This is a genomic window from Lysinibacillus sp. FSL M8-0216, assembly GCF_038595555.1.
GTDB lineage: Bacteria > Bacillota > Bacilli > Bacillales_A > Planococcaceae > Lysinibacillus > Lysinibacillus fusiformis.
Window position 1 is genome coordinate 865,072 of record NZ_CP152007.1, and the last position, 57,671, is coordinate 922,742.

Sequence of the window (57,671 nt, forward strand, 5' to 3'; positions counted from 1 at the left end):
GGAGCAAATGTTGTCATCACAGGGCGCAATGAAGAACGTTTAGCAGAGGCAAAAAAGTTTATTGCAGAGGCTGGCTCAACGATTGAAACTTTCCAAATGGATGTACGAGTACCAGAACATGCCGAGGCGATGCTAGCATTTGCTGTTGAAAAATTTGGACAGGTTGATGGTCTTGTTAATAATGCCGCTGGTAATTTCATTGTACATGCTGAGGATTTAACACCTAATGGCTGGAAGGCAGTAGTAGATATCGTGTTAAATGGTACGTTCTTCTGTTCTTCAGCAGTAGGTAAATATTGGATTAAAAATAATATTAAGGGCTCTATTTTGAATATGGTTGCTACTTATGCTTGGAATGCAGGAGCTGGTGTGGTCCATTCAGCTGCAGCAAAAGCGGGAGTATTATCATTGACGAGAACATTAGCAGTAGAATGGGGGAAGCAATATGGTATTCGCGTCAATGCCATAGCACCAGGGCCAATAGAACGAACAGGTGGTGCTGATAAGCTTTGGGAATCTGAAGCAGCTGCTGCGCGTACATTAGATTCTGTTCCACTAGGACGTACGGGTACACCTGAGGAAATAGCTGATTTAGCTACTTTTATGATGTCTAATAAGGCAAGCTATATGAACGGAGAATGTGTGACACTGGATGGTGGTCAGTGGCTCAATCAATATCCATTCTAAAAATGTTTGCATAATGAAGAGCTGGATTGACGCATACTAAGGGTAAAGAAAGGAGTTTTGACAATGGGTATGTGGTTAATACCAGCTCTAATTGCCATGATAATTATTTGTGTTATTTCGTTTGTATCCACGTTGAAAATTGCAAAGATGACTTCTGAACGGAAGTCTGAAAAGGATACTCCGATTTCAGAAACGGTTGAAGAGTATGCAACGATGCTCAATCCAATCGTATGGGTATATCTGATATTTTTACTCTTTTTAGGGATCATGATTTTTTATTACTGGAGTAAGGCTGGCTATTAGAAATAACTCATCCTCAATCAGAGATGAAACACTTTAACTGATTGAGGGTGTACTTAGTTTTTGTTGAATAGCTCAAAAAAATTCGTTATTCCTGAAAAACTCTTCCCGTCCTGATCATGGTCAGACATAGAAAAGTTGTGATATGATGAAAGGGAAGGACTGTTCTGCACAGCCAGGACAGAAAAGGAGAAGAAGTTCATGATTTCAACTAACAGCAAAGACTTATTAGCAATGCCAATTAGTGATTTTATCATTTCCTCTGAAAAAGTTGCGCATGTACAAAGTGGCAATAGTGCTGAGCACGCACTACTTGTACTAACGCGTACAGGATATTCGTCCATACCTGTATTAGATTTGAAATATCGACTTCAAGGTTTACTGAGCATGAAAATGATAACGGAATCGATTCTAGGACTCGAGCATATTGAGTATGAAAAGCTTCCTGATATTAAAGTTGACTCTATTATGGAAAAAGAGATCGCTGTATTAAAGTTGTCAGATACATTTCAGCGAGCTTTGGATTTAGTCATTAACCACGCATTTTTATGTGTAGTGGACGAAGATGGTACTTTTGCAGGGATATTAACAAGACGTGTTATTTTAAAGCAATTGAAAAAATATATTTATCAAAAAGAGTAGTAGTTTAAGAGGGAGCTCATATGAAAATCATGAGGCCCTCTTTGCTTGTAATTGGAGGTTTACAGATTGATGGCAACAGAGGCAGAGATTTTAAAAATTTTAGCTGAGGAACGCAATATGCGGAAAGCGGCTGAACGTCTATTTCTATCCCAGCCAGCCCTTTCCCAACGTTTACAAACGATTGAAAAGGACTGGGGTGCACAATTATTTATTCGTTCACAAAAAGGTTTAACAGCAACACCTGCTGGTGAACAGGTTATTGCTTATGCAAAGGAAATGCTAGCCAAAAAGGAAGAAATATTTGAAACAATTCAATCCTTAACGACAAAGGTAAATGGAACCTTGAAAATTGCCTGTGCGTCTATTGTTGGTCAAAACTGGTTGCCTAAAATCCTGAAGGAATTTGTATCTAAATATCCCGATGCAAAAATATCACTTATGACGGGCTGGAGTTCTGAAATTGTGAAAGCCCTTTATGAGGGCGAGGCACATATTGGAATTGTACGAGGTCAGGTAGATTGGAAAGGGGAAAAGATTCACCTTTTCAGAGACACCCTTTATTTGGTGGATAAAGAGGTGAAGACAATTGAAGATGTGCTGACAACAGATCGTCCTTTTATTCAATATAAAAGTGACTCGAACTATTATCAGGAAATTCAACAATGGTGGCAGCAGCACTTTGCCTCCAATCCAAGAAAACAAATTTTAGTCGATCAAATAGAAATTTGTAAACAGATGGCTTTAAATGGAATAGGGTATGCTATACTACCATCCATTACATTAAATGACCATGATGAAATTCATAAAATACCTTTAACAAACGATGAAAAGGAATTTGGAATTACACGCGATACATGGCTCATTGGCTATGAATCATCTTTTGAATTGCGACAGGTAGAAGCATTTGTAGAAGTAGTGCAAGACCATGCTCGTTGTTTGTTTGACTATACAAAATAAAAATAAGACAATTCCAGTCTATTAGGGGATTGTCTTTTTCGTTTGGCTCGGTGATTTCTTAAGAGTTTATGAATATTGATGAAGATATCATAAGAAATGGAACAAAATGCAATTTAAATCGTATAATTATGTAACCATCTACTTACATAAAAAGGGGTTGAGCTTTTGAAAAAGACAAAAATTACGGCACTGACCTTATTAGTTATGCTGATGATGAGCTTTCTGCTGCCTTCCACACAGGCGCAAGCAGCTGCACCATTAGAGGTCAAAGCAACAGCAGGTATATCAGGGAAAGCTAAATATCAATCAGTTGTGCCATTACAAGTGACAGTGAAAAATAACGGTGCAGATTTTTCTGGGGATATGGCAATAAATTCTTCGAATTCTTATGAAGCAGCATCCGCACTTGTCGTTCCAATTGATATTGCAGCAGGAGAAGAGAAGACATTTACCTTCTATCTAGATGGTTTAGCTGACAATGGATATTCGGACGCAGATTTATTTGCCTTTTATGAAGGGAATATTGAAAAGGGAAAAAAGATTGCCTATAAGGGGACCAAGCGCCTACAATCCAATTTTTTAGATCCTACATCAACATTTGTCTATACATTAACAGATAAAAGTGATCGACTATCTGCACTTTTACGTTTATCATCATTTGTTCCTCAAAACAATGTGGAAATATTTAATATTAATCAATTAAAGGATTATACATTCCCAGAAGATGAACAAGGACTTGCCATGGCAAACGTCATCGTCATAGATGAAGTAGCAATAGCCGACTTAGCACAAAAACAACAAGCGGCATTGCTGAAATGGGTACAAGATGGGGGTACATTACTTTTAGGGGCTACTGATCAAGTAGATGCCACAGCAGGGGTTTTTAAAGATTATTTACCAATGTCATTATCACAAGAAATGACATCTATTTCTGCAGAAACATTAACAAAATTATCGGGCGGTGGTATTTTTACGCAGCCAATTTCGATTCATACAGCTACTAATCATGAAGAAAGTTTACCTGTATTAACGGAGAATAATGTAGTCCTAGCCTCGAAGAAAAAAATTGGCAGTGGCGAAATTATTCAAACAGCCTTTTCTTTAGGAGATCAGCCGCTCGCTTCAATGGATGGCTATGCAGCCCTCCTAGCAAAGATAATTGATATTCAAAGTATTTCACAGCAAGGAATGATGAGTCAGGGACAATCCCCACTCGATCAAATTTCTTATGAGCTTCGTAACATAAATGAACTATTCCCGTCCTTTGAAGTTTCAGTAAGCTATATGCTTATCGTCATTATTCTTTATATTATCATCATTGGTCCAGTTCTTTATTTTGTCCTGAAAAAGGTAGATAAGCGAGAGCATGCATGGTGGATTATTCCGGTGTTCTCAATCGTTCTTTCGATTGGTCTTTTCATTGTTGGAGCAAAAGACAGAATTGTTCAGCCACAAGTACAACAATCCGCATTTTATAAGGTCAATGAGGATAGTAGTTTAAATGGGTATTATGTTGAATCAATCTTAACGAATCGTAGCGGGGATTTTATTGTGAATACGGATAAAAACACAACGGCTGTTGCAATGAGAAATTATAATAATTTCACGGGTTCAGTGGGTGATTTACATGAATCTTCTTATATTAAGGAAAATGCCAACGGTTCAACGTTAACATTACGTGATTTAAATTATTGGTCTGTTCAATCATTTGGAGGGAAAACATCTGCTCAAAATATTGGCAAAATGGATGTTGATATAACGTTGAAAAATGAGAAGCTAACTGGAACAATAAAAAATAATTTCCCATTTGAATTAAAAGACGTCACTTTAATCTCTGGCGTGAAAGAAGTTAAACTGGGTGATATTAAAGCAAACGGAACCTTACAAGTAGACAAGGAAATGAAGACAACAGTACTTCAAAAGCCATCTGTTTTTAATAGTTATAATTATAGTTACCCATCTCAGAAGGATGAGGTAGATCCTATGCGTGTTGAACGAATGAAAACATTAGCATTGCCACTTGTAGAGAATGATAGACAGCCAGTACTGACAGCATGGACAGATCAAGCGATTGTAGGAGCTGAACTTGAAACAAGTGCAAATATGTCTCCAATTACAATGCTTGTTCAACCGTTTAAAGGGAAAGTGGAACTATCAGGACCCTTTACAATGAAACGTAATAATTTCACGTACTCATTAAACTCACTATCGGCGAGTGGATACTTCGATAAAATTGATGAGGAATTAAATAACTGGTATCTATCTGATGGTTTATACGAATTAACAATGGCAATGCCCGATCAATTTATGGACGCTGTGGAATCACTTAATGAACTAACTATTTCTAATAAGGATGTTAAGCGTATGCAACTGTCGATATGGAATAATGCGACGAATATGTATGAGCCATTAGTGGATACAAAGCAAGTGTTTACAAATAACATTAAAAATTATATTAATCAAGATAGTGAAGTTCGACTTGAAATAAAATATGGCCAAGATCCAACTGGCGAACAAACGAAATTACCTGAAATAGAGCTGAAGGGAGTGGCAAAATAATGATTGAAATTCGTGACTTAACGAAAAGATATGGCTCCTTTACGGCCCTGGATCATTTAAATTTGTCCTTAGAAGAAGGCATCGTGTTTGGCTTTGTTGGTGCAAATGGAGCAGGGAAATCAACAACATTTTCTATTTTAGCGACATTATTGTCACCGACATCAGGCGATGCGTTGATAAACGGTAAAAGTGTCGTCAAGGAACCGAAAGAAGTACGCAAGCAGATTGGTTATATGCCTGATTTCTTTGGTGTCTATGATCAGCTAAAAGTAGATGAATACTTAGATTTTTATGGAGCTAGCTATGGTATACAACTGGCAGAACGCCAAGTGCTGATTCCACAGCTTTTAGAACTTGTAAATTTAACGAGTAAACGTTATGAATACGTAGATTTATTATCGCGTGGGATGAAGCAACGTTTATGTCTTGCCCGTGCACTTATTCATGATCCTAAAGTATTGATTTTAGATGAACCAGCATCTGGATTAGACCCTCGCGCCCGTGTGGAAATGCGAGATATTTTACGAAATTTAAAGTCTATGGGTAAAACCATTTTAATTTCTTCTCATATTTTGCCGGAGCTAGCTGAAATGTGTGATGAAATTGGCGTCATTGATAATGGCAAATTAATTGCACATGGAAATGTTGCTGCCATTCAGGCACAGCTACAGGGAGAAAAGCGTATTGTAATGAAAGTGACAGATCGTATAAATGAAGTACGCTCATATTTAGAAGAAGATCCCCATATTTCGTCTATTGATGTTCTTGAGCATCGTCTTGAAATAGCCTTTAATTATCGTGGAACAGATGCAGAGCAGGTGGCATTACTGAAAAAGGCCATACTTGCCGATTTACCAATTTATGCGTTAAGTGAGGAAGAAAAAGATTTAGAGGATGTCTTTATGGCGATTACGAAGGGAGCGGACAGTCAATGATGGAAAGATTTTATAATCCAGTATTTGTGAAAGAGTTAAAGTTACGATTCCGTTCTTTTAAAAGCTTCTCAGGATTAATGTTTTACTTAGCAGTACTTTGTATTTTCATTGCAGGCTTTTTATTGCTGACAACTGAATTTACTGGCAAAGGATTTTTTAGACCAGAAACAAGTTTTATGATGTTTGCTGTATTAACGATTTTACAAATGGCATTAGTTCTATTCATTACACCAAGCTTAACAGCAGGAGCTATCAGTAGTGAGCGTGAAAAACAAACCTTAAATATTTTGCTAACAACGACACAAAGCTCTACACAAATTGTCATTGGAAAATTATTATCGTCCGTGTCGTTTCTAGTTTTAATGCTCGTAGCAGGATTACCATTATATAGTTTAGTGTTCCTATTTGGTGGAGTTTCACCTTCTCAGCTTATTTCTATATTTTTATTTTACTTAGTTACTGTTGTAGCAATAGGTAGTATTGGCGTCATGTTTTCAACGATTACTAAAAAAACAATAGTTGCCATGATAGCCACATATGGATCTATTATCTTTTTAGGAGGGATTACTGCATTCTTCTTCTTTTTAACAATGGCTTTCCATCAAATGGGTAATGCCGTTGGTGCAAGTACCTCCTTTATGACTTATTTTTGGGCTTCAATTAATCCAGGTGCCTTAATGCTGACGCTGATTTCACCGGAGATGGGCAATGCGTTAGCTGAGCTTTCAGGAGTGGAACTACCTGTGTGGATTACTTATTTAATTGCGTATGTATTGATTATTGTACTTTGTTTAACGATTGCGATAAAAAAATTACGTGCCAACATGAAAAGTAACCGATGAGGAGGAATTATTATGGAGCGTCGTAAGCAATTACGAAAATACATTCAGCGTGCAAAGTCGAGTTTAACATTTGAAAAAAGCATCCCTATTGCACAATACGGTCTGTTTTTGGCATTGCTTTCGTGTGCTTCTCTTGTTCTTATTTCAAGATTATTTGTCTGGCCCTATTATCGCCAAATTGCGTTGGCTGTCTTTGTTACGCTTCTGATTGCAACGATAGTTTACATCTGGTGGAGACGTGTTAAAGAGAAAGAAGCTTTGCATACATTGGATCATTATTTTTCACATAATGAGTTGGTGACTGCTTTATCATTGAAAGACGATCAGGACCCACTTGTTCAAGCATTATTATTAAAGGCAATACAGAATGTTGAACAGGCTTTCATACGCTTTAAGGCTCGGAAGAAAAATTTGTTTCGACCAAAGGCGTTTATTGGATTATTTGGCACAGCAGTCGTCCTAGCAATCCTTTATATGTTCCCAGCAGCGACTCAAATTGAAGCGATAGAAGTTGAAAAAGAGCAAGCTGTAATCGACGATATGAAGAAGGAAGTTGCGGAGCTGGAGAATAAAGCACAGACAAAAGAAGTAAAAGAGCAATTGCAAGAGCTTCAAAACACGCTTAAGGAAGCAGAAACAGCTGAAGAGGCACTGCGCGAAGTGGTGAAGAAGCAAAAGGAGCTTGCTCTTAAGGAGCAGCAATTAAAGGATAAGCAAACGGCAAGTCAAGACGGTGCTACCGACGAACAAGGCTTATCGAAAGCAGAAGTTGAACAATTGAAAGAACTTGCTCAAATGCAGCAAAACCTCACACAAAATGCAAATGCCACACAAACAGCTATGAGTAAACTTGGTAAACCAGCAAGTAATTCCTTACAAAATGCGATTGCTAGTGCTAATAATGCTGGCACTAACAATCAAAATAATAACCAACAACAAGGTAGTCAGCAGTCATCCGGGAATTCCCAGCCAAGCAATCAGCAAGGGCAGGCAAGCCAGTCTGGTCAAAATAATGCTCAAAGTGGTTCCCAACAACAGAATGGTAATAATCAAGGACAAGGACAGGGCCAAGGACAGGGCCAAGGACAGGGCCAAGGACAGGGCCAAGGACAGGGCCAAGGACAGGGCCAAGGACAGGGCCAAGGTCAGGGCCAAGGACAAGGACAAGGACAGGGTCAAGGTCAGGGACAAGGCGCAGGCAGAGGTCAAGGTGGTCGTGATTTATTGACGACACCGAATCGTCTAGGTGGGTCAAACGAGACATCCGTAGATGGGGGAGCATTGGGAGATGGTTCCCATGTTTCTGAGCAACAGGGGAATGGTCCGATAACAAAGGGTACCATTCGACCGTATGAAGAAGTAATTGGCTCCTATAAAGACAGCTATTTAGAAAGCTCAGAGCGTTTACAATTACCGAAGGATTTACAAAATGTCGTGCAATCTTATTTCACGTCAATTGAGTCGCAGTAGGAGGAAATGAAATGGCATTTACAGAGCAACAGTATGTAGAAATGAGTACAAAATTACAACAAGTAAAAGATGAAATCCATCGCTTTATTGTAGGACAAGAAGATGCAATTGATTATACTTTGTACGCTGTACTAGCAGATGGTCATGCATTATTAGAAGGTTTACCAGGCTTAGGGAAGACAATGTTAATCCGTACAATTTCTGAAGTACTTGACTTGTCGTTTTCACGAATACAATTTACACCAGATCTTATGCCGGCTGATATAACTGGAACAAGTATGATTGAACGTACCCCAGATGGGAAGCAACAATTTACGTTTCAGCCAGGTCCGATTTTTAGTCAGATGGTGTTAGCGGATGAGATAAATCGTGCTACACCGAAGACTCAAAGTGCTTTGTTAGAAGCAATGGGAGAAAAAACGGTAACGATTTTGGGAGATACAAAAAAAATGGCGAGACCCTTTTTCGTGTTAGCGACGCAAAATCCTATTGAAATGGAAGGGACATATCCGTTACCAGAAGCACAGATGGACCGATTCCTTTGTAAAATTCTTGTTCCCTATCCAGAAAAAAATGAACTAATGGAAATTATGAAACGTACGACAGGTGCTCAGGAAATTGGCTTACAAAAATTGATGAACACTGAGGCTCTAATAGAAGCACAGCAAATGGTGAAAGAAGTGCTGGTTGCTGATGAAATGCTGGAATTTGCCACTGATTTAGTGGTGGCAACGCACCCAGAAAGAGCTGATGCTCTGGACGAGGTCAAGCAATATGCCATGTATGGAAGTGGACCTCGTGGTTTGCAAAGTTTAATAAAATTAGCTAAAGCTAGAGCGCTGATGAATGGGCGGTTCCATGTTTCGGTAGCGGATATTAAATCTGTAGCTAAGCCTGTATTACGTCATCGAATGCTGTTGAACTATGAAGGGGAGGCTTCAGGAAAGACAGCAGATGATGTCATTGATGTTATTTTAGAAAAAATTCAGCAAGGTGTTAGCAAGTGACAGCCAACTACTTATTGCCCGAAGACTGGTTAGCAAAAATTAGTCGTTTTCAAATAGCGACTGCCTCCAAACTACGCGGGCAGCATAAAGGCTCGCATCGTTCACAGCGCTTTGGGGCTTCCCTCGATTTTTCGGATTTTCGAGAATATCATTTAGGTGATGATGTACGACAAGTGGATTGGAACGTCTTTGCCCGAACGGATAAATACTTTATTAAAAGATTTTTAGATGAACAAGAAATGCGCGTACACATTTTACTCGATACCACAAAATCAATGGGGACAGAAGCCAAGTGGATTTTTGCTCGTCAAATAGTGGCATCCCTTGGTTTTATGGTACTTGGTCGAGACGATCGTTTGTCTTTTTCATTTTTACAGGATGATGCGAAGCCACCGTTTCGTCGGAAGGGTGCTATGTATCGCCGAACATTTTTACAAATAGTGACAGATATAGAGGAAGCGAGTTATTCGAATCCTTTTGCACAGGGTGCCTTAAAGGCTTTACCAAAAGACAGTACAGTGTTATTTATTGTGACAGATGGATTAGAGTCCATCGAGGAATGGGAGCAACTTTTAAAAAGGCTACCACGCTATACTGGTGATGTAAGGATTTTACAAATTGTGACGCAAGAAGAATTATCACCAAACTATTCGGGTGATGTTCGCCTTCTGGATCGTGAAACAGGTAATGAAGTCAATGTGACAATGTCCACAAAAGTTTTAGAAACCTATCACGCAAGACGTTTATTACATGAAGAAGAATTTGAAGCCATTTGTCGGCGTTTCGGCATTCGGAAATTACAATTGAAGGTGGAAGATGGTTTGCAACAGGCAATCTTTCAGCAATTATTAAAAGCACATTGGATTAGGTGAGGTGAGCCGTATTGGGCTTTAGTCAAATCATATTTAGCTGGACGGCCATCATCCCGGTCATTGTCCTACTCTATTATTTCTTTCGAAAAAAATATACAGATCAGACGGTTTCTTCAACACTTTTCTGGTCCGAGATTATGCAGGAAACACGGGTATCTCCGTATTTAAAGCATTTGCAAAAGAATGCCCTACTTTATTTACAGTTACTAGCATTGCTACTCCTTGTGTTGGCACTCATGAATCCCTATGTGAAAAAATCAACGATTGTTGGTGAGCAAACTATATTTATTGTTGATACTTCTGCAACAATGTTAGCTGGTAAGGGGCAATCTACCTTTGACACACATAAACAGGAAATGCTGACGCTTATAGATGAATTAAATGGGAGACCAGTCACGTTAATTACGACTGGTTCAGCACCAAAAGCGATTTTGCAGCAAGAGACAAATGTTAAAGATATCGAAAAAGGTATTAAAGACTTACAAGTAACCTATGAAACGGCAGAAATGGATAAGGCGCTAGATGTGGCACAAGCATTTGTTGGAGATACACCGACTTCAATTTATGTATTTACAGATGCACTCGATAAAAAACAACTACCTATGAACAAGGACTCTGTTAAATGGCTAGTAAGAGGTGCTGCGAAGGACTTAACAAATATTGCTATTACTCGATTTGCTGCAACAACAGATGGACAGGCTACAATGGCGCTTGTGCAGCTTCATAATGATACAGACATCGAGCAAAAGGTCACACTAGCATTACTAAATGAAGAGGGTAAAGAGTTAGTAGCTGAGAATATCGCTGTTCCTCCAATGGAAGCGATAACAAAAACCTTTAAGGAGTTACCTTTAGAAAAATCAATGACAGCAATCATTGATGTGCAAGATGATTATGCAGTAGATAATCAACAAACCGTTTTACTACAAACAGCTACTTCAAAAATTGTGGTTGATCAGGGCATGCATCAATTGATTCAAAAAGGGTTTCAATCCGTAAGTACGGGTGTGAAAATCGTTCCGCCTTTACAAGTAGTAGACAATCAGGATGCCACGGTGATCACTAATCAAGCTGAATTGCTGGAAAAGATGGACAAACCTCTTGTGTTATTTGGCCGTGATGATGCCGAAAAGGTAGAGGTAAGTGGCATAGTAAGTACTAAAAGTGATGCTTTATTTGCTTTTAGCGAGCTCAAGGATGTTTATGTTAGCGCCTTGTATCCTGGATTTGTAAATTATGAAACTATCGCTACTGTTGGAGAACAGCCGTTTATACAGCGCTCTCCTAAAGGGGATATCGTCGTCTTAGCAGATATTGCAGATACGGATTGGCCACTACACCCATCATTCCCGTTATTCTTATGGAGTACTGAACAGCAGTTATCAGAATCCATTGGTTCACTCGGTATTTTCACACCAAATGAACAAAGAGTAGTAGCTTTAGCGCATGAAGACTGGAGTGTATATTCACAAGAAGATGAATTTCTATCATTGGTTACGGATGGTATGCTAACTGCGCCAACAAAACCTGGCATCTATTTTGTGCGTTCTAATAATGAAGAAAAACATTTTATTGTACAATTGCAGGCGCAAGAACGTGTTATTGAACAAGGAACAAGCTATACATTAGGGGATATTTCTGATAACGGAAAGGCTGAGATTTCGAAGGCTTCTTTTGTCCCTTGGCTAATTCTTATTATTTTAGTTTTACTTGTTTCAGAGTGGGAGGTGCAACGACGTCGTGGATTTACGAATTGATATGCCATTAATATTGTTGCTATTACTTCCATTACTCATCTATTTTGGTTGGACCTATTGGCGAGAACGACAGCGACTAAAAAAGAGTCATGCTATCGTACTTATGATTCGCATGCTAGCGGTAGGCTGTTTAGTTTTCGCATTGGCAGGGCCGTATCTTTTATTACCTATAAAAGAAGAACAAATCGTGTATCTAATTGACCGCTCAGCTTCCATGAATGGGACTGAAGATGAGATGGTACAGTTTATACAGGATAGTTTACAATCGAAAAAAGACGAACAGCTTGCAGGGCTGTATTCATTCTCATCAACATTACAAACAGAAGCCATTATGACTAAAACATTAAAGGAAGTACCAAAGTTTACGGAAATAAAGGCTACTGATCAAACGAATATAGAACAAAGCCTGCAACTTGCCACAGGTATTATAGATCCGAAAAAAGCAACACGCTTTGTGCTCTTAACGGACGGCAATGAGACAAAGGGCAATGCTTTAGATTTCGCCACGAAGTTTAAAGGCTCCAATATTAGTGTGGATGTTGTGCCCTTTAGTCAGCCTGTTGTGAATGATGTTTCATTAATAAGCTTTGTGTCCCCACAAGTTGCCTATGTGGGTGAGCAACAACAACTGGTAACAGAAGTGCATGCAACAACAGCTGGACAAGGCGAGCTATTATTATATGAAAATGATGAACTGATTCATCGTGAGGCAGTCGAGCTAGCCGAAGGAACGAATATGTTTACCTATAAACATGCAGCGACTGGTGAAGGGCTGGTGAAATATGAAGCCGTTGTTCAAGTAGGACAAGACGCAATATTTGAAAACAATAAATTAACAAGTGTCACAATGGTACAAAGCGAACCACATTTACTCATTGTGAATGGCTATGAAACAGCTTCACCAATAGCGGCGGCACTTGGTCAGCAATCAATAGCCTATGATATAAAATCACCTGAAAGCTTACCAAATGAACTCTCTAGTTATTTGCAATATAATGCCATTATTTTCGATAATGTACCAGGACATTTAGTCGGTGAGGCGAAAATGAGTGTGATAGAGCAAGCAGTCAAAAACTTTGGTGTTGGTTTTGCAATGGTTGGTGGAGAAAATAGCTTTGGTTTAGGTGGTTATTTTAAAACGCCAATTGAAACATTATTACCTGTTGAAATGGAAATTAAGGGGAAAGAACAATTACCTTCATTAGGACTTGTCATTGTACTAGATCGCTCTGGTAGTATGTCAGGATCCAAGCTAGAGCTTGCAAAGGAAGCAGCAGCACGTTCAGTTGAAATGCTACGTGATGAAGATACATTAGGATTTATAGCATTTGATGATCGACCATGGGAAATTATAGAGACTGGTCCTCTGAACAATAAAGAAGAGGCAGTGGATACCATTTTATCTGTTACACCAGGAGGCGGGACAGAAATCTATGGTTCACTTGCAAAAGCATATGAAAACCTAGCAGATATAAAACTGCAACGTAAGCATATTATTCTTTTAACGGATGGACAATCACAGCCAGGAAATTATGAAGATTTAATTGAACAAGGAAAAGATACTGGAATAACTTTATCAACAGTGGCTATTGGTCAAGATGCGGATGCTAACTTATTGGAAGCTCTGAGTGAGATGGGAAGCGGACGTTTCTACAATGTTATCGATGAGCAAACTATTCCTTCCATTTTATCTCGTGAAACAGCTATGATTTCCCGTACGTACATTGAGGATAACCCATTTTATCCAATACTCTATCATGCAGGGGGATGGAATACGCTATTTGCCAATGGCGTTCCACAAATGAATGCTTATATCGGAACAACCGCAAAGCAGGGTGCTACCGTCGTGGCTGAAAGCGAAAAAGAAGATCCGGTGTTAGCACAATGGCAATACGGTCTTGGCAAAACATTCGCATTCACTTCTGATTCAACAGGAAAGTGGTCGGGCGACTGGGCAAGATGGCAAAACTGGGGCACATTTTGGCAAACGCTTATTTCACAAATGCTCCCAAGTTATAATGATGTTGCCTATGATGTAAGAATAGAATCAGATGGGTCCTTTATGATTACAGATCCTACAAATGAAGCAGCCTTTTTAGATATTGTTGCGGTTAATGAAGCTGGTGAAGAGTTAGACACACAGCTTGAAACTATATCAGCCTCTCAGGTGCGTGCTGTAGTACAAGCTGACCCGGGATTAATCTTCTTCCGTATCGCTGATGAAAAGGAAACGATTTATCAGGCTGGATTAAGTGTTCCCTATAGTGCTGAGTATGAACTTCTTCCTGCTAATGATAAATTAATAGAAGAATTAACCGAACAAACTGGTGGTGCTATTTTAAAAGAACCACAAGAAGTGTTCCGTGACTTTACAAAGCAAGGGGCGGATCGTCAAAACATTGCGACATGGCTTCTCCTTGCAGGTATGCTCTTATTCTTTATTGATATTACAATAAGACGCTTTGGCTGGAATTTCCTAACGAAGCCGAAGAAAAAGGAGCAAATTGTAGAGAATCACCCCGTACAGGCAGAAAACACGAACGTGGCACAATTATTAAAGGGTATGAAAAAACGCCAATAATTTAGTTAGATGAAAGCAGTGCGAATTATTTCGCACTGCTTTTTGTATATGCATGGAGACAAATCCTCTAAGTTATATCAACAACGTTATTTAATAAAAAGAGCGGGAATTAAAATATTTTACTAGCACGGTTTTACGCAAACTGCTAGCTACTACAATACCTAAGATTGCTCCAATTGAACTTGATATTAAAAAGGCAGGCATGAAAAATAAGGCCGCTACGGATGTCCCCATAAGTAACTTTGCATAGGGCACTGCTACAAGCGATGCGAGAAGACCAGTGCCGATCACTTCACCCATACCAGCTAGCCACATTTTACTGCTATATTTATAGGCAAGACCTGCGCATAATGCTCCAATAATACTACCAGGAATGGCTAACAGTGAGCCTGTTCCTGTAAGGATACGAATGATAGCCGTAACAAAGGCAACTACAACTGTAGGTACGGGTCCAAGTATAATGGCTCCTATTACGTTAATAGCGTGCTGCACAGGGTAGGCACGAGCAATCCCAGTTGGAATGGAGATGAACGTAGAGCCTGCAACGGCAATCGCTACTAATAAAGCCATAATTGTTAATTTTCGAATAGACATGATAGGTGCGCTCCTTTTCGTTTTAGCCACTAGGAAAATGAAAAAAGCCGCTTCCTTCAAACGACAGGAAGCGGCCTTGCTTATACACTGAAAATAGCAAGAAGCGCCACTTCCCTCCGCTAGCATGAACTAGATCAGGTTCGAAGGGTCCGTATATAACCATATACGTCTCAGCCTTTAAAAGACTCCCCTAGTGGTAAGTATTTTTTAGAAGTGTAACATACTTCAATCAATAGTCAATAAGCTTTGATGATTAGTGTGAATCTGGATGCATAAGCTGTGGTGCCTTTTTCAATGTCCAAATCAGGGCAAGGAAGAAGCAGGCTAATAAGATAATGGCACCAAAAATATAAGGACTATTCATATTCCAGTCAAATAAGAAACCAGCTAAAGCGGGTCCAATCATATTTCCAAGACTCATATAGGCATTGTTCAAGCCGGCTGCAAACCCTTGCTCTGTTTCAGCAAGTTTTGAGATGAGTGTATTAACAGCTGGACGAATTAATGTTGTTGCCGTAGAGAAGATGGTTGCTACAACTAATATTAGTGCAAAACCTGAAACAAATAATATTAAGAAAATAGCAATGGAGGCAATAAATAAATTGACCAAAACTACTTTCATTTCACCAAAGCGTTTAAAGAGTGGCGTTATGATAAACATCTGTACAATTACCCCAAATGCTCCACCAACCACTAGAATGGTAGCAATATCGCCAGGTGAGTAATTAAATTTTTCTGTCACAAATAGTGATAAGGTTGTTTGGAAGTTAGCAATCCCAAATGAGAATACCATCATAATAATTAACATAACAAAATAAGGCATATGTACAGAGCGAGCCATCTGTTTCACCAGATTATCTTGCTTTTGTCTATTTTGCGCAGTATTTGGCTTTGTAGATGGTAATAAAAAGTACGATAAAATAGACGCTAAAATGGCGGCAGCTCCCGCCATGAAAAATGGAAAATGTAAGCTAACCTTTGCGAGGAAACCACCAATTCCAGGGCCAATCATAAAGCCGAACGACATTGCAGCTCCTAACATACTCATTCCTTTTCCGCGTTCTTCATAAGTTGTCACGTCTGCTACAAAAGCCATAATAGGAGGTGCAACAAATGCAGAGCCAAGGCCACCTAAAAAGCGTGCCAAAAAGAGCATCCAAACATCTGTAGAAAGGCCAAAACCGATTTGTGCAAGTCCTGTTAGTATAAGACCGAAAATAATTAAATTTTTCCGCCCATACAGGTCAGAAAGATTCCCAGCAATTGGAGAAAATACAAATTGTGCCAAGGCGAACGTTGCAATAAGCATGCCTAGAACTTGTCCTGCTGCTCCAAATATTCTTAAATATTCCGGCATTACAGGAATAATAATTCCAATACTCCCCATTGCGATAAACATATTAAACATTAATATATACAAAGCCGCCTTATTGGACTTCTGCTGGGTCATCGAAAAACCCCCTTTATGTAATCAAATATAGTACAGTCTATCATAAAGAATTATGGCTGGCTAATAGTTGAGATTGCTGTAACTGATCCAATCGTTAGAATGGTTTTCCAGAAAAGTTTTTTTCTCAGAAAACTTCACAATGTAATAGTATCTAATTGATTAATAAACATGAATAGTTAGGAGAGCGTATGAACTTTTTGCTAGAAGTAATTTTGTTGAAATGAAATAGCGTGATAAAAGTGAATAATATTGTTTAAGATGAAGCTATGATGGGCATATGTATTGGCACGTAGTATCTATGGTCTTTTCTTTGATCTAGAGGTGAAAATGATTGTTAGCTTAAACATAGACCAAAGGGATTATAGGAGAGGGGGCTGCGAAGATGAACTACTACAGGCTACTAGTAGAATTGCTTTCTAAATATAGTAATACAACTGAATGCTTACATAAAAAGGGCGAATTGGTTTCTAGACCAATTCGCTCTTATAAATTATCGAATACTCATTTTAAATTCTAAAAACAGCTCATTATATTTACCTAAGTAATCTGGGCCTAAGTTTTTATAGACCTCTAATGTATCACGTTGCTCTTCAGAAGGGTAATAGCGTTCATCAGCAACTACTTCAGGGTCCATTAAGTCCATCGCAGCGATATTAGGCGTCGAATAGCCAACATAATCGGCATTTTGAGCACCAGATTCAGCACTTAGCATAAAATTGATAAAGGCATGTGCACCATCAATATTTTTTGAGGTTTTTGGTATAACCATATTATCGAACCATAAATTGGAGCCCTCTTCAGGAACAGCAAAGTCCAACTCTTCATTTTCAGACATCATGTCCGCTGCCTGACCAGACCAAGTGAGGGCCACTGATGCTTCATTATTGATCATTAATGGTGTAATTTCATCCCCAATGATCGCTTTTACGTTTGGCGCAAGTGTAATCAGCTTGTCAGTTGCTTCACGCAATTCATCGTTATCCAATGAATTCAAGGAGTGTCCAAGACTATTTAAACCCATCCCAATCACTTCGCGGGCACCGTCTACTAAAAATACTTTTCTTTTTAATGAAGGATCCCATAAATCGTCCCAGGAGGAGAAATCTAAGTTCCCAACTAGCTTTGGATTATATACAATTCCTACTGTTCCCCAGAAGTAAGGAACTGAAAATTGATTGTTATCATCGAATGGTAAATCTAAAAAGTACGGATCGATATTTTTAAAATTCGGGATTTTTGCTTTGTCTAAAGGAATCAATAAATTATCTTCCTTCATTTTTTCAATCATATACTCAGAAGGGACAGCAATATCATACGCTGTACCACCTTGCTGTATTTTAGTCATCATAGCTTCATTGGAATCAAATGTTTCATAAATGACATGAATACCTGTTTCTTTTTCAAACTCTTTCAATAGATCAGGATCAATATACTCTCCCCAGTTAAAGATGGTTAAAGTGTCTTTTCCACTTTTTCCTCCACCCGCACTTAAGGCGTCAGCAGCATAAAATAAAAGGGCAGAAACAACAAGTATAGCGATGGTCGCTTGAATTAATGACTTCATTGTTGTCCCTCCGTTCTTTTGCTTGTGCGACTTGTAATGAAGTAATAGCCAACCACAACGATAACTGTTACAAAGAATACTAAACCGGAAATAGCGTTAACTGTTAGAGATATTCCCGCGCGAGCCATCGAGTAGATTTCTACCGATAATGTACTGAAGCCATTGCCGGTTACGAAAAATGTCACTGCAAAATCATCTAATGAATACGTTAGAGCTAGGAAGAAACCTGCAAAAATACCTGGCTGAATATAAGGTAAAATGACACGCATCATAATATCCTTTTTGGTTGCTCCTAAATCTAATGCTGCATCAATTAGTGATTTATTCATTTCTAACAATTTAGGTAAAACCATTAACACTACAATGGGTACACTAAACGCTACGTGTGCTAATAATACTGAAGCAAAGCCTAATTTAATGCCCACCATTGTAAATAAGATTAAAAAGCTTGCACCAATGATGACATCTGGACTGACAATTAAAACATTGTTTAAGGACAATAATGTATTACGCATTTTTGAATCCTTGACTGTTACAATACCGATTGCTCCTAACGTTCCAATAATAGTAGAAATTAGAGCTGAAAGTAATGCTACGATAACGGTATTAATTAAAATAACAAGTAGCCTTGAATCTTCAAAAACAGCCTGATAATGCTCTAAAGTAAAGGACTCAAAGTTATTCATGGAGCCACCACTATTGAACGAGTAAAAGATTAAATAGAGAATGGGTGCATACAGAACGATAAAAACAATCGTTAAATAGACTTTGGCTGATGCAGAAAGTTTGTTCATCGTACGCGACCTCCTTTATCTTTTTGTCCCGTAATAAGCATAATGATTACCATAAATAAAATTAAGAACACGGCAATAGTTGAACCCATTCCCCAATTTTGTGTCACAAGGAATTGCTGCTCAATCGCTGTACCAAGGGTGATAACACGATTTCCTGCAATTAAGCGAGTAATCATGAAAAGTGATAGAGCAGGGATAAAGACAACCTGAATACCTGATTTAACGCCATCCATTGTCAATGGCAAAACAACGCGACGGAATGTTGTAAAAGCAGATGCGCCTAAATCACGAGACGCATAAATAAGTGTTGGATTTAAACGATCTAAAGAGTTAAAGATCGGTAAAATCATAAACGGAATAAAAATATACACGGATACAAAAACAAAGCTAATATCTGTAAAGAGCATTTGCTTTGGATCAAAGCCAAACACTTCGATAAATGCATTGATCGGCCCGTATAAACCAAAGATACCGATAAAGGCATATGTTTTTAACAATAAATTAATCCATGAAGGAATAATAATAAGCAATAACCAAAGCTGCTTGTGTTTCGTTTTTGTTAAAAAGTAAGCAGTTGGATATGAAATTAATAATGTAAAGAATGTAATTAAAAATGCATACCAGAACGAGCTTAATGTCATTTTTAAGTAAACAGAAGTGAAGAACGCTTTATAATTATCGAGCGTGAAATTGCCATGTAAATCGAGTAGGGAATAATAAACAACGAGTGCAATCGGCGCGATAACAAAAAGGGCAATCCATAAAACATATGGAAATAACGCTGATTTTGCTGTCTTAGCTTGCATCTTCGTCGTCTCCGTACGATTCTAATCGTTTATCGAACTCTTCCTCTGTTTCATTTAAGCGCATTACATGAATCGCCTCTGGATCAAAGTCTAAGCCAATTTCTGTCCCTACTTCAGCTTTTTTCAACGAATGGACTAGCCATTCATTGCCATCTTTATCATACGTAGATAGCTCATAATGGACGCCACGGAATAATTGTGTATCTACTTTAACAACAAGTTTCCCCTTATCAATAGTCGTCATTTCTAAATCCTCAGGGCGTATAACGATATCAATTTTCTCATTTGGTTTCATACCTTGGTCAACACATTCGAAAATCTTACCCGCAAATTCAACCTTGAAATCTTCTATCATGACACCAGGCACTATATTGGATTCACCGATGAAATCTGCTACGAAGCGATTAATAGGTTCATCATAAATATCTACTGGTGTACCAGATTGTTGAATTTGTCCTTCACTTAAAACAAAAATTTCATCACTCATAGCGAGTGCTTCTTCCTGATCATGCGTAACGAAAACAAAGGTTTTGCCAAGACGTTGCTGTAATTCACGTAATTCGTATTGCATTTCTGTACGTAATTTCAAGTCTAATGCTGAAAGTGGTTCATCCAGTAAAATTACTTCAGGGTCGTTAACGATAGCACGTGCAATCGCTACACGCTGACGCTGACCACCAGACATTTCGGAGATTTCACGATTGCCATAGCCTGCTAAATTGACAAATTTTAAAGCCTCCGCAACACGTTCTTTAATTTCCTTTTCAGGTAACTTCTTAATACGTAGTCCGAATGCGACGTTTTCAAATACATTTAAATGAGGGAACAGCGCATAATCTTGAAAAACAGTATTCACCTGACGTTCATTGGCAGGAACAGAATTTATTTTTTTATCATGGAAAAACACATCCCCTGTTGTAGGCTCTGTGAAACCAGCAATAATTCGTAAAATGGTTGTTTTCCCACAACCAGATGGGCCAAGGAGAGTATAAAATTTGCCCTTTTCAAGCTCCAAGTTAATATTCTTTAAGACAACTGTTCCGTCACTATAAGACTTGGATACATTTTCAAAACGGATAATGGAATTCATTGTCATTGATGCGCCTCCTTAAGCTATAAATATGAATCCGTTGCAACGAGTAAAATTTTCGTTTCAGCAGCATGTGCATTAAAAATTTGATGATGGTCTGTCGCGTCAAAATAAAGAGCATTGCCTTCACTAGCGATATATTGTTCATTCCCTAAAACGAGACGAATACGCCCTTTCACTACATAAATAAATGTTTCCGAGAGTGATGGCTCAAATTGCTTGAATTTGCCATTGGCTTCAAATGTTAAGAAAATAGGCTCCATTTCTTTTTCGTTGGATGTAGGGATGAGCCATTGAATTTCGTATTTTTTTTCTTCATCCGTAAAGATGGACTGATCTTCTTCTGTATAAACAACCTTTTGTTCAGGTGTTCCATCATCAAAAAATTCCTTAGGTGTCGACCCTAACACTTCTAATATAGAAAAAAGTGTTTCAATAGAAGGTGAATTCAAATCACGTTCTAATTGGGAAATATAGCCCTTACTTAAATCTGTACGTTCTCCAAGTTCCTCTTGGGTAAGACCTTTTTTTAAACGAAGCGCTTTAATTTTTGCTCCTATTTGCATCTTTTCCCTCCTAGAAGAAGTTTAGCAATGATAAACTTTTGAAATATGAAGTTTACTTTAACGAAACTTTTAGTTTACTAAAACCATTACAATTATACATAATAAATAAAAATTTGCAATCGTTTTTTATGAAAAAAATCGCTGTAAAATGTTAAAAAAGGAGTCATAAATGTAGTGGAGAAAAAAATTGTATAAAGGAGAATATAGTTGTCAAAAATAGCTAATAAATAGGATGTAGCAGAAATCCCAATTTTGGATTTGACGATTTTTTGTCGACTCACTACAATCGGGTAATGGGGCGGAGCTTACTTGTTTGAAAAACTACGTTTACTCTGCTATCGTAGAAGACGAGTTCGCTTGTGCGAATGGAATAGAATATATAAACTACATATTTATTCGGAGGGATTTATTATGGCAGAACGCATGGTAGGTAAACAAGCACCTGACTTTACAATGGAAGCAGTACTTTCAGACAAATCATTTGGTAAAGTATCATTAGAAGATATTAAAGCACAAGATAAATGGACAGTACTTTTCTTCTATCCAATGGACTTCACATTTGTATGTCCAACAGAAATCACTGCAATGAGCGATCGTTATGACGAGTTCGAAGACTTAGATGCTGAAGTAATCGGTGTTTCTACTGATACAATCCACACTCACTTAGCGTGGATTAATACAGACCGCACTCAAAATGGTCTTGGTGAATTAAAATATCCATTAGCTGCGGATACAAACCACCAAGTTTCTAAAGATTACGGTGTGTTAATTGAAGAAGAAGGTATCGCGCTACGTGGCTTATTCATCATTAATCCAGAAGGTGAATTAAAATACCAAACAGTATTCGATAATAACATCGGCCGTGATGTTGATGAAACGTTACGTGTACTTCAAGCATTACAAACTGGCGGTCTTTGCCCAGCAAACTGGCGTCCAGGTCAAGCAACTCTATAATAAAATAGAGTTGCGTCATGATGTAACAAATAAAGAGTCCCCACGACATGCTTGTGGGGACTTTTAAGTGAAGTGGCGAGTGCTAATTTACTTTATCTTAGATGGCAATATTTTTTGGGAGGAGTTTTACCCAACATTTAATGTATCTAAAGAACAACGATTTAATAGAGGAGGATTTTTCATGAAACTTCGTGAACAAATGCCAGAGCTAGTTGGCGCAACAACTTGGTTAAATGGTGAAGTAACAAAAGCAGAACTAGTAGGCAAAAAACCAACATTAATCCATTTCTGGTCAGTGAGCTGTCATTTATGTAAAGAAGCTATGCCAGATGTTAATAATTTCCGTGATCAATATAAAGATGAGCTAAATGTTGTAGCAGTACATATGCCACGTTCTGAAGCAGATACTGATTTAGAGACGATTAAGGCAGTAGCGGCTGAGCATGACATTGCGCAACCAATCTTTGTGGATAGCGAAATGAAGTTAACAGATGCTTTTGAAAATCAATATGTACCTGCTTATTTTGTGTTCGATAAAGATGGTCAGCTGCGCCATATGCAAGCTGGTGGTAGCGGTATGAAAATGTTAGAAAAACGTGTAAATCGCGTACTAGACGAAATGCGTAACGCTGAATAATCATAGTTAGTGATGACGGGGATTTAGGTCCTCGTCTTTTTTTATGTTTGAAGCGTTGTCCAACAATGACGAACCGCGTCTTGTTTTGACAATACATATCGCAAAGAATACGCTACAATGATGGTATAGTAGTTTTCGGAGGGATTTTTTATGATGAAAAAAGAGTTTGCGGTCATTGGGCTTGGACGTTTTGGGGGGAGTATAGTTCGTGAATTAATGAGTCAGGGTGCTCAAGTGATGGCAATCGACCATTCTTCAGAGCGTGTAGACGAATTTGCTTCTATTGCTACACAAGCCGTCATTGCAGATTCAACAGATGAATCGGTTCTAAATTCATTAGGTATTCGTAATTTTGAACATGTGATTGTAGCAATTGGTGAAGATATTCAAGCAAGTATTTTAACAACCATTATTTTAAAAGAAATTGGTGTTGAGCAAATTACAGTAAAGGCTCAAAATGATTACCATGAGAAGGTATTGCGGAAAATTGGTGCCGACTTTGTAGTCCATCCTGAAAGAGATATGGGTATTCGTATTGCCAATAATATGCTATCGAATACAGTACTAGATTATTTAGAGCTTTCAGATGAACACTCTATTATGGAATTAAAGGCGAATGATGCTATTGCCGGATATTCGATTATGGATTTAGATATTCGAGCTAAATATGGGATTAACATCGTAGGGATTAAGCGTGGTGCTGATATTATCGTATCACCTCAAGCAAGTGATAAGATTTTATTGGGAGATATTATGCTTGTAATTGGTGCTGATGTTGATATAAATCGTTTTGTAAAAAAGGCATTGAATGGGTAATTGGCAATGACAAAACGAAGATGGAGACTAATTATATTTGCGGCTATTTTACTGATCGGAATTTTTGTTATGCAATCTCGTGAAAAAAATGAGCAGGAAGCGATTTCTCTTATTTTAAATGAAGCTACAAAAATTGATTCAATCGAATTATTCCAAGGGGAACAAACGGTATTTCGAGGGTCTGACGGCGAGGCGAAGAACTTTATTGAAAAATACCCTTTAAGTCATGTAAAGAAGCTTTCTAAAAAAGAACGAGCAATTTTTGAAGAAGAGCCCGCCTATCATATTGTTTATAAAATAAAGGACAAACCGCTTTATGAAGTGGACATTTTAAAGGTAGCGATTAGCTCTGAGCTAAGCGAAGAATTGCAACAAATGGTTTTTCCAATCGGTGACGATCAATATATGATTTATTGGGCTCAAGAGAAAAAAGTTTTAGAACAATCAACCAATACTCAACGTTTACTTGAGCAATATCAACATTAATGAAGGTAGTGACACAGCACGTATGGCTGGTCACTATTTTTTAGTTTATAGAAAAGTAATATTTGGAAAAAATGTTTGATTTCAGTATGGCAGTTCGATTAAACTGTGACATAAAGAAGGGGGTAAAATACATGAGGTTTATGTCTAATCGATGTGTGATCGAACGTATACAATCAAAACATTTCATGGATATTCAAGGGCTCTACACAAATGAAAGCGTCAGAGAGTATCTTGGAGGAATTCCACAAAAAAACTATATCGAAGCTTCCTTTAGAGGCATGCTAGAGGCACCATTTCCTAATACATATTTTTATATCTCATTAAAGAAAACAGGGGAATTTATAGGCCTTGTATCCATCGATGAGTATCATGAGCATGAGATGTATGAACTTTCCTATCAATTTTTACCCGAGTATTGGGGGCGGGGGTTAGCATTTGAAGTTCTAACGCAAGTGATTGAGGAAGGTTTGACGTATTTAAATATCTCCTCTATCGTGGCAGAGACACAAACTGCTAATCGTGCATCTTGTCGACTACTCGAAAAGCTAGGGATGAAAAAAGTACAGGTACTTGAAAGATTTGGTCGAGAGCAAGCGGTCTATAAATTAAAAAAAACGAGTGCTGTCACTAGACAAATTGTTGCCATATCAGGCGGAGGATTCTCTCAGCAAATCCCTTCATTTGTTGACCATTATATTTTGAGTCTAATTAAGACAGCTGAACGCATCAAAATTTGTTTTATTCCAACAGCAAGTAATGATGCACAGGGGTATATCGATAAATTTTATTCAGCTTTTACACATTGTGATGCTACTCATATTTTGCAAGAGGACATGAATGACATACAAATTCGAGAAAAAATATTGGCACAGGATATTATTTATGTAGGCGGAGGAAATACCAAGCATCTTTTAGATAAATGGCATGCCTATCAATTCGGGGAGCTATTGAAGGAAGCTTATAAAAGCGGCGTTATTTTAGCTGGCATGAGTGCTGGGGCAATGTGTTGGTTTGACAAATGCTTTAGTGAAAATCAACACAATCATTATGAGGAATACAACGGACTAGGGATATTATCAGGAACTTTTTGTCCACATTATGATGATCCTGAACGAAGCAGGCTATTTAATAGCTGGCAAAAAAATAATGCAACATTGCAGGCATATACGCTGAATGATGCAGAGACGCTTCATTTTAACAATGAAAAACTAGTTGCTAAAATCCAATGCTATTAAAAGGGAAGAAGATTATGGTCAGGTCAAACATGCTAAAGCTTTAAAAGCAGAGATTGGGGGTTTTAGATAATCTTTTCTAATGGATAAAGACAACAAATAGGAAGTGAGGTACTTTACATGCGAATACGAGAAGCAACAAGAAATGATAGTATTCAAATTATAGCAGTTATGACAAATGCGGAGGCATCCAATCTGATGTTATTTGGTCCTGGCGAGCGAAAAATGGAGCCCGAGACATTTGCAAATTATTTAGAAAAGCTTTATCATAGCCGTCATTCAGCATTATTCGTAGCAGAAATAGATGACAAGGTGGTGGCTTATTTAATTGCACAAGGGAATGAAGCAACAAGAATTGCTCATCGTGCTTATCTTGTCATTGGCATCCATAGTCATTATAGGGGCAGAAAAATTGGATCAGCCTTATTTAATCATGTAGAACAATGGGCTAAAGAGAATGGTATCCATCGTCTCGAGTTAACGGTTATGGAAAATAATGAGGCTGGAGTTGCTTTATATAAGAAAATGGGCTTTGAGATAGAGGGAACGAAACGGGATTCCTTGTATGTGGATGGACAATATATCAATGAATATTACATGTCAAAACTTATCTAAGAAATGGAGTAAAAGATGACGACTATCGGTATTTTTTCACCTTCCTCTCCAGCGACGGTTTCTGCGTCGAAACGTTTTGAGCGTGCAAAAGCATTTCTAGAAGAGAAAAATTTTCATATTGTAGAAGGTTCTCTTACTGGCAAATCTGATTATTATCGCTCAGGCTCACCAAAAAAACGAGCAGAGGAATTAAATGAATTACTCCGCAATCCTAGTGTGGATATTATTATGTCTACGATTGGAGGTACCAATTCCAATAGTATGCTTCCTTATATTGATTATGAGGCTTTCCAACGAAACCCAAAAATGATTATAGGTTACTCTGATGCAACAGCCATTCTACTGGCACTTTATGCGAAGACTGGTATTTCAACATTTTATGGTCCAGCGCTCGTGCCATCCTTTGGTGAGTTTGAACCATTAGTCAACGATACATACAAATTTTTTGAGGAGTATTTCTTGCAGCCTCAAACACTCCCTTATGAAATACAGAAGCCTCCTTATTGGTCAGATGAGCCAGTCAATTGGCTAGAGAAAACAGTAGAGAAAAAGGTAATCAAGAATGAATGGAAAACCGTTCGAGAGGGAGTTGTAGAGGGAAGACTAATGGGGGGGAATGTAAATGCCATGTATGGTTTTATTGGGACACCTTATTTCCCTGTCATTGCTGAAGGTGACATTTTATTAATGGAAGATTGTATGAAAAATGTAGCGATCGTGGAAAAGAATTTTGCGATGCTCAAATTGCACGGAATTTTTGACAAAATAAGTGGAATTATTTTGGGTAAGCATGAATGTTACGATGATCTAGGAACCGGACGCCAACCATCTGATATTTTACTAGAACAATTGGACGGTATAAACATACCTATTTTGGCGGAAGTGGATATTTGTCACACACAGCCTATGCATCCGATAGCAATCGGTAAACGAGTGAGGCTAGATGCTACAGCTAAAAAGATATACTGTATCGAACAATGGTTATAAGTACAAAGCCTTGCTAATTTGGCAAGGCTTTATTTATGATGGATTCCTTACATCATCATCAGTTATAGCGTACATTTTGACATTTTTATATTGTCCTTTAATGAACATACTTTTGCGTAGCAGCCCTTCAAACTGCATTCCGGATTTCTCCATCACTTTTTGAGAACCAATGTTTTCTTCCAAGCATCTCGCTTGAATACGTACGATTTTCAATTCTTTAAATCCAAAGTCAATCAGCTTTTTTGTGGCCTCCGTTGTTAATCCTTTATTCCAATAATCTTCCGAAAGAACATAACCGATTTCCCCCAATTTATGTGTGTGATTAATCGTTACAAAGTCGATGGTTCCGATTAGAGTCCCAGAATATTCAATACCCCAAAGTAAATGATTTTCTTGTTCGTACCCACTTAATATGAGCATCATAAAAGCTTTAGTGTCCTCTATACTTGTATGGGCATGCCATGTAACATAACGGGCTACGTTTTCTCGAGAAGTATAAACGAACATAGCCTCTACATCCTGCTGGGTAATAGGTCTTAAAAGTAGCCTTTCCGTTTTCAAAATGGGTATAGTATATTGCATATGTTTTCCTCCCTTAACATTAGAGTATACAAAAAAGCTGACCTCAGAATGAATGGGGTCAACTTTTTCTAACAGGCAGATGAGGGGATATTTATCATCTGTGGACACATCTTCTAGGCAAAATTTCTCTTTACGGATAGCGCTTATCGGTTGCAGAGGAGTCCTTTGTTTTCGTTTTATGCTGTTCATCTTTGACTTTTTCATTTAGTTCTTCGACAGGTATAGGATCAACAGTTTTCATATCCTCATGTTTATCAAAAATACTTTCCTTCCCTGTATCCAACACATCGGGATTGTTTGTATAGCGAGTTTTTGATTGTTTTTTATTAGTCATTTATGATCACCTCTTACTATACACTTTCACCATTTTACTAGAGTTTAAACATAAGTGTTATTCATAGTCTACCCTTGGATAAAAAACATAAGAAGGGCAGTGAAACAGCCATGACTGTTTCACTGCCCTTTTTCTTAGGATACTATAGTGGCCTTCCCTTGAAGGGCACGTTCTTCCATTGTTACATCAAATTCTTTTTCGGATTTTGATACTACAACACATGCTACGCCATTACCAATTAAATTTGTAACAGCACGAGCCTCAGACATAAAACGATCGACACCAATTAAAAGTGCTATTCCCTCCACTGGTATCATTGGGAAGGCAGCTAAAGTTGCTGCTAATGTAATAAATCCTGACCCAGTTACACCCGCTGCACCTTTAGAAGTAATCATTAAAATTCCAAGTAGTGTAATGATTTGAATCCAAGTTAGGTCCATCCCATATGCTTGTGCAATAAATAAGGCAGCCATTGATAGATAAATGGAAGTCCCATCTAGATTGAAGGAGTACCCAGTAGGAACGACTAAACCTACAACCTGCTTCGAGCAGCCATAATTCTCAAGCTTTCGCATCATAGATGGTAGAGCAGATTCAGAAGAGGAAGTCCCAATTACTAAGAAAATCTCATCTTTAATGTAAGCAATAAATTTAAAGATATTAAATCCAAAGAACTTTGCAATGCCGCCTAAAATAAAGACAACAAATAAAAACATTGTAATATATACGGCAGCCATTAATAGACCTAGATTACCTAAAGATTTTAATCCAAAATTCCCAATTGTATAGGCCATTGCACCAAAAGCTCCGATTGGTGATATTTTCATAACCATACTGACAATCTTGAAGAAAATTTCTGCTACTTGCTCAAAGAATGTGATGACTGGTTTTGCAGGTGCACCGATTGAGGCAGCTGCTAAGCCAAATAAAATAGCAGAAAATAGAACAGGCAATAGTTGACCAGTTGCTAATGCGCCAACTACATTTTCGGGAATAATACTAGAGATAAATGCACCTAAGCCCTGCTCAGATTCAGCTGCAGCAGTTGTATATTTCGAAATATCAGCATCAGATGCACCTGATGTATCTAAACCTGTACCAGGACTTACAATTAAAGCAACAGCAATGCCGATTGCTAAGGCAATTGTAGAAACGATTTCGAAGTAAAGTAATGCTTTACCTCCGATTTTCCCGACCTTTTTCATATCTCCCATACTGCCAATTCCAATAACGACTGTTAGGAAGATAATTGGAGCAATTAACATTTTAATTAATTTAATGAATAGATCTGCTAAGATTTTTAAACTAGCACCAAACTCGGGGAAAATGGCTCCGACAATAATCCCAAGGATGATAGCTACTATAACCTGAACAGTCAAATTTTTCAGTAACTTCATTTTTTGCTACCTCTTTTCTAAATTTTCTCTTTGATATCGCTTTCACTAGAATCATCATAGCGAATACTTCATAAAAAAAGAGATTTAGAAAATAAGAAACATAACGTTCATTAAGTACATTTCCTTATATCCACATATAAATATAGTAAAATCAATAACTATCTCTGTTATGGTACGCTATAGTTAATATATTATTGTTATAATACAAAAGCATAAAGTAATAATAAAGTTCATTATAAATAATCAAATAATAATATTGTTCATTAAATTCAATATTTTCTGCTACTTATATAGACTAAAGTGTTGTCAAAAGAATTTTTTGCAGATAATCTTAAAACCATATCATAAAAAGTGTGTCACTACTAATGAGAATGCGAATTTGAAAGGAAGGAACTATTGAATGATGAAAATGCCTGTGAACGGCAAAATACTGTTAGTGACATTTTTAATCATTGCACTCTCTTTTTTACTAGGTGGTATTTTTGTACTCGGTAACCTATTATCTGAACAGGAAAAAGATTATGGTCAGCGAGCAATGCTTGTAGCACGAACCGTATCGAATGTACCAGAGTTAAGTGTTCATTTGAACAATGACAATATAAAAGAATCCGCGAAAAATATTAATAAAATAGTAGATGGCATTAGGGTGATTAATAAAGCAGAGTATATTGTTGTGATGAATATGGAACGTATTAAATTATCACATCCAGTAAGTAAGGAATTAGGAGAGCGTAGTGAGTCGCAGGATTTAAATGCAGCATTTAGTGAGCATTATTATGTATCAAAGGCACGTGGAGAATCGGGTGTTATGATACGCGCTTTTGTGCCCATTATAAATGACAAAAGGGAACAAGTGGGGATTGTAGTAGTAGGCTATTCATTACCAACTTTGCTAGAAATGCTACAAAGCTATGAGCGAGAAATTATGATTACCATTGTTATCTCGCTGATTTTCAGTATTTTTGGTGCATATACACTTGGAAGGCATATAAAAAAACAAATGTTTGGACTTGAACCTCATGAAATTGCAAAAATGTATGTGGAAAGAACAGAAACGTTTAATGCTATGCATGAAGGAATAATAGCCGTTGATAAGGAAATGAATATAACGATTTTTAATGAGAAAGCGGCTGTTATTTTAGGCGTTACTAGGAAAATAGAGGACTGTATTGGACAAAAAATTTATGATGTTTTGCCCGATACCCGTTTGCCTGAAATTGTTGAAACAGCAACACCTGTTTATAATCAAGAGCTGTACATTAATCATCATAGTATCTTAAGTAATCGTGTACCCATTATTGTGAATGGCGAGTTAGTCGGTGCAGTTGCTATGTTTAAGGATTTAACAACTGTGAAAAAGCTTGCGGAGGAAGTAACAGGTGTAAAGGCCTTTGTTCAAGCATTACGTGTGCAAACCCATGAGCATAAAAATAAGATTCATACAATTGCTGGGCTATTACAATTGGGACATACAAAGCAAGCGCTTGAATATGTTACAGTCACTACTGAAATTGAAGCATCCTTGACGAAATTTTTAAACGAACGCTTTCATAATGAAAATATTTCAGGTTTGCTATTAAGTAAAGTAAGCTATGGAAAAGAGCTTGGTATCGAGGTTGAGATTGATCGAAAAAGCCATTTTAAACGCTTTCCTCCTCTATTAGATCACCATGATTTTGTTGTGTTACTGGGCAATTTAATCGAAAATGCTTTTGAGGCTTTAAATGTCCTTTCGAAGGAAGATAAGTATGTAGCCATCTCTGTAGATGAGCATGATGGCGTCTTAGCGATAGCAGTTTCCGATAATGGAATTGGCATGTCCAAAGAGGTACAGGATCGTATGTTTGAAAATGGATTTTCGTCAAAGGCTAATGAAAATCGGGGCATTGGCTTGCATTTAGTCTATGAAATTGTAAGAAAAGGCAATGGAGATATTGAAGTAGTGAGTGAATTTATGAAAGGAACAAGTTTCTTAATTTTATTTGAGTTAGGAGAAGTATAGATGGATGTAATAAATGTCTTATTAATTGAAGATGATCCAATGGTACGTGAAGTGAACAGGCAATTTATTGAGCAAATCCAAGGTTTTTCATTAGTTGGCTATGCTAGTAATGGTATTGAGGGAATTCAAAAAATTAAACAATTAACCCCTGAGCTTGTCTTTATGGACATTTTTATGCCAGAGCAAGATGGCATTATTACGTTAGGGAAAATCAGAGAGGAGCATCTTCCTGTCGATGTGATCGCGGTAACTGCCGCGAATGATATGCCCACTGTGCAACGTATTTTACACTTAGGTGTATATGATTATATTATGAAGCCTTTTACATTTGAGCGGATTGAGCAAACTTTAAAAAATTATCAAAGCTACAGGAAAAAAATAAGCGGTATGCAGGATTTAACCCAACATGATGTAGACCATCTTATGCAGCAACGTCTTCCGGAGCAAGTTGTCGTTACAACGACAGGAGCGGAAGCAATGATTATAGCGGAGCTACCAAAAGGGTTTAATCGAGCTACTTTAGATAAGGTACTTGCCTATATTCAAACAAGTGGAGGGGCAGTATCTGCCGAGGAGGTATCTACTTATATAGGTACAGCACGTGTTACAGCTAGACGCTATCTTGATTTTTTAGAAAAGCAAAATCTATTAAAAGTAGATATCCAATATGGAAGTGTAGGACGTCCTATTCATCGTTATTATATTTAATCATTAGTTTTCTAGATTTATAGGTGGAAAAGTAATCCCCTTTACATGTATGTGACTCTAAAAAATAGAGCCCATATAGTCATTTTTATTTCTCTAATATATAGAGGGATGAAAATGGCCTTTTTTGTTGTTGGCAATTTAGGAGCGTAACATTGAGCAATAGTTTATTTACTAGTATGAATAGTAGTACCTTACTTTGACAATACATATAGCAAAGAATACGTTACAATATGGAAATGGTCCGTTACCTTAAAAAGTAAAATGGTTTAGGTAAAAGAAAATTTTTAAGTTAGCTTATGGGAAGTAGGTTAGGCATATGTTTAACGTTCGAAAAGAGGCACTGTTGAAATTTTTGAAAATATTATTCCCAGTAATACTTTTGGCGATTGCTATTTATGAAATTCAACAAACAGTGAGTGGGATAGATGTTCATTTACTACAAAAAGAAGTGAATGAGCTGCAGCTATGGGAGCTTTTATTAATTTTTCTGATCACCTTTGTCGCGATTACGCCAATGATATTTTACGATGTTATTTTAGTAAATATATTAGGTATTAAAATCAATAAACGTAATTTGCTTAATCATTCATTTATTGTCAATACTTTTTCAAATCTTATTGGCTTTGGCGGGTTAGTAGGTATATTCTTACGTGATTACTTTTATTCAAAATATAAAGAAGATAAAGAAGGCATGATAAAAAGTATTGCTTCGGTAACACTGTTTTATTTAACTGGAATTTCTTTGTTAACGTGGGTTATGTATATATTCTTTTGGGATTTTCCGTTGCTCAAAGAAGAGCGATGGTTATCGATTGCTGTTATACTGGTCAGCCTATATGTACTAGCTTTTTGGGCGACGTATCTGATTCGCTATAAAAAGGAAAGTTCTTTAAAACCAAAACTATCTCTTCAATTAATGATCACTTCAGTAGCAGAGTGGCTAGCTGTATTTTTCGTGATCTGGGCTTTAACACTTATCGTGAAGATTCCAATTGGTTTATCAGCATTAATTCCCATATTTTTAATTGCTTCTAGTGCAGGAATAGTCAGTATGATACCTGGCGGAGTTGGCTCCTTTGATCTCGTTTTTTTATGGGGAACACAAAGTATAGGAATTGCTGATGAAAAGGTGCTGTTTCTATTAATTTTGTACCGTGTCGGCTATTTTGTTCTACCATTTTTAGTTTCCGTACTCTTATTTATTAAAGAATATTGGATGCGTTGGAATGAATCTTGGGATGACTTACCTACTATTATTTTTCAGAAACTCAGCCATACGCTATTAACCATATTGGTGTTTATAGCTGGCATTATTTTATTGCTATCTGCAGCTTTGCCTGGGGTACTAAGTCGTCTAAAAATTGCTCAGGAGTTTTTATCCTCGCCCATTATGAATGTATCCCATCAATTGACCGTGGCAGCTGGCTTTATACTGTTAGGATTATGTAGGGGAATCAAATACAAAGTAAAAAGGGCATACCAGCTCGCGATTGTGGTGCTAAGTAGTTCGGCGCTATTTTCAATTTTTAAGGGTTTTGATTATGAGGAAGCGATTTTTTTAGTCATTGTCGCAGTGTTATTAATGGTGTCCAAAAAGCAGTTTTATCGAGAAAGTTATGTTTTGACGTGGGGGATTGTCATAATTGACCTTGCTGTAGTAACTGTTATCACAGCGATGTATGTGGTAATTGGCTATGTCAATTTACCCTCGGCTAAAATTCATTTTCCTAGTGCCCTACAAGACTATATGATAACCGATTATCAGGACCTCTTTAATAGTGCGATCATCGGCATTCTGATCGCCATTGTTATTTTTTATATAGGTTATTTTATACGGACACCTAAAAAAATGGTAAAGCTTTTATCTAAAGAGCAGGAGGAAGCTATTAAAGATCATTTGAAGTCCTATGGAGGAACGGAGTATTCACATTTGATTTTTTTGCATGATAAATTTGTACATTGGAATGAAAAAGGAACTGTTTTATTCTCTTATCAAATTTATGCAGATAAGATTATCGTTCTTGGAGATCCGGTTGGTAATGAATCTGATTTTTTATCTGCTATCCAGGAATTTTTGGAATTGGCTGATCGTCATGGCTATACACCTGTCTTTTATGAAATTAACAATAAAATTTTCTCTGCATTACACGAGTATGGATATAGTTTCTTTAAGCTTGGCGAGGAAGCCTTTGTAGATTTAGAGAAATTTACGTTCACGGGTAAAGAAATGAAGGGCAGTCGAGCGATAAGAAATAAGTTTGAACGGGAAAATTATATAGTAGAAATAATGAGTCCTCCTTATTCTCAGGAAGTCATGAAGGAATTGAAAGAGGTTTCAACAAAATGGTTGCAGGGAAGGGCAGAGAAAGGTTTTTCACTTGGTTTTTTTGATGAACACTATTTAAGCACTTCCAAGATTGCTGTTTTACGTGGCGCGCAAGGAACGTTCGGCTTTGCTAGTATTATGCCTATGTATGATCAAGGCGAAAGGGTGTCAGTAGATCTGATGCGTTTTAAGCCAGGATCACCATCTGGAACAATGGATTTCATTTTCCTATCATTATTTGAATGGGCAAAATCGGAGGGCTATCGTGACTTTAATATGGGGATGTCGCCTTTATCCAATGTCGGACAGTCTAGATATTCCTTTTTAAGTGAAAAAATAGCTGCGCAAATCTTTCTACACGGACAGCATTTTTATCATTTTAAAGGATTAAAAAACTTCAAGTTAAAATATGCAGATTTTTGGGTACCCAAATATGTAGCCTATCGGAAAAAATCTTCATTACCATTCACGATGGCACAAATCACATTGTTAATCGGGCAAAAGAGGAAAAAGTAAGTCATGTAGACTTAATAATTTTTTTGCGTGAATAGATATCATTCAGGTATTGAAGCAAGAAAGCAGGGCTTTCAACTGTAGGAAAACTCAATGATTTTTGAGTTTTCCTACAGTCTTTTTTCTTTTACAATAAAATAAAGTAACGCATTTGATTTCCACTACGGGCGGACGCTTTCCGCTTTTCCCGCAGGAGTCGCCGCCCTCCGTTCCAATCAACTTCTACATAAAAACTCCGTATTCAGGAAAAGCATGGTATGCGATGGACAACCTTAAGAGGTCCTGAAAAATTGTCCATGCAGGCGATGCTTACATTTGCTGCCATGAAATAGCAACTATGCTCGAAGAATATATTGAAAATGGCAGTTATTTACCAAATATTGAAAAATAAAAAAGAAGGAAAAATGACAAAAGCCGTCTAGACTGAACTTCTCGATGACTTTTGTCAACAGTCTGAGCCCTGCATAAAGCAGGCTTTTTAGCGTCTAAAATATAAAAGCTAAGTTTTAATTATTTTTTTATCAACAGCAATGATCTCTTATACGAAGTCTTCACTTTTTTTCTAGTGTTTCAACATCCATATGCTCAGCAGTAGGTCTGCCAGCTTTTAATAAGACTTTACTGCCCAAAAGGAAAAATCCTTGGATAAATAAGAGGATTCCTGTACCGATAAGTAGCCACTCGATAGCAATAATATCTGCAATTGGACCGAAGATTAGCATACCTAAAGGCATCATAGAGGTAGATATCATACTGAGAATGCCAAATACTCTTCCCATATAATCACTATCCACTTTTTCTTGTAATAACACCGTTGCGGGTGTGTTAAAGATTGGCATAGCTATTCCAGTAACGGTCATGATCATAAGATACAGCCAAAAAAACGGTATGACTCCTAGAGCCAATGTACAAAGACCAAATAATAAGGCAGATAATGTCATCGTATGCACTTTATTTTTAAAGCCACCCCATGTTGCGATTGCAATACCACCCATTAACATCCCAATGGCAAAGGCCATCTCGATGGCAGTCAAACGCCAGACATCATTACCAAAGCTACGGGTAACTTGTAAAGGTGTTAAAAAGGCAGCAGGTGCAGCAAGCAGCATGAAAAAGGCAAAGAACAAGAATAAATGTTTTAAGAAAGCATGCTCTTTAATGTAGATGAAGCCTTGTTTCATATCACTAAAATAACTTGTTGTTTGTGGCTGATTAGCTTTTGCATGGGCAGGAATGTGCAGAAATATTAAGAAGATAGCGATGGCAATAGCAGCCGTCGTAACATCAATAAAGAAAATAGACTCGATTGAAGCCATCGTTAATAATGCTCCACTTGCCATAGGTGCAAGAATCATAATAAAAGCTTGAATACTACTATTTGCACCATTAACTTTCATTAAATGCTCTTCAGGTACAAATTGCGGTAAAATAGCGCCAACAGCTGGTGTTTGAATACCTGCACCAACTGCACGTACCGCTGATATAACAAATAGTAGCCAGAGCTCATCATAGCCGATTAAAAATAAAATAGCTAAAATGAGCGTGGATAAGGCGATCAGGCCATCTGCCAAGATAATAAGCCATTTTCGGTTATAGCGATCTGCCCAGACACCAGCAATAGGTGCTAAGAAGAAGGTTGGTAAAAAGCCACAAATAATCGAAATGGTCATCATGCTACCTGATTGCGTTGTAAGCGTGATATACCATGTAATGGCATATTGTACAAGAGCAGAGCCAAAAAGTGAAATCGTTTGACTACTTAAAAAAAGTATTGTGTTACGTTTCCAATGTTCCAAATTCGTCATCCCTTTCTAACAGTAGTGCCTGTGTGGAAAGTAAAAAGACAACAAAAAAGAGGGGAGTAGAAGCCCCTCTTTTCCAGTATTCCTAAAACAGACTAGACCTAATTCCATTTTCCTTGCACAGCAGGCAAAGTGTACGCATATTTAATTAGTAATGTGAAATCGTAGTCTAATTGAAGCTGTCATTTGGAATACCCTCCGTTCTATATAAGCTGTGTTGATTGTAGCATACAGTTCATGACTGGGTAAAGAAAGAATCAAACAAAAATTAGCTTGAATTTTAAAATAAGGAAATTGTAACAATGATTATATAAACTTGGAATAATCATGTATATATAGGTCATCTATTTTTTGAGGGGATTATAATTATACATATTTTGGGGGTATCTAGTCGAGATTTTGGAAAAGAATTAATTTGTTTCATGCTTCTTATAAATTAATGGGAGTAATTAAGATTACATGACTTGAACCACCAAGTGAAGAAGTTGCTTCGGGGACGTGCATATAGCGAGAACTTATCATATACTAAAATAGAAAAATAGCAAATGGAGGAAATATGAGAAAGAAAAATAGTAAATGGAAACTTATTGCTTTAGTCGCTATGATTTTGGTGTTTTGCCTATCCGCAATCCCAGCTAATACAGTGAAGGCAAGCACGACACAGCCGAAAAGAGAAATGCGGGCTGTCTGGATTTCAACGGTTCTTAATCTTGATATGAAAGCAGGTATGACGAAGGAGCAGTACACGGCTTGGGCACGCCAAACATTGGATCAATTAAAAGCCAATAAATTCAATACTGTTATTTATCAAGTAAGGCCAACAAATGATGCAATGTATGCGTCTGAGCTAGCCCCATGGTCGTCCTACATAACAGGGAAAAAGCAAGGTACAAATCCCGGTTACGATCCTCTTGAGATAATAGTAGAGGAGTCACATAAACGAGGGATGGAATTGCATGCTTGGATGAATCCTTATCGTGTAACAATGTCTGGACAAAAGCTAACTGACCTTGCTGCCGACAACGTAGCTAGAACACATCCAAACTGGGTTGTTAAATATGGCAAACAATATTACTTAAATCCTGGCTTACCTGAGGTGCAAGACTATTTAGTTGAAATAGTAAGTGAGCTAGTAGCCAATTATGATGTTGATGCCGTTCATATGGATGATTACTTTTATCCATACAAAATCGCTAATGAGGTTTTCCCGGATCAAGCAGCTTATAAAAAATATGGTGCTTCCTTTAAAAAAGTGGAGGATTGGCGAAGAGATAATGTGAACAAGCTTGTAGAAAATCTTTATACAGCTATTAAAGAAACAAAGCCATATGTACAATTTGGTATTTCACCATTTGGAGTATGGCGTAATAAATCATTGGATAACACAGGAAGTGACACACGAGCTGGTGTCAATAATTACGATGATTTATATGCAGACGTCAGAACGTGGATTCAAAATGGCACGATTGATTATATTACCCCACAAATTTATTGGTCCAGAACATTGTCTGTTGCGAAATATGGGACCTTGCTGAATTGGTGGAGCCACGAAGTACAAACATATGCAAAAACGCACCCTGTTCATCTATACATTGGACTGGCTGATTATAAAGTTGGTAATGACAGTGATGCTGCATGGAAAAATAAAATGGAATTGCCAAGTCAAATACTAGAAAATCGTTCAGAAAAGGTAGCAGCCGATGGGCAAATGCATTTCTCGTTAAGAAGCTTTCAAAATAATAAATTAGGCTATGCAACAATTGTTAGTCAACAATTATATAATTATACGGCATTGACTCCAGAAACAACTTGGAATGATGACACAGTGCCGAACAAGCCGACTTATGTAGAAGTGACAAAGGAAGCAGCAGGTCGTAAGGTTGAAATTATTGACGATAATGAAACACAGCCACGTAAGTATGTTATTTATCGTTTTAAAGGGAATAAAGAAGGTTCTTACCATGACCCTCAAAATATAATGGATGTTGTTTATAATAAGGATGGCATCACTCAATTTGTGGACAAGTCAGCTCTTGCTAAGCAAAGCTATACATACGGCATTACGGCTGTATCTGCTACAGGTATAGAAAGCAAGGAAGCTTTTGTAGTGAAAGAAGTTCAATAAATAATAAAACAGCTACTCAAGTGATTAAACCGCATGAGTAGCTGTTTTTTATTAATTTTCTTCCGTATCTTTACGATTTTTCTTTAACATTTTTGAAAGCATTTCATACACAATTGGTACAACAACTAATGTTAATAGAGTGGAAGATAATAAACCGCCAATTACAGTAATGGCTAAGTCTTTTGATATTAATCCACTACCACCAGAACCCAGTGCCATAGGAACCATCGCACCGATTGTTGCAATGGCTGTCATAAGAATCGGGCGTAAACGAGTAGCACCGGCTTCTAGAATAGCTTCACGCATGGCTAGACCATCATGTTCCATATGAATAATACGGTCAACTAATACGATGGCGTTGGTCACGACGATACCGATTAACATCAGTAGACCCATCATAACAGAAACAGAAATCGTTTGACCGGTTACGAATAAACCAACAAATGCACCGATTACGGCGAATGGAAGTGAGAAGAGAATAGCGAAAGGAGCTAAACCTTCACCGAATGTAACAACTAAAATGAAGTATACAATCGCTATTGCCGCTAGCATAGCAACACCCAGCTTCGTGAATGTTTCTTGCATATCTGCTGCAACACCAGCAACACCTGTTGTTACACCTTTTGGTAAATCTAATTTATCAATTTTCTTATCGGCAGCAGAAGTTGCTTTTGAAATATCATCGCCGATAATCGTACCGGATACAGTTGCGAAGTATTCACCTTTTGAACGAGATAGTGAGTTAAGAGTTGTACCTTCTTCAACATCTACTAGCTCACCAATAGTCATCGTTGTGCCTAATGCTGTTTTAATTTCAGTTGCTAAAACATCATCAAGCGAAGTCGCGGCTGCTTTAGCATCACGCTGAACAATGACATCAATATCTTTTCCATCATTTTTCACCTTTGTTAAAACTTCTTGTGATGTATTGGCATTTAAAGCCATCACAATTTGAGCCGTTGTTAAACCATATTGAAGGACATTTTTCTGTTCTACTTTTAGTACATTTTCTACATATGGATCTTCATTATCAGATTTAATATCTTCTAGGCCATCCACATCTTTTAAAGCACCTTCAACTTGATTGACAGCATCTCGTAGTTTATCTAAGTCATCACTGTATAGTGTGTAGCTTACTTCGTTTGAAGACATAGACATTGAAGAGAAATTCTGAGATTTCCATTCTCCTGATTGACCGATATTAAATACATAGTCTTCCACTTCTTCACGTGCTTTAGGGAAGTCTTTCATATCTGGATCAAAGATTAGGTACATTAAAGCACCACCAGCGCCTCCGCCCATCATCATGGCTGATGGATCGACATTGTTCGCATCTGTAATGGAAACTTGTAAAATATCAATGTCTTTACGTTTCATTAATTCTTTTTCTACTTTTTCAACATTAGCCGCAGTTTCATCTGCAAGCTCACCAGTTGAAGGGGTATAAGTTAGGTACATAACTTTTTCTTCCTGTGATCCCATAAAGCTAAATCCAATTAAAGGAGTTAACGCTAGTGAACCTACAAGTAAGAAAATGGCAATTAGAGACGTGATAATTTTATGATTTAAAGCTTTTTCTAAAACACCTTTGTACCATGTTGCTAGTTTACCAACTTCTTTATGCTGGCTTTCTTTTTTCTCACCGTATAATTTTTTACGGAATAAGAAATGAGATAATGCAGGTACAATAGTAATTGCTACTAATAATGATGCACCTAATGCAAACGTCATTGTCAGTGCAAATGGCATGAATAATTCACCAACCATACCACCTACAAAAATAAGTGGAGCAAATACAGCCACTGTCACTAATGTTGACGAAAGAATCGGTTTAAACATTTCAATTGTTGCTTCACGAATTAATGCTCGACCTGTTAATTTTTCTTGTTTTAAATGGATACGTCGATAAATATTTTCAACAACTACAATCGAGTCATCGATAACACGTCCGATGGCAACGGTAATCGCACCAAGGGTCATAATATTTAATGTAATATCCATCCAGTTTAGCAGTAGTAGTGCCATGAAAACTGAAACTGGGATTGAAACAATCGAAATAATTGTTGATTTGAAATCTCGTAAGAATAACAAGATAATTAATACAGCAATTGCACCACCAAATACTGCCTTTTCAATCATAGTAAAGACAGAATCTTCAATTGGGGCACCTTGGTCAAGAGAGATATCGACGTTTAGGCCATCTAAACGTTTTTCTTCATCTTTCATAAGGTCTTTAACGGCATTAACAACAGTTACAGTGTTAGCATCTTGACCCTTAACGATTTGAATTGCAATAGCATCTTGACCGTTTGTGCGGGACACAGATTGTACTTTACCTTCTACTTCAATCTTTGCAATATCACCTAGACGAACAAATGGTGAAGGATTTGTTGCTGAAGGTGTGACTGGAATTAATAAATCTTTTAGTTCATCTACGGATTGTACTTTACCGTCTACGGAAACTGCTTGTTCGCCAACAGTAAATTGATATAATCCAAGTGACAATGACATATCGCTTGCTTGAATCATTTGCTTGACTGATTCCTCTGTTAAACCTAATGCGGCCATTTTTTCTTCATCATATTTAAATGATACTTGTTCAATATGCTGACCTGTAATGGTTGCAGAGGCAACACCATCAATTTTTTCAATTTTAGGAAGTAAAACATCTTCTACTGTAGACGTAAGATCGACAATATCTTCCTTAGAACTACTTACGGATAGAGCTACTACTGGCATCATATTCATGCTGATGGCCATAATAGTTGGCTCCTGGGCACCTTCAGGTAATTTTAAATTATCTAAAGCTGCTTCTAACTGACGCTTTTTTTCATCCATATCAATGCCATAGTCGTATTCAACTTGCACTTGTGCTACGTTGGAAGAGGATGTTGAGTAAACTGCCTTCACATCTTCTAAACTTTCTATAGATTTCTCGAATGGGATGGAAAGATCATTCATGACTTGTTCAGGCGTTGCACCAGGATATACGCCCATGACAATTAAGTATGGGATTGAGATATCAGGTATAGATTCCATTTTCATTCTTGTACCGGAATAAATACCAGAGACAGTGATGATAATTGTTAATAACCACACTGCCAATTTGTTTTTCAATACGAAATTAACTAAACCTTTCACCTTCACACCTACCCTTTATTGACTAACTAAATTCAATTATTTATACTAATGACTAATCGGTCATTTGTCAACGAAATGCATTAGGAGAGAGTCAAAAATATGTTAAAAAAGCAATTAATTATGGAGAAAGCATTAGAGTTGTTTTCTGAACAAGGTTTTGAGGCTACATCTGTACAGCAAATAACAGAACGTTGTGGGATTTCTAAGGGTGCGTTTTACTTATCCTTCAAAACAAAAGATGAGCTTGTTATCTCTATGGTTGACTACCATTTACAACACTTCATTACAGATGTTGACCGCGTAGTCAGAAGGACGTATAACAAAGAAACGATGTTGGTTGAATTTTATAAAAGTATCTTCAAGGCTTTCAAAGAACACTCTGCGTCTGCTAGGGTATTTTTTAACGAAAAGGTTTTTCTAACAAAAAAAGAGCTTTTTTATAAAATAACAGCATATGAAGCAGAGATGTCTAAATCTATCATTTATATGCTGGAGCAACTGTATCAGGATAAATTACAAAAAACAAAATACGATGTCATGTATTGTATAAAAGGTTTTATGAAAAGCTATGCGGAACTGTTTATCTTTTCAGATATGCCTCTTGATTTAGAAGAACTTGCGAAATCTTTAGCAGAGAAAACAGATATTATTGCACGTCATACGACGATACCATTTATTACAGAGGAACTTGTTACTTTTATTGCGAAGCCTTGCGAACAAGACATTTCAAAGGAAATATTACTGCAATTAATTGAACAAAATATTGATAATATAGAGGATTCTATAGAAAAAGAATCATTGGAGCTGTTAAAACTCGAAATAGAAAAGCCAACATACAGTAAAGCCATCGTAAAGGGGCTAATAGAAAATTTACGACTTAATCCGGCGTATCATTGGATTGCTTATGTATGTGCAAAATACTTAAATATTTAAATGGTAGGATAGAATTGTTCACTTTAGAGGGTGAACAATTCTATTTTTTATTTTTCTTTCGAATGCATGGAAGGTGTTATTAAATGGGGCATTGATCGCCACGCCTCTAAAGCACTACTAAAAGGGTCTTGAATCCATAATAATCGTTCGAGAAAATCCTTTACTTCAATCGGTAAATTCAATTCTTGTTGCCAAGCATCCTCTTTCTTTTTACTTGGTTTAAAATCTGAATAAAGTAAGAACAATAGAAAATGGCCAACGAAATATAGATCACTAATATGATTTTCAGCTCGCTTCGGGTTTTGTATGGAAGAAAGATCAACTGCCTTTTGTAATGTCGTTGCGAGACCAAAATCAATAATGTGTAATTGTTGATCAACTAATAAGATATTAGGTATACGCAAATCCCGATGGACAATACCATGATTGTGTAGCAGGATAATTTGTTCTAAAAGCTGTTTTGTTATTTCAAGTGACTGAGCGACGGTAAATTTAATACCTTCTTGGAAAATAAGCTGTTCAAAGGTTTGGCCGTCTATATAGTCCATTATAAAATAAGGCACATCTTGAATAGTTCCAGTCGAATGGACTTTAGGTAAATTCGGCAATGATAATTGTTGTAGAATTTGAATTTCCTGCCTGAATTTATGTATCGTTTTTTGGTGATGACGATGCTTAGGACGCAGGCATTTTAAGACGAACGGACCTTTTGATGAGCAATTTTCAATTAGGTACGCACGACCATAAGAGCCAAAGCCAAGAAATTTTTTAAACATGAAATCTGGATGCTCGGCTATGAAAAGCTCTACGGCATGATCAAAGTTTTTTTCTGAAAGTCGTTTCCACCACATTAGCTACTGAAAAAACTTAAAGAGCTAAAAAAACTACGTGAGCTTTTACGAGAACTACGTTTATAATGCTTATGCCCATAATAATTATGGCGTTTAGAATATTTGCGACGACTGCTTGATGAAGAATAGTGACGTTTGGATTTACCATTGAGTAGGGAATGAAGAATTTTATCTAGCATAAAAACGCTCCTTTTTGATGTTGTTATTACTATATACGCAAAAATAAAAAAAGAGGTTTCAAAAAAAGATAAAAAATAAGTAAATTTACAATTCACCTTTTGTTGTCCAACAAAAAGAAAGAAGCTATGTACATAGTACATAGCTTCTTTCCATGAGGCTAAACCTCCATAATAATCGGTAGAATCATTGGACGACGTTTTGTTTTTTCAAATAGGTAAGGACCTAAAACGTCTGTAATTTCGTTTTTAAGCTCTGTCCATTGAGGAGTTTTGCTTTGAATGGTTTCATTCAGATGACGATTAAGCATTTTTTGAGCTTCATTGATCATCGTACCTGACTCGCGCATGTAGACAAAGCCACGAGAAATGATATCAGGACCTGAAACAATTTTTTGATTTTCCATATCGACACTTACGACTACGATAACTAAGCCTTCTTCAGAAAGAATGCGACGATCACGTAACACAATATTGCCGATATCTCCAATACCATTACCATCGATATAAACATCACCAGAAGGGATACGACCAGCCACATGTGCCTCATTGGCACTTAATGCTAATACATCGCCATTTTCCATAACAAATGTATTTTCAAGTGGTACATCGCAATCTTCCGCTAAGTGTGTATGCATTTTTAACATACGGTATTCGCCATGGATAGGCATAAAGAATTTAGGTTTCATTAAACGTAGCATCAATTTTTGTTCTTCTTGTGAGCCGTGACCAGAAGTATGGATATTGTTTAATGCACCATGAATAACTTCTGCACCTGCACGGAACAATAAATTGATGATTTTATTGACACTCACAGTATTACCTGGAACCGGTGAAGAAGAGAAAATAACTGTATCACCAGGTTGTATTTGGATTTGACGATGAGTACCATTGGCAATACGTGATAATGCAGCCATTGGTTCACCCTGTGAGCCTGTACATAAAATCATTACTTCATTTGCTGGAAGTCGATTAATGCTTTGAGCATCAATAAATGTATCTTTAGGAGCATTAATATAACCAAGCTCACGCCCAATTGTAATCGCATTATCCATTGAGCGACCGAAGACAGCAATTTTTCTTCCATATTTTATAGCTGCGTCTGTTGCTTGTTGTAAACGGTGAATATTTGACGCAAATGTAGCAAAAATAATTCGGCTATCCACTTTACGGAAAATTTCATCGATACTTTTGCCGACTGTACGCTCTGACATTGTAAAATTAGGCTTTTCAGCGTTTGTACTATCTGATAGTAAGCAAAGTACGCCATCTCGTCCAATTTCGGCCATCTTTGTTAGGTTGGCCGGTTCGCCAACAGGTGTAAAGTCGAATTTAAAGTCACCTGTGTGAACGATATTACCAGGTGGTGTTTTAACAACAATTCCATAAGCATCAGGAATACTATGAGTTGTTCTAAAGAAGCTAACAGATGTTTTTCTAAATTTAATGACATCATCTTCTTTAATTTCGATGAGTTTAGTTGTACGTAGCAAGCCATGTTCTTCTAATTTATTACGTAATAAGCCAAGTGCAAGCTTACCACCATAGACTGGGACATTCACTTGACGTAAAAGGTAAGGAATACCGCCAATATGATCCTCATGTCCATGTGTAATAAATAGTCCCTTGATTTTATCGACGTTACGTACTAAATACGTATAGTCAGGAATAACATAGTCAATGCCGAGTAAGTCATCTTCTGGAAATTTAATGCCAGCGTCAATTAAAATAATTTCATCTTGAAATTGAACGCCATAAGTATTTTTGCCGATTTCGCCCAGTCCGCCGAGCGCGAAAACAGCTGCTTGGTCATTTTTAACAAACTTCATGTTTGTTAAATTTCCTCCAAGATGAAGTTCGGGCTTGCTTGCTCGTACTCTAAATAGTTACCTTCAAGCAGCTGAACGAACTCGATATTGTAGTTACGGTCTTTTAACTTTTGACGTACTTCTCGTTCTGAAGCAGCTTCAAGGTATAGACTTTTAGTGTTTTCGCGAACTGGAATCTCATTTGCTTTTTCTTGATAATAAACTTTGTAAATCATAGTTTGCTCTCCTTTAATTGCGTACAATTTTATTGCACCTTTGACTACTACCACACACGTGCTACAAGAAAACAACGAATTTCTTATAAGAAGAAATGTACGTTTGTAGTCCTTGTATCTCAATACGTCGGTTGTGCACTATGTTATAAAATGAATAGGAAGTAGTGAGACAGTGGTTGCGTATAGCCAAATAAATGCATTTCCTTTATATTATCACGCAGTTCCTCTAAAATAAAGAAAAGCCCTTCAAATAATGAAGGGCAAATGTTAGGCAATTGATTTTTTTCCGAGTACGCCACGAAGTTGCTTCAACAATTTTCGTTTTAGTTTCTTCAGCATGGCACATCACTCCTTAGGATCATTATAATAAAAATTATTGTCTATGTAAAGTCATTCACCTTGATGGGTAATATTTATAGAAAGGGATTATAAAATGAATAAAATTTTGTTTTTTGATGTTGACGGCACTCTCTATAACAGCGAAAAAAAATTACCTGAATCTGCAAAAAATGCTCTTTTGGAAGCACGCCATAATGGCTATGAATTGGCGATTGCTACAGGTCGTGCACCTTTTATGATTGAATCATTACTAGAAGAACTTGATATTAATACGTATGTGACTTTCAATGGGCAATATGTTGTTTACAAGGGTGAGGTTGTCTATACGAATGGTATTGAAAAAGAAGAATTAGCTAAAATTATTGCTTTTGGTGACGCACGTAATGAACCAGTAGTATTTTTAGATGACAAACGGATGATTGCATCTGTTAGTGATCATATGATGGTAGCAGAAAGCTTGGATACACTTAGATATCCTTATCCAGAATTGGATTCATCCTATTATATGCAGAACGACGTATATCAAACACTTATATTTATGGAAGAAAAAGATGAACCTTTATATTGTGAAATGTTTCCGAATGTCCAATTTGTCCGTTGGCATCCGTATTCTTGCGATATTTTGCCAAAGGGCGGCTCGAAGGCGGTAGGAATTGAAAAAGTATTGGATAAAATGGGGATCACACTAAAGGATGCAATTGCTTTTGGAGATGGCATTAATGATATAGAAATGCTGCAAGCGGTTGGGACAGGTGTTGCAATGGGAAATGGTCATGAACGAGTGAAGGCTATTGCACATCATATTGCCGATCATGTAGACGAAGATGGTCTCGCTAAAATAATGCGCAAGCTTGCCATCATATAATAAAGAAACAACTAGTTGTCAATTATAGCAACTAGTTGTTTTTTTTGCTAAATTACTGGTGTTCTTCAGAAGTATTCACTAGTTTTATTTCAATACCTTTATCTGAAAAATGTTGAATCGTTTTTTTAGACAGTGCGTTGTCTGTAATAATGACATCTACTTCTTCAAGGGGGCATACTTGTATGGCTACAACCTTGTTAAATTTTGAGGAATCAGTAGCGACATAGACCGTTTGAGAGATGGATATAATTTTTTTTCTAGTAATAGCTTCTTCTAGATTAAAATCAGAAATCCCCTTTTCAAGAGATACCCCACTAGCGCAAATAAAAGCCTTATTAATATTTAGGTGTTCAAAGTGGAAGAGAAATTCATTCGATGTCACCGATTTTTCGGAGTGACGCACTTTTCCACCGAGCAGGATAACTTCAATATTAGAACCGATTAGATCGAAAGCTACCGGCAATGAGTTTGTCACGACTGTTAATTTTTCCTTGTCCAATAAAAATGGTGTCATTTGATATGTAGTTGTTCCACTATCGATAAAAATACATTCTCCATCTTGAACAAGAGAAGCACTTGCTTTAGCGATGGCGATTTTTTCTGTTAGCTGTTCATGTAGTCGTTGATCAATTAGTCCCTCTACAGGTTCAATATATTTAATTCCCCCATAAAACTTCTCAATTTTCTTGTCTTGCATTAGCTGTTGAATATCGCGACGAATTGTTTCCATGGAGACATTGAATTCTTTTGTTAGTGTTACTAATTTTACAACCTTATGCTGTCTTACAAAATGTAATATTTGCTGTTGTCTTTCTATCATATACATTTCATCACCTCTATTAGATATTTACTCAAAGTATGCATAACTTTGTCAACAGTTGGTCAGAATTTACTCAACATTTACACGAAAACGCATTTTCCTTTACAAATGGTCACTATACTAAAGCTAAGAACTGAGAGAGGTGACCAATTTGTTAGAACTAAAAAATATCTCAAAAAGCTATAAAAATAAGCAAGTTTTAGTAGATATCAATGTAACCATCGAATCAGGTGAAATTATATCTTTATTAGGGCCGAGTGGTTGCGGTAAAACTACTTTGCTTAATATCATCTTAGGGCTTGCAGAGCAAACGGGTGGTCAGCTGATCTACAATGGGCAAGATATATCGAAGCAATCCATGCAAGAAAGAGGATTCAATATTGTTTTTCAGGATTTTGCGTTATTCCCTCATTTAAATGCCTACGACAACATTGTATATGGGTTGAAAAATAAAAATAGTCAAATGTCCAAAGAAGATGTACAGGAATATATCGATTTTTTAGAACTGACTCCGCATCTGCATAAAAGGATTCACGAATTATCAGGCGGCCAAAAGCAACGTGTATCTATTGCTAGAACGCTTGTTATGCAACCCAAAATACTTTTGCTAGATGAGCCGTTAAGTGCACTTGATGGAGTCATTAAGGAATCTATCAAGGAACGTATTAAATCAATTGCTCGTGAATTTAATTTGACGACGATTATTGTGACGCATGATCCAGAAGAAGCGCTAACCTTATCGGATAAAGTTTTAATCATAAATGAAGGAACGGTTGCTCAATTCGGTACACCACATGAAATCGTAGAGGCACCGAAAAATTCATTTATTGAGGACTTTATTTTAAGACAGCTTCATATTAAGCGCCACAACATCTATCAATTGTTTGGAGAAACATATGCTTAAAACGAATAAAATGATGAAATTAATCTTTCTACCAATTCTATTATTTCTCCTATTCTTTTTAGTTGTGCCATTGATTTATATGTTTTGGCAGTCCTTGAAAGTAGGAAATGAGATTTCCATTCAACATTATATAGATGCTTTAAAAAATGTAGAAATTCGTGATGCTTTCTTCAATAGCTTTAAAGTTTCTTTTGTGGCATCGGTCATTACGACTATCTTAGCTTTTTTCTTGGCCTACGCTGTTCATTTTACAACGATGCATCGCCATACAAAAAAGCTAGTACAGATAGGTATTACGTTGCCTATGCTATTGCCAACTATCACCTATGGCTTCGTATTGATTTATACATTTGGTAATCAAGGAATCCTAACAAGATTAGCTGGACAACCACTTTTCACGATTTATGGATATAACGGACTGGTGATAGGCTACATCTTATACACATTGCCAGTCGCTTTTATTCTCATGCAAAACTCTATGCAATATATCGATAAACGATTTTTGCTAGTGTCTATATTAATGCATGATCGTCCGCTCCGTCGTTTTTATCATACGGTATTCCGTCCGATGTTAGGGACAATTGGTGGTGCGTTTATTTTAACATTTATTTTAAGCTTTACAGATTTCGGAATTCCTGCATCAGTAGGCGGAAATTATAGGGTGATTGCCACTGAACTTTATCAAGCTATGCTAGGTTCTATCGTGCATTTTGAGCGTGGGGCAGTTATTTCAGTGTTAATGCTTGTCCCAGCTATACTGGGCGTCGTCATGTTAACGATATTAGAACGCTTTAATTTTCATTATAAACAGACGGGGAGAAGTGAACTTGTTAAACATCGTCTTCGTGACACGCTGTTTACGCTCTATTCAATTGCCTCTGTTGCAGTCGTATTTATCATTTTTTCAACCATGTTTATCGTTCCATTTACGAAGGGTTATCCCTATGATTTCAGCTTTACATTTGAACATGTTCGAAATGTGTTAGCGGAGAAAGATTTAACAAAGGTTTATGTGAATTCCCTTATCGTAGCGGTTTTAACAGCTGTTTTAGGTGTAAGCATTACATTTATGTCTGCCCTTCTTAATGCGAGGACGCCATTGAAAGGAAGAAAAAGCTTAGATCTTGCCTCAATGATCACTAACACAGTTCCGGGGATGGTGCTTGGTCTATCGTATTTGTTTTTCTTTAATGGAAGTTCATTAAAGGGTACATTTCTCATCATTATCGCTTGTAATATTGTGCATTTCTTTACAACTCCTTATTTAATGGCTAAAAATTCATTGCAAAAGATGGACCCAACCTGGGAAGTGACGGCGGAGCTATTAAAGGATTCTTGGTTAAAAACAGTCATACGTATCATTTTGCCGAATATTAGACCGACCATTTATCAAATGTTAAGCTACTATTTTTTAAATGCAATGGTCACGGTCAGTGGCGTTATTTTCCTTGTTAGCACAAAAACTATGCTTGTATCGACAAGAATAAAAGAGCTTCAGCATTTCGCAAAATATACCGATATTTTCGTACTTTCGATATTCATTTTATGTACAAACCTTATTGTGAAATTAGGTTGTGATTATATAACAGCACATAAAGAAAAAGTGGAGGAGATTTCAAAATGAAAAAATCAACGGTGATGATGTTAGGGACAGTTAGTGCGGCAGCGATAGTTTTAACTGCATGTGGAGGGGTAGAAGCAGGTTCGAAGGATGAAGTAATTATCTATTCTAATGCAGATGATGAGGCAATTGAAGTAATGGAATCTACATTAGATGAAAAAGGTTATAAAGGAAAATATTTAATTCAATCGTTCGGTACTTCAGAATTGGGTGGAAAAATGATGGCTGAAGGTACAGATATTGAAGCGGATATCGTAACGATGGCTTCTTATTTTATAGAAAGCGCACAAACTTCTAAATCCATGTTTGCGGATATTTCTTCGGATTTAAAACCTCTTGATGGCGGTGTTACATATGCATTGCCGATTTTAGGAAATGTAGGATCCATTTTTATAAATACGGATGTTTTGCAACAAAAGGGCTTGACTGTCCCAAAAACGATAAAAGATTTGACAGACCCTGCCTTCAAAGATTTAGTCTCATTCCCAAATATAATGGACTCCTCAACCGGTTGGCTATTAGTACAAGCCATTATTAAAGAATATGGTGAGCAAGAGGGGCAAAGGGTTTTGGCAGATTTAATTAACAATGCTGGACCTCATATTGAAAGCTCTGGGTCAGGACCAATAAAAAAAGTGAAGACAGGTGAAGTAGCAGCTGGATTTGGTTTACGTATTCAAGCAATTGATGCTAAGGAAGAAGGATTACCAATAGAATATATTGACCCAACAGAAGGGAACTTTACGCTAACAGAATCAGTAGCTGTTGTAGATAAAGAGGGAGATGAAACATTAGCCAAAGAAATGGCAAAGGTAATTGCAACAGAGGCTCGAAATGGTTTTTTAGAGCAATATCCAGTAGCACTTTATGAAGAAGAGCAGGTACAGGCTGAGCATGTGCCGGCGCATCTAAAAAAGTGGGATACAACATTGACAGTAGATTTATTAGAAAAACACCAAGCTTTCTTTAAAGAAGCCCAAAAATAAGGAGCTAAAGAAAATGAGCAACTATAAATTATTAACACCAGGACCATTAACAACTACTAAGACAGTCAAACAGGAAATGTTAAAAGATCGCTGTACATGGGATGATGACTATAAAAATGTGACACAAGTGATTCGGAAGCAGCTCCTAAATTTAGCGCAAGTCGATGAGTCTGATTATACAGCAGTACTAATGCAAGGTAGTGGTAGTTTTGTTGTAGAGTCGGTGCTGACAACAGCTGTTGGTGAAGATGATAAATTGCTAATAATAACGAATGGCGCTTATGGTGAAAGAATTGCAGAAATGGCTGAAGTGTTGAGGTTAGCGCATGTCGTTTATAGTGTCCCTTATGATGAACAGCCATCATCCTTAGAAGTTCAAGGTTTACTTGAAAAAGATGCAAGTATTACACATGTGGCGGTTGTACACTGTGAAACGACTACTGGTATTTTAAATCCGATTAAAGAAATCGGAGAAGTTGTCTGCTCTTTCAACAAAACATTTATCGTAGATGCTATGAGTAGCTTTGGTGGGGTACCAATGGATTTATCTGACTCGCATATTGATTTTTGTATTAGTAGTGCGAATAAATGTATTCAAGGTGTTCCTGGCTTTGGGTTCGTCATTGCTAAAACAAGGGTGTTAGAAAAATGCAAAGGACAAGCACGCAGTGTAGCATTAGATTTATATAGTCAATGGGAAGTAATGAAAAAGGATGGGAAGTGGCGCTTTACTTCGCCGACACATGTAGTAGCGGCCTTTGCAAAGGCGCTAGAAGAGTTAGTGGAAGAAGGCGGAGTAAACGCACGTTACCAACGTTATGCAGATAATAATCAATTACTGCGTTCTCGTTTATCAGTACTAGGGTTCGATGCATATATTTCTGAAGAGCTACAATCACCAATTATCACAACTTATTTGTTCCCACATAAAGAGTTTTCTTTTGAACATTTTTATCAGGAGATGAAAAAGGCGGGATTTGTCATCTATCCTGGTAAGCTGACAGATGTAGATACATTCCGTATTGGTAATATTGGTGATATATATGAAGAAGATATGCAGGCCTTATGCGAAGTCATTGAAAATTATATGGTGGTGAAAAATAATGAAAATTGAAACAGTAATTTTGGATTGGGCAGGTACAGCAGTTGATTTTGGTTGCTTTGCCCCTGTAAATGTCTTTTTAACGATTTTTGAAGATGCTGGTGTAACAGTAACCCTTGAAGAAGCTCGTAAACCTATGGGCATGCTGAAAATTGATCATATTCGTACGATGCTTGAAATGCCAAGGATTAATGAAGAATGGAAACGAGTTCATCATCAGCATTTTTCAGAGGAAGATGTACATGTTCTATACAATCAATTTGAATCGAAATTAATGGAGTCTTTGGCAACCTACACAGTTCCTATTCAGCATGTGACAGCGACCGTACAGCAATTAAGAGAAGCCGGTATTCGATTTGGTTCTACTACCGGCTACACAGATTTTATGATGGAAGTCGTAACAAAACATGCTGCTATGAAGGGCTATCAACCAGATTTTTTAGTGACTCCGACACAAGTGAGTGATAAGGGGCGGCCATATCCGTATATGATTTTCAGAAATATGGAGGCATTGGGATCGAAATCAACCAAGCAAGTTGTAAAGGTTGGCGATACAACCTCAGATATAAAAGAAGCCTTGAATGCTGGTGTATGGGCTGTTGGTGTTATTATTGGAAGTTCAGAAATGGGACTGGCTGAAGAAGAGTTCTTAGCTTTAACCGCTGATGAACAACAACAAGCCATTGAAAAAACAAAACGTATTTTTGAGAAGACTGGTGCACACTATACCATTGAAACGATGAAAGACCTACCTATATTAATTAATAAGATAAATGAAGTGCTTGCAAATGACATGAACGAATAAAAATTGAGAACATAGAAAAAACAAACCTCTGCGTAAATGCTGAGGTTTGTTTTGTTGATTCGCTTTTAGTCACGCTCATATGGGATGGACTCTGGGATATCAGCAAATGGATTTTTTTCATTAATGCGGTCATAAAACATGATGCCGTTCAAATGATCTAATTCATGCTGAAAGGCGATGGCAGACAAGCCTTTAAGGCGCATTTTCTTTTCTTCCCCATCTATAGTTTTAAATTTTACTGTAATGCGTGCATGACGTGGGACGTATCCAGGAACATTACGATCAACGGAAAGACAACCTTCTCCAGCAGAAAGGTATGTGTTTTCAACTGAATGGCTGACAATTTTGGGGTTTATGGCTACGAAGCTTAATTGTTCACCAGCATCATCTTGCAAATGAAGTGCAAACATACGCTGTAGACTATTTACTTGATTGGCAGCTAAGCCGATGCCGCTGCGTAAATTATATTTTTCTGCCATTTCAGGATCTTGGCTGTTAATTAAGTACTGAAGCATATCTTCAGCAAGCTGTCTTGTTTCATCAGATAAAGGGAATTTAACTTCCTCTGCTTTCGTGCGTAAAGTCGGATGACCTTCGCGGATAATATCATCCATTAAAATCATATAGTAATCTTCCTTTCATCTTTGTAGTGCTCTATTTATAAGTATACATCACGTCTAAAAACAATCACATGAAAAAAGACCTTATTTGAATATACTTAAAAAATTTTTCGAATGCTATTAGATTTTCTAGAATGGGGTATTCTACTATTGGAAAACCTGTTGGAAAACTTAAGAATTACAAGGCGTAAAAATGGTGTTCTAATACAGATTTTCGATATTGGTAATACAGTATAGGACAGAGATGATTAATTGTTATTTTAGAAAAAATCTTTGTTTATAGCCGTAATATATGATTGACCGACAGTATTTTATTCAGTATACTGAGTGTCAAGAATAAGTTGTACTAGTCAAAAAGGTGATTTATTTTAATACAGCTGAAAGGGAGATGTGACAAATGAGCAAGAAAAACAATAATATTTTTGATGCTAAACAAACGCTAACTGAAATCGAAGATAAGTTTGAAATGTTTCAAATTTTGAATGAAGAAGGCGAAATTATAAATAATGAGGCAGATCCTAAATTATCGGATGAAGAATTAGTTGAACTAATGACACGTATGGTTTATACACGTATTTTAGACCAACGTTCAATCTCACTGAACCGTCAAGGCCGTTTAGGTTTCTATGCACCAACGGCAGGTCAGGAAGCTTCTCAGCTTGCTTCACACTTTGCATTAGAACAAGAGGATTGGATTTTACCAGGGTATCGTGATGTTCCACAAATCGTGTGGCATGGCCTACCTTTAGATAAAGCGTTTTTATTCTCTCGTGGACATTTTATGGGGAACCAAGTACCTGAGGGTGTAAATGTTCTAGCACCACAAATTATTATCGGTGCTCAATTTATCCAAGCAGCAGGTGTTGCACTAGGTATTCAAAAGCGTGGGAAAAAAGCTGTTGCAGTAACATATACAGGTGATGGTGGTTCATCACAAGGGGACTTCTATGAAGGTATTAACTTTGCTGGTGCATTTAAATCTCCAGCGATCTTCATTGTACAAAATAACCAATATGCAATTTCTACACCGCGTGAACTACAAACTGCTGCAAAAACAATCGCTCAAAAAGGTGTGGCAGCAGGTTTACCAAGTATTTTAGTAGATGGAATGGATGCGCTTGCAGTTTACGTAGCAACTCGTGATGCACGTGAGCGAGCTGTTAATGGTGAAGGTCCAACGTTAATTGAAACAATGTGTTACCGTTATGGCCCACATACAATGGCTGGGGATGACCCAACGCGTTACCGTACTTCTGATACAGATACTGAATGGGCTCAAAAAGACCCACTTGTTCGCTTCCGTAAATACCTAGAAGCAAAAGGCTTATGGGATGAGAAGAAAGAAGAAGCAGTCATTGAGCGTGCTAAAGAAGAAATTAAAGAAGCCATCAAAAAAGCTGATGCTGCTCCAAAACAAAAAGTAACAGAGCTGATGGAAAACATGTATAAAGGCGAAATGCCATCTAATTTAAAAGAACAGTATGAAATCTATAAAGAGAAGGAGTCGAAATAACCTATGGCACAAATGACGATGATTCAAGCAATTACAGATGCACTTCGCACAGAATTAAAGAATGATGAAAACGTTCTTGTATTCGGGGAAGATGTAGGTGTCAACGGTGGGGTATTCCGCGCGACAGAAGGCCTACAAAAAGAATTCGGAGTTGACCGCGTTTTTGATACGCCGTTAGCAGAATCAGGTATTGGTGGCTTAGCAATCGGTCTTTCTCTACAAGGATTCCGTCCAGTTCCTGAAATTCAATTCTTCGGCTTCGTTTATGAAGTAATGGATTCAATCAGTGGTCAATTAGCACGTATGAGCTACCGTAGTGGCGGCGTATACAACGCACCAGTAACAATTCGCTCACCATTCGGTGGTGGTGTGCATACTCCTGAGATGCACTCAGATAGCTTAGAAAGCTTAATGACTGCACAACCAGGTTTAACGGTAGTTGTACCATCAACACCTTACGATGCAAAAGGTTTACTAATTTCATCTATTCGCAACGACAACCCAGTTATTTTCTTAGAACATTTAAAACTTTACCGTTCATTCCGTGAAGAAGTACCAGAAGAAGCATACGAAATTCCACTAGGAAAAGCGGATGTAAAACGTGAAGGTAAAGATTTAACAATTGTTGCTTACGGTTTAATGGTTCATGAAAGCTTAAAGGCTGCGGAAGAACTTGAAAAAGAAGGCCACTCTGTTGAAGTAATTGATTTACGTACAATTCAACCAATTGATATCGAAACAATTATTGCGTCTGTAGAAAAAACAGGTCGTGCAATCGTTGTACAAGAAGCACAAAAACAAGCAGGTATCGCGGCAAATGTAGTAGCAGAAATTACTGAACGCGCAATTTTAAGCTTAGAAGCGCCTGTTCTTCGTGTGGCTGCACCAGATACTGTGTACCCATTCCCACAAGCTGAAGGTGTTTGGTTACCAAACTACAAAGATGTAATGGAAACAGCAAAAAAAGTTTTAACATTCTAATGAAGCTTCTAAACTTGAACATCGGTAAATAGAAAGGATGGGTACACATGGCATTTGAATTCAGATTACCGGATATTGGCGAGGGAATTCACGAAGGCGAAATCGTGAAATGGTTCGTCAAGGCTGGAGATACAGTAAAAGAAGACGATATTCTTTGTGAAGTACAAAATGATAAAGCAGTAGTAGAAATTCCTTCACCAGTTGAAGGAACAGTAGAGGAAGTTTTAGTAGGAGAAGGAACAGTTGCCGTCGTAGGCGATGTTTTAATCCGATTGGATGCACCTGGCTATGAAGACTTAAAGCTAAAAGGTGATAGTCACGCTGAAGAGAAAACTGAAGCACAAGTTCAAGCAACAGCTGAATCTGGTCAGAACGTAGAAAAAGCTCCTGCAAAAGAGGAGAAAGCACCAGAGCAAGCACCCGAAAAAGCTGAAACAGTTGTTGATGAAACAAAACGTGTGATTGCGATGCCTTCTGTCCGCAAATTTGCACGCGATAACGACGTAAACATCCGTGAAGTAAAAGGTTCAGGCAAAAATGGTCGTATTTTGAAAGAAGATATTACAAACTTCTTAAATGGTGGAGGTACTGTTGACACTGAATCAGCAACTGGAGTGACAGTTGAAGAAGCGGTTCAACAAGAAACTACTACTTCAGCAGCACCAGTTGTTCTTGAAGGGGAATTCCCAGAAACTCGTGAGAAAATGTCTGGTATTCGAAAAGCGATTGCAAAAGCAATGGTACACTCGAAACAAACGGCTCCACATGTTACACTAATGGATGAAGTCGATGTAACAGCTCTTGTAGCGCATCGTAAAAAATTCAAAGATATCGCAGCTGAAAAAGGTGTTAAATTAACATACTTACCTTATGTAGTAAAAGCACTTATCTCAACATTACGCGAATTCCCAGAATTTAATCGCTCATTAGATGATGCAACACAAGAAATTATCCAAAAGCATTACTACAATATTGGTATTG

The 57,671-nt window shown here is 37.3% G+C and carries 50 protein-coding genes and 1 riboswitch (2 of these 51 only partly in view); of the genes, 33 read left to right on the plus strand and 17 right to left on the minus strand.

Annotated elements, in window-relative coordinates:
- The 12 genes from fadH to MKX57_RS04025 all read left to right on the plus strand — a co-directional run.
- Positions 1-687, plus strand: partial view of a 2,4-dienoyl-CoA reductase gene (gene fadH, locus MKX57_RS03970; RefSeq protein WP_008174119.1) — the 3' portion only. The gene continues 81 nt to the left of window position 1, outside the view; the window shows 687 of its 768 coding nt (coding positions 82-768); the start codon falls outside the window, past its left edge; the stop codon is at positions 685-687.
- Between the two features lie 63 nt (positions 688-750).
- Positions 751-990 carry a hypothetical protein gene (locus tag MKX57_RS03975; RefSeq protein WP_008174117.1) on the plus strand — a complete coding sequence of 80 codons (240 nt, stop codon included), beginning with the start codon at positions 751-753 and terminating at the stop codon, positions 988-990.
- A gap of 198 nt (positions 991-1,188) precedes the next feature.
- Positions 1,189-1,629, plus strand: coding sequence for a cyclic-di-AMP-binding protein CbpB (gene cbpB / locus MKX57_RS03980; RefSeq protein ID WP_008174114.1), 441 nt, complete (start codon positions 1,189-1,191; stop codon positions 1,627-1,629).
- Between the two features lie 69 nt (positions 1,630-1,698).
- Entirely contained in the window at positions 1,699-2,586 is an 888-nt protein-coding gene (locus tag MKX57_RS03985; protein WP_008174113.1) for a LysR family transcriptional regulator, read from the plus strand.
- 165 nt (positions 2,587-2,751) lie between these two features.
- Complete coding sequence (locus MKX57_RS03990; RefSeq protein WP_342550809.1) at positions 2,752-5,145, plus strand: hypothetical protein; 2,394 nt, start codon at positions 2,752-2,754, stop codon at positions 5,143-5,145.
- On the plus strand, positions 5,145-6,080 hold the full coding sequence (locus MKX57_RS03995; protein WP_008174109.1) for an ABC transporter ATP-binding protein: 936 nt from the start codon (positions 5,145-5,147) through the stop codon (positions 6,078-6,080). Before MKX57_RS03990 ends, MKX57_RS03995 begins: the two co-directional genes overlap by 1 nt.
- Positions 6,077-6,922, plus strand: a complete 846-nt coding sequence (locus MKX57_RS04000) for an ABC transporter permease subunit (RefSeq protein ID WP_008174107.1) — start codon at positions 6,077-6,079, stop codon at positions 6,920-6,922. Before MKX57_RS03995 ends, MKX57_RS04000 begins: the two co-directional genes overlap by 4 nt.
- Positions 6,923-6,934: 12 nt before the next feature.
- Positions 6,935-8,392 carry a hypothetical protein gene (locus MKX57_RS04005; RefSeq protein ID WP_342550810.1) on the plus strand — a complete coding sequence of 486 codons (1,458 nt, stop codon included), beginning with the start codon at positions 6,935-6,937 and terminating at the stop codon, positions 8,390-8,392.
- 11 nt (positions 8,393-8,403) lie between these two features.
- Positions 8,404-9,399 carry a MoxR family ATPase gene (locus MKX57_RS04010; RefSeq protein WP_008174103.1) on the plus strand — a complete coding sequence of 332 codons (996 nt, stop codon included), beginning with the start codon at positions 8,404-8,406 and terminating at the stop codon, positions 9,397-9,399.
- On the plus strand, positions 9,396-10,271 hold the full coding sequence (locus MKX57_RS04015; RefSeq protein WP_342550811.1) for a DUF58 domain-containing protein: 876 nt from the start codon (positions 9,396-9,398) through the stop codon (positions 10,269-10,271). Before MKX57_RS04010 ends, MKX57_RS04015 begins: the two co-directional genes overlap by 4 nt.
- An 11-nt stretch (positions 10,272-10,282) precedes the next feature.
- Positions 10,283-12,028 (plus strand): BatA and WFA domain-containing protein, encoded by a 1,746-nt coding sequence (locus tag MKX57_RS04020; RefSeq protein WP_342550812.1) that lies wholly within the window; start codon positions 10,283-10,285, stop codon positions 12,026-12,028.
- On the plus strand, positions 12,012-14,609 hold the full coding sequence (locus MKX57_RS04025) for a VWA domain-containing protein (protein ID WP_342532106.1): 2,598 nt from the start codon (positions 12,012-12,014) through the stop codon (positions 14,607-14,609). Before MKX57_RS04020 ends, MKX57_RS04025 begins: the two co-directional genes overlap by 17 nt.
- 90 nt (positions 14,610-14,699) lie before the next feature.
- On the opposite strand, the gene thiW is transcribed toward MKX57_RS04025, so the two are convergent.
- The 7 genes from thiW to MKX57_RS04060 all read right to left on the minus strand — a co-directional run bounded on the left by thiW (position 14,700) and on the right by MKX57_RS04060 (position 21,473).
- On the minus strand, positions 14,700-15,203 hold the full coding sequence (gene thiW / locus MKX57_RS04030) for an energy coupling factor transporter S component ThiW (RefSeq protein ID WP_043989689.1): 504 nt from the start codon (positions 15,201-15,203) through the stop codon (positions 14,700-14,702).
- A 94-nt stretch (positions 15,204-15,297) separates the two neighbouring features.
- Positions 15,298-15,405, minus strand: a riboswitch (TPP riboswitch).
- Positions 15,406-15,456: 51 nt separating this feature from the next.
- Positions 15,457-16,653: a tetracycline resistance MFS efflux pump gene (locus MKX57_RS04035; protein ID WP_043989688.1), complete on the minus strand. Its 1,197-nt coding sequence runs from the start codon at positions 16,651-16,653 to the stop codon at positions 15,457-15,459.
- A gap of 490 nt (positions 16,654-17,143) precedes the next feature.
- Positions 17,144-18,217 carry a spermidine/putrescine ABC transporter substrate-binding protein gene (locus MKX57_RS04040; protein ID WP_008174091.1) on the minus strand — a complete coding sequence of 358 codons (1,074 nt, stop codon included), beginning with the start codon at positions 18,215-18,217 and terminating at the stop codon, positions 17,144-17,146.
- Positions 18,214-19,011 carry an ABC transporter permease gene (locus MKX57_RS04045; protein WP_008174089.1) on the minus strand — a complete coding sequence of 266 codons (798 nt, stop codon included), beginning with the start codon at positions 19,009-19,011 and terminating at the stop codon, positions 18,214-18,216. The genes MKX57_RS04040 and MKX57_RS04045 overlap by 4 nt, the downstream gene beginning before the upstream one ends.
- Positions 19,008-19,817 carry an ABC transporter permease gene (locus tag MKX57_RS04050; RefSeq protein ID WP_089985219.1) on the minus strand — a complete coding sequence of 270 codons (810 nt, stop codon included), beginning with the start codon at positions 19,815-19,817 and terminating at the stop codon, positions 19,008-19,010. The genes MKX57_RS04045 and MKX57_RS04050 overlap by 4 nt, the downstream gene beginning before the upstream one ends.
- On the minus strand, positions 19,807-20,913 hold the full coding sequence (locus MKX57_RS04055) for an ABC transporter ATP-binding protein (RefSeq protein ID WP_043989687.1): 1,107 nt from the start codon (positions 20,911-20,913) through the stop codon (positions 19,807-19,809). Before MKX57_RS04055 ends, MKX57_RS04050 begins: the two co-directional genes overlap by 11 nt.
- A gap of 17 nt (positions 20,914-20,930) precedes the next feature.
- Complete coding sequence (locus tag MKX57_RS04060; protein ID WP_342550813.1) at positions 20,931-21,473, minus strand: XRE family transcriptional regulator; 543 nt, start codon at positions 21,471-21,473, stop codon at positions 20,931-20,933.
- Between the two features lie 411 nt (positions 21,474-21,884).
- Between MKX57_RS04060 and MKX57_RS04065 the strand changes: the two genes are divergently transcribed.
- The 7 genes from MKX57_RS04065 (at position 21,885) to MKX57_RS04095 (ending at position 27,200) form a co-directional block, all read left to right on the plus strand.
- On the plus strand, positions 21,885-22,427 hold the full coding sequence (locus MKX57_RS04065; protein ID WP_008174083.1) for a peroxiredoxin: 543 nt from the start codon (positions 21,885-21,887) through the stop codon (positions 22,425-22,427).
- Between the two features lie 181 nt (positions 22,428-22,608).
- Positions 22,609-23,064 carry a TlpA disulfide reductase family protein gene (locus tag MKX57_RS04070; protein WP_025113759.1) on the plus strand — a complete coding sequence of 152 codons (456 nt, stop codon included), beginning with the start codon at positions 22,609-22,611 and terminating at the stop codon, positions 23,062-23,064.
- A gap of 153 nt (positions 23,065-23,217) precedes the next feature.
- Positions 23,218-23,880: a TrkA family potassium uptake protein gene (locus MKX57_RS04075; protein WP_004224679.1), complete on the plus strand. Its 663-nt coding sequence runs from the start codon at positions 23,218-23,220 to the stop codon at positions 23,878-23,880.
- A gap of 6 nt (positions 23,881-23,886) precedes the next feature.
- A complete protein-coding gene (locus MKX57_RS04080; protein WP_043989686.1) occupies positions 23,887-24,366 on the plus strand; it encodes a hypothetical protein in 480 nt (159 codons plus the stop codon).
- Between the two features lie 131 nt (positions 24,367-24,497).
- Complete coding sequence (locus MKX57_RS04085) at positions 24,498-25,601, plus strand: GNAT family N-acetyltransferase (RefSeq protein WP_107921541.1); 1,104 nt, start codon at positions 24,498-24,500, stop codon at positions 25,599-25,601.
- A gap of 117 nt (positions 25,602-25,718) precedes the next feature.
- The gene (locus MKX57_RS04090) at positions 25,719-26,213 is read left to right on the plus strand and encodes a GNAT family N-acetyltransferase (protein WP_107921540.1); all 495 of its coding nucleotides are present in this window, start codon (positions 25,719-25,721) and stop codon (positions 26,211-26,213) included.
- 15 nt (positions 26,214-26,228) lie between these two features.
- Positions 26,229-27,200, plus strand: a complete 972-nt coding sequence (locus MKX57_RS04095; protein WP_342550814.1) for a S66 peptidase family protein — start codon at positions 26,229-26,231, stop codon at positions 27,198-27,200.
- A 33-nt stretch (positions 27,201-27,233) separates the two neighbouring features.
- Here the strand turns inward: MKX57_RS04095 and MKX57_RS04100 are convergent, their stop codons facing one another.
- From MKX57_RS04100 to MKX57_RS04110, 3 genes are all read right to left on the minus strand, one after another.
- Positions 27,234-27,782 carry a GNAT family protein gene (locus MKX57_RS04100; protein WP_342532119.1) on the minus strand — a complete coding sequence of 183 codons (549 nt, stop codon included), beginning with the start codon at positions 27,780-27,782 and terminating at the stop codon, positions 27,234-27,236.
- 130 nt (positions 27,783-27,912) lie between these two features.
- On the minus strand, positions 27,913-28,116 hold the full coding sequence (locus tag MKX57_RS04105) for a hypothetical protein (RefSeq protein WP_012293071.1): 204 nt from the start codon (positions 28,114-28,116) through the stop codon (positions 27,913-27,915).
- A gap of 134 nt (positions 28,117-28,250) precedes the next feature.
- On the minus strand, positions 28,251-29,513 hold the full coding sequence (locus tag MKX57_RS04110; protein WP_036123616.1) for a dicarboxylate/amino acid:cation symporter: 1,263 nt from the start codon (positions 29,511-29,513) through the stop codon (positions 28,251-28,253).
- A gap of 400 nt (positions 29,514-29,913) precedes the next feature.
- Between MKX57_RS04110 and MKX57_RS04115 the strand changes: the two genes are divergently transcribed.
- The 3 genes from MKX57_RS04115 (at position 29,914) to mprF (ending at position 35,065) form a co-directional block, all read left to right on the plus strand.
- Positions 29,914-31,515: a sensor histidine kinase gene (locus MKX57_RS04115; RefSeq protein WP_089985231.1), complete on the plus strand. Its 1,602-nt coding sequence runs from the start codon at positions 29,914-29,916 to the stop codon at positions 31,513-31,515.
- Positions 31,516-32,223, plus strand: coding sequence for a response regulator (locus MKX57_RS04120; RefSeq protein WP_008174055.1), 708 nt, complete (start codon positions 31,516-31,518; stop codon positions 32,221-32,223).
- Positions 32,224-32,539: 316 nt separating this feature from the next.
- On the plus strand, positions 32,540-35,065 hold the full coding sequence (mprF, locus tag MKX57_RS04125) for a bifunctional lysylphosphatidylglycerol flippase/synthetase MprF (protein WP_342532123.1): 2,526 nt from the start codon (positions 32,540-32,542) through the stop codon (positions 35,063-35,065).
- Positions 35,066-35,613: 548 nt separating this feature from the next.
- Here the strand turns inward: mprF and MKX57_RS04130 are convergent.
- Positions 35,614-36,867 (minus strand): MFS transporter, encoded by a 1,254-nt coding sequence (locus MKX57_RS04130; protein WP_239354232.1) that lies wholly within the window; start codon positions 36,865-36,867, stop codon positions 35,614-35,616.
- Positions 36,868-37,420: 553 nt separating this feature from the next.
- Between MKX57_RS04130 and MKX57_RS04135 the strand changes: the two genes are divergently transcribed.
- Positions 37,421-38,989: a family 10 glycosylhydrolase gene (locus MKX57_RS04135; RefSeq protein ID WP_008174048.1), complete on the plus strand. Its 1,569-nt coding sequence runs from the start codon at positions 37,421-37,423 to the stop codon at positions 38,987-38,989.
- A gap of 51 nt (positions 38,990-39,040) precedes the next feature.
- Here the strand turns inward: MKX57_RS04135 and MKX57_RS04140 are convergent, their stop codons facing one another.
- Positions 39,041-42,130: an efflux RND transporter permease subunit gene (locus MKX57_RS04140; RefSeq protein ID WP_043989684.1), complete on the minus strand. Its 3,090-nt coding sequence runs from the start codon at positions 42,128-42,130 to the stop codon at positions 39,041-39,043.
- 99 nt (positions 42,131-42,229) lie between these two features.
- Here MKX57_RS04140 and MKX57_RS04145 point away from each other — a divergent pair, with 99 nt between their 5' ends.
- Entirely contained in the window at positions 42,230-43,063 is an 834-nt protein-coding gene (locus MKX57_RS04145) for a TetR/AcrR family transcriptional regulator (protein ID WP_239354233.1), read from the plus strand.
- A gap of 47 nt (positions 43,064-43,110) precedes the next feature.
- On the opposite strand, the gene MKX57_RS04150 is transcribed toward MKX57_RS04145, so the two are convergent.
- The 3 genes from MKX57_RS04150 to MKX57_RS04160 form a co-directional block, all read right to left on the minus strand.
- Positions 43,111-43,914 carry a protein kinase gene (locus MKX57_RS04150; protein ID WP_089985238.1) on the minus strand — a complete coding sequence of 268 codons (804 nt, stop codon included), beginning with the start codon at positions 43,912-43,914 and terminating at the stop codon, positions 43,111-43,113.
- Between the two features lie 337 nt (positions 43,915-44,251).
- Positions 44,252-45,919, minus strand: coding sequence for a ribonuclease J1 (rnjA, locus tag MKX57_RS04155; RefSeq protein WP_036123644.1), 1,668 nt, complete (start codon positions 45,917-45,919; stop codon positions 44,252-44,254).
- Positions 45,920-45,924: 5 nt separating this feature from the next.
- Positions 45,925-46,134 carry a DNA-directed RNA polymerase subunit epsilon gene (locus MKX57_RS04160; protein WP_008174035.1) on the minus strand — a complete coding sequence of 70 codons (210 nt, stop codon included), beginning with the start codon at positions 46,132-46,134 and terminating at the stop codon, positions 45,925-45,927.
- A 433-nt stretch (positions 46,135-46,567) separates the two neighbouring features.
- Here MKX57_RS04160 and MKX57_RS04165 point away from each other — a divergent pair, with 433 nt between their 5' ends.
- Positions 46,568-47,338 carry a Cof-type HAD-IIB family hydrolase gene (locus MKX57_RS04165; RefSeq protein WP_008174033.1) on the plus strand — a complete coding sequence of 257 codons (771 nt, stop codon included), beginning with the start codon at positions 46,568-46,570 and terminating at the stop codon, positions 47,336-47,338.
- A 52-nt stretch (positions 47,339-47,390) separates the two neighbouring features.
- Here the strand turns inward: MKX57_RS04165 and MKX57_RS04170 are convergent, their stop codons facing one another.
- On the minus strand, positions 47,391-48,158 hold the full coding sequence (locus MKX57_RS04170; RefSeq protein ID WP_090002024.1) for a DeoR/GlpR family DNA-binding transcription regulator: 768 nt from the start codon (positions 48,156-48,158) through the stop codon (positions 47,391-47,393).
- A gap of 151 nt (positions 48,159-48,309) precedes the next feature.
- Between MKX57_RS04170 and MKX57_RS04175 the strand changes: the two genes are divergently transcribed.
- The 5 genes from MKX57_RS04175 to phnX are packed head-to-tail and all read left to right on the plus strand — an operon-like array spanning position 48,310 to position 53,576.
- Complete coding sequence (locus MKX57_RS04175) at positions 48,310-49,062, plus strand: ABC transporter ATP-binding protein (RefSeq protein ID WP_089985241.1); 753 nt, start codon at positions 48,310-48,312, stop codon at positions 49,060-49,062.
- Positions 49,055-50,686, plus strand: a complete 1,632-nt coding sequence (locus tag MKX57_RS04180) for an ABC transporter permease subunit (protein ID WP_089985243.1) — start codon at positions 49,055-49,057, stop codon at positions 50,684-50,686. Before MKX57_RS04175 ends, MKX57_RS04180 begins: the two co-directional genes overlap by 8 nt.
- Complete coding sequence (locus tag MKX57_RS04185; protein WP_342550815.1) at positions 50,683-51,669, plus strand: extracellular solute-binding protein; 987 nt, start codon at positions 50,683-50,685, stop codon at positions 51,667-51,669. Before MKX57_RS04180 ends, MKX57_RS04185 begins: the two co-directional genes overlap by 4 nt.
- Positions 51,670-51,682: 13 nt before the next feature.
- Positions 51,683-52,783, plus strand: a complete 1,101-nt coding sequence (phnW, locus tag MKX57_RS04190; protein ID WP_089985244.1) for a 2-aminoethylphosphonate--pyruvate transaminase — start codon at positions 51,683-51,685, stop codon at positions 52,781-52,783.
- Positions 52,773-53,576 carry a phosphonoacetaldehyde hydrolase gene (gene phnX / locus MKX57_RS04195; RefSeq protein ID WP_008174022.1) on the plus strand — a complete coding sequence of 268 codons (804 nt, stop codon included), beginning with the start codon at positions 52,773-52,775 and terminating at the stop codon, positions 53,574-53,576. The genes phnW and phnX overlap by 11 nt, the downstream gene beginning before the upstream one ends.
- 65 nt (positions 53,577-53,641) lie before the next feature.
- Here phnX and def read toward each other — a convergent pair whose 3' ends face one another.
- Positions 53,642-54,199 carry a peptide deformylase gene (gene def / locus MKX57_RS04200; protein WP_008174021.1) on the minus strand — a complete coding sequence of 186 codons (558 nt, stop codon included), beginning with the start codon at positions 54,197-54,199 and terminating at the stop codon, positions 53,642-53,644.
- 394 nt (positions 54,200-54,593) lie between these two features.
- Between def and pdhA the strand changes: the two genes are divergently transcribed.
- The 3 genes in view from pdhA to MKX57_RS04215 are tightly spaced (at most 47 nt apart) and all read left to right on the plus strand, a layout consistent with a single transcriptional unit that may run on beyond the window.
- Positions 54,594-55,709 carry a pyruvate dehydrogenase (acetyl-transferring) E1 component subunit alpha gene (gene pdhA, locus MKX57_RS04205; protein ID WP_008174019.1) on the plus strand — a complete coding sequence of 372 codons (1,116 nt, stop codon included), beginning with the start codon at positions 54,594-54,596 and terminating at the stop codon, positions 55,707-55,709.
- A gap of 3 nt (positions 55,710-55,712) precedes the next feature.
- Complete coding sequence (locus tag MKX57_RS04210) at positions 55,713-56,690, plus strand: alpha-ketoacid dehydrogenase subunit beta (protein ID WP_008174017.1); 978 nt, start codon at positions 55,713-55,715, stop codon at positions 56,688-56,690.
- 47 nt (positions 56,691-56,737) lie between these two features.
- Positions 56,738-57,671 carry the 5' portion of a dihydrolipoamide acetyltransferase family protein gene (locus tag MKX57_RS04215; RefSeq protein ID WP_089985246.1) on the plus strand. 404 nt of this gene lie beyond the right edge of the window, so the window shows 934 of its 1,338 coding nt (coding positions 1-934); its start codon is at positions 56,738-56,740; its stop codon lies beyond the right edge, outside the window.

Bases quoted from the DNA above. Each gene is read 5' to 3' on its own strand.
- MKX57_RS04100 (WP_342532119.1), bottom strand. From the start codon at position 27,782: ATGCAATATACTATACCCATTTTGAAAACGGAAAGGCTACTTTTAAGA.
- MKX57_RS03985 (WP_008174113.1), top strand. From the start codon at position 1,699: ATGGCAACAGAGGCAGAGATTTTAAAAATTTTAGCTGAGGAACGCAAT.
- MKX57_RS04095 (WP_342550814.1), top strand. From the start codon at position 26,229: ATGACGACTATCGGTATTTTTTCACCTTCCTCTCCAGCGACGGTTTCT.
- MKX57_RS04005 (WP_342550810.1), top strand. From the start codon at position 6,935: ATGGAGCGTCGTAAGCAATTACGAAAATACATTCAGCGTGCAAAGTCG.
- rnjA (WP_036123644.1), bottom strand. From the start codon at position 45,919: ATGAAGTTTGTTAAAAATGACCAAGCAGCTGTTTTCGCGCTCGGCGGA.
- MKX57_RS04070 (WP_025113759.1), top strand. From the start codon at position 22,609: ATGAAACTTCGTGAACAAATGCCAGAGCTAGTTGGCGCAACAACTTGG.
- MKX57_RS04035 (WP_043989688.1), bottom strand. From the start codon at position 16,653: ATGACCCAGCAGAAGTCCAATAAGGCGGCTTTGTATATATTAATGTTT.
- MKX57_RS04050 (WP_089985219.1), bottom strand. From the start codon at position 19,817: ATGCAAGCTAAGACAGCAAAATCAGCGTTATTTCCATATGTTTTATGG.
- MKX57_RS03995 (WP_008174109.1), top strand. From the start codon at position 5,145: ATGATTGAAATTCGTGACTTAACGAAAAGATATGGCTCCTTTACGGCC.
- def (WP_008174021.1), bottom strand. From the start codon at position 54,199: ATGATTTTAATGGATGATATTATCCGCGAAGGTCATCCGACTTTACGC.
- mprF (WP_342532123.1), top strand. From the start codon at position 32,540: ATGTTTAACGTTCGAAAAGAGGCACTGTTGAAATTTTTGAAAATATTA.
- MKX57_RS04160 (WP_008174035.1), bottom strand. From the start codon at position 46,134: ATGATTTACAAAGTTTATTATCAAGAAAAAGCAAATGAGATTCCAGTT.
- thiW (WP_043989689.1), bottom strand. From the start codon at position 15,203: ATGTCTATTCGAAAATTAACAATTATGGCTTTATTAGTAGCGATTGCC.
- MKX57_RS04170 (WP_090002024.1), bottom strand. From the start codon at position 48,158: ATGATAGAAAGACAACAGCAAATATTACATTTTGTAAGACAGCATAAG.
- MKX57_RS04115 (WP_089985231.1), top strand. From the start codon at position 29,914: ATGATGAAAATGCCTGTGAACGGCAAAATACTGTTAGTGACATTTTTA.
- MKX57_RS04185 (WP_342550815.1), top strand. From the start codon at position 50,683: ATGAAAAAATCAACGGTGATGATGTTAGGGACAGTTAGTGCGGCAGCG.
- MKX57_RS04075 (WP_004224679.1), top strand. From the start codon at position 23,218: ATGAAAAAAGAGTTTGCGGTCATTGGGCTTGGACGTTTTGGGGGGAGT.
- MKX57_RS04120 (WP_008174055.1), top strand. From the start codon at position 31,516: ATGGATGTAATAAATGTCTTATTAATTGAAGATGATCCAATGGTACGT.
- MKX57_RS04085 (WP_107921541.1), top strand. From the start codon at position 24,498: ATGAGGTTTATGTCTAATCGATGTGTGATCGAACGTATACAATCAAAA.
- cbpB (WP_008174114.1), top strand. From the start codon at position 1,189: ATGATTTCAACTAACAGCAAAGACTTATTAGCAATGCCAATTAGTGAT.
- phnW (WP_089985244.1), top strand. From the start codon at position 51,683: ATGAGCAACTATAAATTATTAACACCAGGACCATTAACAACTACTAAG.
- MKX57_RS04145 (WP_239354233.1), top strand. From the start codon at position 42,230: ATGTTAAAAAAGCAATTAATTATGGAGAAAGCATTAGAGTTGTTTTCT.
- MKX57_RS04040 (WP_008174091.1), bottom strand. From the start codon at position 18,217: ATGAAGTCATTAATTCAAGCGACCATCGCTATACTTGTTGTTTCTGCC.
- MKX57_RS04105 (WP_012293071.1), bottom strand. From the start codon at position 28,116: ATGACTAATAAAAAACAATCAAAAACTCGCTATACAAACAATCCCGAT.
- MKX57_RS04080 (WP_043989686.1), top strand. From the start codon at position 23,887: ATGACAAAACGAAGATGGAGACTAATTATATTTGCGGCTATTTTACTG.
- MKX57_RS04000 (WP_008174107.1), top strand. From the start codon at position 6,077: ATGATGGAAAGATTTTATAATCCAGTATTTGTGAAAGAGTTAAAGTTA.
- MKX57_RS04135 (WP_008174048.1), top strand. From the start codon at position 37,421: ATGAGAAAGAAAAATAGTAAATGGAAACTTATTGCTTTAGTCGCTATG.
- MKX57_RS04060 (WP_342550813.1), bottom strand. From the start codon at position 21,473: ATGCAAATAGGAGCAAAAATTAAAGCGCTTCGTTTAAAAAAAGGTCTT.
- pdhA (WP_008174019.1), top strand. From the start codon at position 54,594: ATGAGCAAGAAAAACAATAATATTTTTGATGCTAAACAAACGCTAACT.
- MKX57_RS04010 (WP_008174103.1), top strand. From the start codon at position 8,404: ATGGCATTTACAGAGCAACAGTATGTAGAAATGAGTACAAAATTACAA.
- MKX57_RS04110 (WP_036123616.1), bottom strand. From the start codon at position 29,513: ATGAAGTTACTGAAAAATTTGACTGTTCAGGTTATAGTAGCTATCATC.
- MKX57_RS04090 (WP_107921540.1), top strand. From the start codon at position 25,719: ATGCGAATACGAGAAGCAACAAGAAATGATAGTATTCAAATTATAGCA.
- MKX57_RS04130 (WP_239354232.1), bottom strand. From the start codon at position 36,867: ATGACGAATTTGGAACATTGGAAACGTAACACAATACTTTTTTTAAGT.
- MKX57_RS04165 (WP_008174033.1), top strand. From the start codon at position 46,568: ATGAATAAAATTTTGTTTTTTGATGTTGACGGCACTCTCTATAACAGC.
- MKX57_RS04210 (WP_008174017.1), top strand. From the start codon at position 55,713: ATGGCACAAATGACGATGATTCAAGCAATTACAGATGCACTTCGCACA.
- MKX57_RS04045 (WP_008174089.1), bottom strand. From the start codon at position 19,011: ATGAACAAACTTTCTGCATCAGCCAAAGTCTATTTAACGATTGTTTTT.
- MKX57_RS04065 (WP_008174083.1), top strand. From the start codon at position 21,885: ATGGCAGAACGCATGGTAGGTAAACAAGCACCTGACTTTACAATGGAA.
- MKX57_RS04180 (WP_089985243.1), top strand. From the start codon at position 49,055: ATGCTTAAAACGAATAAAATGATGAAATTAATCTTTCTACCAATTCTA.
- MKX57_RS04150 (WP_089985238.1), bottom strand. From the start codon at position 43,914: ATGTGGTGGAAACGACTTTCAGAAAAAAACTTTGATCATGCCGTAGAG.
- MKX57_RS03975 (WP_008174117.1), top strand. From the start codon at position 751: ATGGGTATGTGGTTAATACCAGCTCTAATTGCCATGATAATTATTTGT.
- phnX (WP_008174022.1), top strand. From the start codon at position 52,773: ATGAAAATTGAAACAGTAATTTTGGATTGGGCAGGTACAGCAGTTGAT.
- MKX57_RS04055 (WP_043989687.1), bottom strand. From the start codon at position 20,913: ATGACAATGAATTCCATTATCCGTTTTGAAAATGTATCCAAGTCTTAT.